This window comes from Bacteroides fragilis (assembly GCF_019583405.1).
In the GTDB taxonomy this organism is placed as follows: Bacteria; Bacteroidota; Bacteroidia; order Bacteroidales; family Bacteroidaceae; genus Bacteroides; species Bacteroides fragilis_B.
This window is the reverse complement of record NZ_SZUU01000001.1, coordinates 288,358-346,028: the sequence shown is the minus strand read 5'-3', so window position 1 is coordinate 346,028 and position 57,671 is coordinate 288,358. Positions and strand designations below refer to the sequence as shown.

Here is a 57,671-nt window from a genome sequence, read left to right as displayed (position 1 = left end):
TTCTCTATTCCTCGAATAAATCTCACATTTTTATGCAAAAATCTAATCGAAAAGAAAGTGCCGGCATACTCTCTTTCTGTGCTGAAGTGTCCGTTTTCTCGTACAAAAGCAGTATATTTGCCACGAAACTAATTAATAAATTAAACCCATGAAAAACTATTTAGGACTGATTTTACTCTTGTTTGCTTTTACAGCAACCGCACAAAACAATCGTTCAGCCCTGTTGCCTATGCCCAATCACATAGAGCAAGTCCAAAGTAAGCCTTTCAGCTTAACAGGTAAGAACATCACGATTCACCCCGGACAACCCGAATTAAAATTTGCAGCTACTACCCTGCAAAGTATACTGAAAGACCGCATGCAAGTAGACATTCCCCTTTCCGGCTCTCGCCAATCCCCCATCCGGTTAATTATTGATCCACAATTGGAAGGAAAAGAACATTATCAACTCAAAGTTGACCAGAAAGGAATGACCATTAGCGGAGCCAGTGCAGCAGCCGTTTTCTATGGTGTAATGACTGTCGATCAAGTTCTCTTGGGAGATGTATGCGCCACCAATCGGAAAGAAATGACTCCTATCAGTATTGATGATGCCCCTCGCTTTGGCTATCGAGCTTTAATGTTAGACCCTGCCCGGCATTTTTTACCAATAGAAGATGTAAAGTTCTACATCGATCAGATGGTACGCTACAAATATAATGTGCTTCAACTCCACCTGACAGATGATCAAGGGTGGAGAATCGAAATTAAAAAGCATCCGAAACTTACCGCAGGACAATCTTTTTATACTCAAGAAGAGTTGACCGACCTGATTCGTTATGCAGCCGAACGCCATGTTGAAATAGTGCCGGAATTGGATATTCCGGGACATACTGTCGCTGTATTAGCTGCTTATCCAGAACTGGGATGTACACACACCGATACCATTGCAAAGAACGTAGGTGAGACTGTAAACTTGATGCTTTGTGCCAATAATGAAAAAGTATACGAAGTGTACAAAGATATTATTGATGAAGTAAGTGCTCTCTTTCCTTCACGTTATATCCACCTGGGTGGTGACGAAGCAGTTATAGAAAAGAACTGGACCAAATGTGAACGCTGCCAAAAGATGATGAAGGAACTGAAATACGAAAAGGCTTCCCAATTAATGATTCCTTTTTTCAGCCGTATGCTCAGTTTCGTAGAGGCTGATGGAAAAGACCCTATTCTCTGGTGTGAATTAGATAACATTCGCATGCCGGCCAACGATTATCTGTTCCCTTACCCTAAAAATGTAACACTTGTGAGCTGGCGACACGGATTGACACCGATTTGCCAAAAACTGACCCAACAACATGGAAACTCTCTAATTATGGCTCCGGGAGAATTTGCATATCTGGATTATCCGCAGTTCAAAGGAGATCTTCCGGAATTTAATAACTGGGGAATGCCAGTAACTACACTCGAAACATGTTATCAGTTTGATCCGGGATACGGAAAACCCTCAGCAGAACAGGCACACATTCTGGGAGTAATGGGAACACTCTGGGGAGAAGCAATAAAGGACATTAACCGAGTGACATATATGACCTATCCCCGCGGTCTGGCACTGGCAGAAGCAGGATGGACCCAAATGGAGCATCGCAATTGGGATTCTTTTAAAGAGCGTTTATATCCCAATCTGACTAACTTAATGAAAAAAGGCGTTTCAATACGTGCACCATTCGAAGTAGTAAAAAGAAAATAATCATTATCCAATACAAACTGTGAATGAGCGAACTCATTGTCTATAAAGCCTCCGCCGGGTCCGGAAAAACCTTCACCCTGGCTGTTGAATATATCAAGTTACTAATCCGGAATCCGCGCGCCTATCGCCAGATTTTAGCAGTAACCTTTACTAATAAAGCTACTGCTGAAATGAAGGAGCGTATTCTTAGTCAATTATATGGAATACAGATAGGCGATCCGGATTCGGATGCCTATCTAAAACGCATAATTGCCGAGACAGGACATTCGGAAGACGAGATACGAACAACGGCAGGCATAGCTTTGGGTTATATGCTTCATGACTACAGTCGGTTCCGTGTCGAAACCATTGATTCTTTTTTTCAATCGGTCATGCGTAATCTGGCTCGTGAACTTGAATTGAGTCCCAATCTGAATATCGAACTGAACAACGTAGAAGTATTGAGCGATGCTGTGGACAGTATGATTGAAAAGTTGGGACCCAATTCACCTGTACTGGTATGGCTGCTCGATTATATAGATGAACGTATCGCTGACGATAAACGCTGGAATGTTTCGGATGAGATCAAAAATTTCGGACGGAATATTTTTGATGAAGGATACATTGAGAAAGGTGATGGTCTCCGCCGACGCCTCCGTGACCCGAATGTAATCCATAATTATCGTAAGACATTAAAAGAGATGGAAACAGCCGCTCTTGAACAGATGAAAGAGTTCGCTCAACAGTTTGAAAATGTACTTTCCAGTCAATCACTGAAACCAACTGATTTAAAGAACGGAGCCAAAGGAATAGGAAGTTATTTCAATAAACTAAAAAACGGTATACTGGGAGACGAGATAGTCAATGCTACTGTAATCAAATGCCTCGATGACGAGACTAATTGGGCTGCAAAAACATCAAAACAATATACGGATATTATATTGTTGACTTCTTCCATCTTAATGCCGCTTCTACAAAATGCCGAACAATATCGCTCACGCAACAATCGAATAGTGAACAGCTGCCGACTGTCGACACAGCACCTGAACAAAGTCCGGCTTTTAGCCAATATTGATGAAGAAGTACGTCAACTGAATCGTGAAAACAATCGTTTCCTCCTTTCGGATACCAACGCTTTGCTCCACCAATTAGTGAAAGACGGTGATTCCTCTTTTGTTTTCGAAAAAATCGGAACTAACATCTGCAATGTGATGATAGACGAATTTCAAGACACCAGTCGAATGCAATGGGATAATTTTAAACTCCTGCTACTTGAAGGATTGTCTCAAGGAGCCGACAGCTTGATTGTAGGTGATGTCAAGCAATCTATTTATCGTTGGCGAAACGGCGATTGGGGAATTCTGAACGGATTGAACAAGCAACTTGGATATTTTTCTATCCGTACAGAAACGTTAAAAACCAACCGCCGAAGTGAAACCAATATCATACGATTCAACAATAGTATATTCTCCGCGGCTGTGGACTATCTCAACGAAATGTATAATAAGCAGTTGGGAAGCATTTGTGAGCCTCTGATCAATGCATATGCCGACGTGGAACAGGAATCCCCCCGAAACAAACAACAAGGATACGTTAAGGTAGAGTTTCTCGAACCGGACGAAGAACACGATTATACAGAACAAACCCTTATCAGCCTGGGAATGGAAGTAGAACATCTGTTACAATCCGGCGTTAAACTGAACGATATAGCTATTCTCGTAAGAAAGAATAAAAGTATTCCGCGTATTGCCGATTACTTCGATAAACAACTAAATTATAAGATCGTGTCTGACGAAGCCTTCCGTCTGGATGCCTCGCTCGCCATCTGTATGATGTTGGATGCCTTGCGCTATCTTTCCGATCCGGAGAATCGGATCGTGAAAGCACAGTTGGCCACTAATTACCAATTACAAATACTTCATTCGGAGTATGATCTCAATTCGCTGCTCCTCCATAAAGCCGAAAAATTATTTCCACCGGCTTTTCTGGAACGAATGGCAGAACTACGGTTGATGCCTCTGTATGAACTATTAGAGGAACTTTTCAGTTTATTTGAACTGCACCGTATTGAACAACAGGACGCTTACCTATTTGCTTTCTTTGATGCAGTAACTGATTATCTGCAAAGCCACTCTTCTGATCCGGACAGCTTTATACGATATTGGAACGAGACGTTATCCGGGAAAACAATTCCGAGTGGCGAAGTGGAGGGTATACGTATCTTTTCAATACATAAATCCAAAGGACTGGAATTTCATACGGTACTCCTACCCTTCTGCGACTGGAAACTGGAAAATGAAACAAACAACCAACTCGTCTGGTGCGTACCTCAAGAAGCCCCTTTCAACGAGTTGGATATTGTGCCGGTAAATTACTCTTCCGCCATGGCAGAATCAGTATACCGCACAGATTATTTACACGAACGCCTGCAACTATGGGTAGACAATCTGAATCTGCTTTACGTAGCATTTACACGTGCCGGCAAAAATTTGATTATCTGGAGTCGGAAAGGACAAAGAAATACAATGGCCGAATTGCTAACCGGAGCACTACCACAGGCTGCCAACAGATTAGATAAGGAATGGGATGAAGAACAGGTATATGAATTAGGTGACCTTTGCCCATCCGAAAGTGAGAAAAAAATCGATTCAGGTAACAAACTGACTCGCAAACCGGAGAAACTTCCGGTCAATATGGAATCTATGCATCCGGATATAGAATTCCGACAGTCCAACCGATCCGCAGATTTTATCAAGGGGCTTTCTGAAGAAGAATCCGATGACCGCTTCATAAACCACGGACAATTGTTGCATACTTTATTTTCTGCCATCGAGACCAGAGATGACATAGAACCGGCCATTCAGCGCTTGATATTCGAAGGAATTATCGGCAGCAAAGAAGCGGAAGAACGAATACGTTCTCTGACCGTAAAGGCCTTCTCCCTGCCTGAAGTACAAGAGTGGTACTCCGGTGAATGGAGATTGTTCAACGAGTGCGCAATCATTTACAAAGACAAAGGTGTATTACAAACCCGTCGCCCTGATCGTGTAATGATGAAAAACGAGCAAGTAGTTGTGGTAGACTTCAAATTTGGTAAAGCAAACAAAAAATACAACAAACAGGTAAAAGGATACATGCAGCTCCTCTCCCGAATGGGATACAAAAACATCACAGGTTATTTGTGGTATGTAGAAGAAGAAACAATCGAAAAAGTATGAAAACATTTCTCCAATTGGTCGCGCAGGACCTTTACTCTAAAATAGGAAATGATCTGTCACGCACAGCTATCATATTCCCTAACAAGCGTGCCAGTCTATTCTTTAATGAACATTTAGCAAATCAGTCCGATCAGCCTCTTTGGTCACCGGCATATTTAAGTATCAGCGAATTATTTCAGCATTTATCGGTATTAAAATTAGGAGATCCGATTCGGTTAGTATGCGAGCTTTATAAAATATTCCGTGAAGAAACAAATAGTGACGAATCACTGGACGACTTCTACTTCTGGGGTGAGTTATTAATCAGTGATTTTGATGATGTAGACAAAAATCTGGTTAATGCAGATAAATTATTTACTAATCTGCAGGACTTAAAGAATGTCATGGATGATTATGAATTTCTCGACCAAGAGCAAGAACAGGCTATCCAGCAATTTTTCCAAAATTTTTCTATCGAAAAGAGAACACTGTTAAAAGAAAAGTTTATTTCTCTTTGGGATAAATTGGGTGATATTTATCGCCGATATCATAAAAAGCTGGAAGAATTAGGATTTGCCTACGAAGGTATGCTCTACCGAAACGTTATTGAACAACTTGAACCGGCTTCATTGAAATATGACTGCTATGTATTTGTCGGCTTCAACGTACTGAACAAGGTGGAAACCCACTTCTTCCAACAATTGCAGAATGCGGGTAAAGCTCTTTTTTATTGGGATTATGACGTATTTTACACTCAGCTTCCTTCCCGGCAAAAACAACGCCATGAGGCCGGAGAATTTATCAACCGCAATCTCAAGCTCTTCCCCAATGAGCTTCCTGCCGAATTGTTCAATGAATTGATAAAGCCCAAAAAAGTTCGTTTTATCTCTTCCCCTACCGAGAACGCACAAGCTCGTTATCTGCCTCAATGGATACATGAGAATCTGAGTAACGAAGAAAAAGAAAATGCCGTTGTACTGTGCAATGAAGCCTTACTTCTCCCTGTTTTGCACTCCATACCGGAGAAAGTAAAAAATGTCAATATCACCATGGGATTTCCGTTAGCGCAGACTCCGGTATATAGTTTTATCAACGCCATACTCGAACTGCAAACCAGCGGATACCAGACAGATTCGGGACGATATATCTATGACGCTGTACAGACGGTATTGAAACATCCGTATACCCGCCGCCTCTCAGATAAGGCTGAACCGCTGCAACGGGAACTTACAAAAACCAACCGTTTTTATCCTTTTCCATCCGAATTAAAGAAAGACAAATTTCTGGACATATTGTTTACGCCCCGCAATGGCATCCGGGAACTCTGTGTCTACATCACGGAACTGCTGAAAGAAGTATCTGTTTTATATCGTCAGGAACAGGAAAGCGATGACATTTTCAATCAGCTGTATCGTGAATCTCTCTTCAAAAGTTTCACATTAGTCAACAGGTTGCTCAATCTGGTTGACAACAACGAATTGCAGGTACGCATAGAAACTCTGAAACGTTTATTAAATAAAATACTGAATGCAGCCAACATTCCTTTTCATGGCGAACCGGCTATAGGAATGCAGATCATGGGAGTATTGGAAACACGTAACCTCGACTTCCGTAACTTGCTCCTTCTATCGCTTAATGAAGGTCAATTGCCCAAATCGGGAGGTGAGTCATCATTCATCCCCTATAATTTACGCAAAGCTTTCGGCATGACTACTATCGAACATAAGAATGCAGTTTATGCCTATTATTTCTATCGCCTGATTCAACGTGCAGAAAATATAACCTTAATGTATAACACCTCTTCAGATGGGTTAAACAGAGGAGAATGGTCGCGCTTCATGTTACAGTTTCTGATTGAATGGCCACATGAAATCAGCCGTGAATATCTCGAATCCGGACAATCGCCACAAAACAGCAAGGAAATTCGCATTACAAAAACTCCGGAAATCATTGACCGTTTATACCGGACTTATGACTTCTCACGCAACCCGGATGCCCTAACACTTTCGCCTTCAGCATTGAACACCTATCTTGATTGTCGGCTGAAGTTTTATTTCCGTTATGTGGCACGCCTTAAAGCTCCAGATGAAGTCAGTGCTGAAATTGACTCCGCCCTGTTCGGAACCATCTTCCACCGTTCTGCTCAATTGGTTTATTTAGATCTGACAGCCAACAAACGAGATATTCATAAAGAAGATCTTGAACGCCTATTACGCGATAATATCCGTCTTCAAAACTACGTTGATATAGCTTTTAAAGAAATATTTTTTCATGTTCCTATCGACGAGAAGCCCGAGTATAACGGAATCCAACTAATAAACTCAAAGGTTATCACTTCGTATCTCCGCCAACTGCTGCGTAATGACCTGCAATACGCCCCTTTCCGAATGATGGGTATGGAACAGGAAGTAGTGGAGGATATCCAGATAGAAGGGCCTGTGGGAAAGTTATCACTAAAAATCGGAGGTACCATCGACCGCATGGATAGCAAAGAAGGTACACTCCGAATTGTGGACTATAAGACCGGAGGTAGCCCCAAAGTACCGGCAAATATAGAACAATTATTCACACCTGCCGAAGGACGTCCCAACTATATCTTCCAAACTTTCCTATACGCTGCCATCATGACACGGCAACAGGCACTAAAAGTAGCTCCCTCACTACTCTATATTCATCGGGCAGCTTCCGATAGTTACTCTCCTGTAATTGAAATAGGAGAAGCCCGCAAGCCTAAACTGCCAGTCGATGATTTTTCGGTTTATGAAGATGAATTCCGTGAGCGTCTCCTGAAATTACTTGAAGAGATATACGATGACAAAGAGGAATTCACTCAAACTGAGGATACAAAAAAATGTGAATATTGCGATTTTAAAGCAATGTGCAAACGATAATCCCCCTATCCATATAATCCCAAAGATAACGCCGGAATCTGGCAATAGAAAAAATAGAGCTGTGTCGAAATGAAGTAAACCCCGAAAGTTGGACAAAAAACTTTCGGGGTTTACTTATTATGTTAAGACATCACAGATATCACAGATAAGGTTTACTCTGTGGTGAATGAGAGTACATCTCCATTTTTATTAGAATAATCTATATTCGAGACGATTCTTCTATCGCTATCGAATCCTTATTTTTTCAGTGGAATCGAGAAATAGAAAGTTGAACCTTCATCTTTAACAGAAGTAAACCACAACTTTCCTCCATTTTTCACAACAAAATCCTGGCACAAAAGTAACCCGAGTCCCGAACCTTCTTCATTATTAGTACCGAATGTACTGAAATGTGTATCGGTATGCAACAGTTTTTTCTGGCTTTCTTCGTCAATACCACATCCGCTATCTTTAACACTAACTACCGACATTCCATCCGACTCTTCAACTTTTATAAGAACTTCGGAACCTTCATTACTGAATTTAATGGCATTGCTTATTAAATTGCGTATTACCGTCTTTATCATATCAATATCGGCGTGTACCGCCTGACATTCCGGCGATTCAATTCGCAAACGAATATTCTTCAGGCCGGCAACCATTGCGAAGATTTCTCCGACTCCTTCTACAACTTCCACCATGTCGATATCCTGATATACGACTTTAAGCTTACCTATCTGGCTTTTTGTCCATTTCAGCAAGTTATCTAACAACGAAAACACATCTTCGGTAGTCTGATTGGCCATAGTCAGCAACTCATACATATCTTCACCGATTTTTTCTTTGGGCAAACTAAGAATCAGCATATTAAGCACCATCTTAATAGATCCCATAGGCGAACGGAGGTCATGGGCAATCACAGAATAAAGCTTATCACGCCCGATAATAGTCTTTTTAAGTTCCTCCGTTTTGGCTTCAATAATACGTTTGGCCGCTACTAAAGAAATCTGATGACTGACCCGAATAATCAGTTCTTCTTTATTAAAAGGTTTAGAGATAAAGTCGTTGCCGCCTACCTGAAATCCTTTGACTATATCGGCGGTACTATTCAGTGCGGTCAAAAAGATGATCGGAATATGGGCCGCTTCGGGATCCGCCTTCAACTTTTGAGAAACTTCAAAACCACTCATATCCGGCATCATCACATCCAGCAATATCAGGTCGGGATTCTCTTTCTTTACTTGGTCCAATGCCTGATTCCCATTGCTAGCTGTCACTATGTTAAACTTCTCATTGGTCAGCAATACCTTCAATAAAAGGACATTGGACATAACATCGTCTACAATGAGAATTTTATATTCCGAGGGATTAATTTCCATATTCATCTTTATGTAGCTTTAATCTTGAGTTCTTATTTTATTATAACTTATACTTCATCTTGAAATAGTCAATCATACGATCCAAACCTTCATCCAGCAAAATAGTCGGTTGCCAACCCAATTTCTCCTGTGCCAGTCTGATATCAGGTTTACGTTGTTGGGGATCGTCGTGCGGCAGGGGCTTAAAAGTAATCTTCGACTTTGATCCGGTCTTCCGGATGATCTTCTCCGCTAACTGAAGCATGGAAAATTCATTCGGATTGCCAAGATTTACCGGTCCGATAAAATCATCACCCGTATTCATCATCCGGATCATACCCTCGACCAAATCATCAATATACTGGAAACTACGGGTTTGCTCACCTGTCCCATAGATAGTAATATCGTCGTTCTTCAGTGCCTGGATAAGAAAATTAGAAACCACTCTCCCGTCGTTCGGCAACATCCGAGGACCGTATGTATTGAAAATACGGACAATTTTAATGCGTACGTTATTCTGCCGATGATAATCCATAAAGAGAGTTTCAGAACAACGTTTCCCTTCATCATAACAAGAACGGATGCCAATCGGATTGACATTTCCCCAATAAGATTCAGGTTGCGGATGAACCTCCGGATCTCCGTAAACCTCACTGGTTGAAGCTTGCAGTATTTTAGCGTTGAGCCTACGGGCCAAACCTAACATATTGATAGCTCCCATTACGGATGTTTTAATGGTTTGAATCGCATCGTACTGATAATGTATGGGAGAAGCCGGGCAGGCAAGGTTGTATATTTCGTCTACTTCAGCACTATATGGAAATGTTATATCATGACGTACCACTTCGAAATGGTGATTATCCATCAAATGGATAATATTTTCTTTTGATCCGGTAAAAAAATTATCCAGACAAATAACGTCGTGTCCCTCGTTGATTAGCCGAGTACAAAGATGCGAACCAATAAAGCCCGCACCTCCGCTAACTAAGATTCTTTTCATGTAATTATTTTATAATGACAAAGGTTCAATACACGTCCTTTTCTCATCTATATCCGGACAAATGTAGACGATTTGATTAAAATATGCAAGTTTTTCGAACATATATTTTTAGTAAAAAGAAACCAAATCTAAAAATTCTTTTATAACCCGGACATACTACGCCAGCTTTGAAATTCTGCTCTTTTTTCTTTTGGAATGCAGATTTCAATTTCATCCTCTTTACCCATTTTCACCAATCTATGTTCGATAAACTTCTCAATCATAGCATTGCTCAGCATAACGCACTTTAATACAATCTCATACGACTGATAAATGCGATCATACGCATGAACCGCGAATATAAAAAGCAGAGATGCCTTGCGGAATTATCGTGTGCACTCCAGCAATCTCCCTCTTTATACAGAAAAATACGACTATCATTGTTTATCTCTCTAATTAATACCTTTTCTAAATCCATCATAATCACTTTAGGGGGTTGACATAAAAAACAAGCTTTCCGGCTTATGTCACAAAACTACATCGGGATTGGAGGATATTTGTGACCGACAGAATGTTTCTGTCCCTCCGACCCTTTCTCTATATGTAGATTGATCGTGGCAGACTTCCTCTTTTTGCAAGTAAGGGCATCAAAATAAAAAATAGTTGCGAATTGCGAAACAAGCCGGGGGATAAAAGTGTTAAACAGAGAAACAGTACAAACTGAAAATTATGATAACAAACGAATTAAATATAGGCTTAATAGAATCCGCAAAAGAAAAGATTCCGACCGGAACCAACTTGGCAAACACTCTCATGGACATTTTATATATAGGTAAGGAGGCCATCTATCGCCGACTGCGGGGAGAAGTACCGTTTACTTTGGCAGAAGCAGCCGTCATCTCGAGAAAATTGGGAATATCGCTCGACAAGATGATCGGTGTGAGTTTCAGCAACAATGCGGTATTCGACCTGAACGTCGTACACCATACCAATACATTCGAAACCTATCACGATATTCTCACGAAATATATCGATGCATTCGATAACATCCGGGAAGATCCCACTACAGAAATGGCAACCTCTTCAAACATATTGCCTCAAGCATTATATCTCAAACATGATGTACTTTCAAAGTTTCGTCTGTTTAAATGGATGTACCAGAATGAAAATATCAAATGCAAGCATTTTGATGAACTGGAGATTCCCCACAAAATATATAACATCCAGAAAGACTTTGTCAATATGACGCAGCAGATGAAGACGACTGATTATATCTGGGACAATACCGTATTCGAACATGTAGTGAGAGATATACAGTTCTTTTCGGAAATCCACCTGGTTTCGGAAGAAGACAAAGAGTTGATAAAAGACGATTTATTGCTTCTGACGGATGAATTGGAAGAGTTGGCCGGAAAAGGTAAGTATGAAACCGGTAACGATGTACGTATCTATATCTCAAATATCAAGTTCGATGCCACCTATAGCTATGTGGCAACCAGCAACAGCCATATCAGTATGATACGCATATACTCTATCAATGCCATTACAACGCAGGATGACGGCATGTTCCGCAGCCTGAAAGAGTGGGTACAATCACTCAAAAAATTCTCAACTCAAATATCCGAAAGCGGAGAGATGCAACGTATACGTTTCTTTAATGAACAGCGTGAAATAATAAATACCTTATAACTTTATTAAAAACGAAAAACGAAACAATGTAGGAGAACAGTGACAATTATCGGAAACAGATGGCAATGCCATCTGTTTTTTTTCATTCTCCAGCCATCCCTCCGACAATAATTCTCCAATCAGAAAATCCCTCTTTTTTCTACACATGATATACCATACAAAAGTTCGGTCTACTTACTCTATATTTGCATATGTCACAAACCATTGTGATTCTCGCAATATTATTAATCAATAACCCAAACGGCAGTTATGAAAAATTATATCGTTAATGAACTCATTGCAGCAATGAAAGAACGGATTCCTCGTGGAATAAATCTGGCCAACTACCTGACAGATACCTTATGTATGGGAAAAGAGGCTGTATACCGAAGATTACGGGGCGAAGTGGCCTTTACCTTTGACGAAGTTGCCATGATTTCATGCAAACTGGGAATATCAATTGATCAGATTATTGGAAATCACCAGTCGAACCGTGTGACTTTCGATTTGAACCTGCTTCACTCACCCGATCCTCTGGAAAGTTATTATGAGATTATAGAACGCTATCTGCGCATATTCAACTACGTAAAAGATGATATCAGCACGAAGATATATACCGCTTCGAACGTAATTCCTTTCACCCTCTATTCTTCGTACGAATACTTATCAAAGTTTCGCCTGTGCAGATGGATTTATCAAAATGGGAAAATACGTACCCCAAACAGCTTATCGGGAATGCAAATACCAGAGAAAGCGATTCATGCCCATAAACTGTTGAGCGAAGCTGTCAAAGCGTGCAGGAAGACCTGTTTTATATGGGACAGCAGCGTATTCTACTCGTTTGTGAAAGAGATGAAGTATTTTGCCGGCCTCAATCTGATTTCGGAAACAGACCTGATACATTTAAAAAACGAACTGGAGCTGTTGCTGCATGAATTGGAACAGATATCCGCAAAAGGTGAATTCAGTAACGGAAACAAAGTAGCCATTTACTTATCCAATATCGATTTTGAGGCAACCTACAGCTATATAGAAAAGAAAGATTTCCAAATCAGTCTCCTCCGGGTATATTCTATTAACTCAATGGACTCTCAAAGCCCACGAATTTGTGGCATACAAAAAGATTGGATACAATCATTGAAAAGACACTCCACACTGATTTCAGAAAGCGGAGAGTCCCAAAGAATTACTTTCCTGGAACAGCAGAAGAGTTTCATCGACACCCTGTAACCCCCCGACCGACCAATACCTGTATAAAAATATGGCTACACCCTACAGAAGAAAGGGTGTAGCCATATCGGCATTAGGGTGTAGCCATCCGGAACGGATAGCTACACCCTGATACTTAAACTCCATCGACCTCTTGCTTCCGGATCAGCCAACCGTTGATCTGTACATCCACACTTATATAATTTCCGTTGCCATCCATACCTTTAAAGAATAGAATAATACCGTGTTTATCGGCACGGTCCAGATATTCCTGCAAGGGTATATCAGCATATTGCTGAAGCCTCAGCGCATTAAGATATTTATTCAAGGGGATGTCAAGAATCACATTACCCGATGACTTATACGTGATAACCAATCTGTTTTCGGTATCAGTCATCAGACGCAACGTATTCAGTTCGGCTATAGCTCCGGTCTCAGGATCGTCTTCGGTATGATAAGCAGTATATTCTACTTTCTCGTCCGTTTCGTCTCCCAAAAGCCCATTTTCATGGTTGTACCTCCCATTGGGCGAAATAATTCGAAAATCATAATCATCCACGTGAATACTGCTGTCGTCGAGCATCTGCATGATGATACGGAATTTCTTCGTATTCTTCAGCAAAGAGACAGTGGTGATATCATTATTATACTGTGGAGATACCTCCGTCTGTTTGCCATGCCACAGTAAATGGAGTTCTCTGTCGACCACCCCTCCTCCAATCCGGGTTTTCAGATTGTTGACACTGACCTCCAGATCTTCCAACGTAGATACCCCGGGAGTCAGGGTAACTTTGTCATACGACTCGTCATACAACCCCGACCAAGCCACAAAAATATATCTTCTGCCTGCCATGGCTCCGGGTAAAGTCATCAGGTAATCCGGTGCAAAAGCACCGGATTCTTCTTTCAATTCTGTCACAAATACACCTTTTTCATCGAATACATACAGGTTCATCTTGGTTGCCTGCTTATGAAACAAGTCTATGTATTCCAGGTTGTAGTCGTATACAAAGCGGACATAAGAGTTGCAATCTTCATCCATCCCGTCTCTGACGCAGGAAGCACATAGCAGAAGGCAGCAACATGCAACCTGTATGTATCCGATAAATCTGTTCATAGTTACTTCAGTTTAGTTTATAAGAAAGAATTTATAAAAGTTCCTCTACATTCTGATTACGGATATACCACCGCATAATGTTGACGTCAGCCGAGATCCAGGAAGTGTCTTCGTCATCCGGATCTGTTCCGGGAGGATTGATCACCGGCTGTCCCGGACCGATAATCTTATTGATACTAAGCTGATATACATTATTCCGTACCACGCCATAGCGTCCGTATCCCATCAATACAGGTACCATGTTATTGGAGAAATGACGAATCAGAACCGTATAATAGCACACTCCCTGATAGTAGAAATTAATGCCACCCTCCGAAAAAGAAGCCGTAGGTGAATTAAATGCATTCGGGTTCCAGGCCAGTACGTTCTCTATAGCCTGCTCCAAACCTGCATCACGTAATTCCTGAGGAATCTGCCCCCTGTCATTTACCATATCCCGCATGGCTTCCACTCTGATAGCATTGCCTTTGAAATAGTAGAAACTGATGCCCCCTCCGTTACGAGTCGCAACCGATCCGAAGCCATTCGGCGTGTAAGTTCCGCTAATCACTACACGGGTAGTTACGTCATGCCGCTGGTCGGCAGCGTCCATCGTATTTTCCAGCGTATAATCATAGTCATCAAAATTTTTGCTCAACTCCGGAGTTCCTGACAAATATTCAAACTGTCCGACAGGGTTTCCTCCATTCCAGGAACTGAATCTCCTAAAGTTAGGATCTTCGGCATAACGTTCCTCGCGGTATCCGGCATTGAGTTGTTCCATTTCATTCGGAACACCACCCGAGTTAGCTATAAAAGTCATCTTACGCATCCAGTAGGTATACATATTGGTCACATCCAGTCCCCATTTCAGATTGTCAATCCGATCACCGTGCGGTACTACCTCAGGCACTCCGCTGACAACAACTTTAGCTACCGCACGTTCCACTTCGACCCTTACCGGATTTTCTTCGGCCATACGTTGATTATCCTTCAACTCCACCTCAGGAACAAAAATAAGGTCCTGATGATTAGTCATATAAAAGTTATTATCGGCGGCAATACCATAAGGTTGTATCAACGACTCTTTTGTCATGTTGGCCGCACGCGATAAATAACTTTTGGGATTTCCCTGCTCGGTAATCTCCAGCAATTCACCGGGAGGATTGATCAATATCAATAACTCATAATCCTGTTTCACCACTTCACGACCTACTGTAACAAAACGACTCACGGTCGGCGTAGCCGATGGCACATCTTCTCCTCTCACTACATCTCCTCCGGTAAATTCATTCATTCCGTCAGTAGATACATTCAGGTCCCAAGAGTAACGCACGGTATTATTCTTGGTTTCATACAGCACCATGCGTACATGATTCACGACTTGCTCTTCAGTACGTCCCGAAGTTGTCGGGTCGACTGCCACCCGGGTACCGGCCAACGAACCGGTAGACAGGCGCATGGAAAGAAATCCTTTCTCGGTCGGTTCCGGAGTTTCCTTACCGGTACTTCCACCAGGGTCAAAATTCTCTTCATCGCTACAAGATGCCATCATCATCATTCCGGCTCCGATTGCGAGGCCGAACATTAGTTTTTTCCATTCTACTTTCATAGTTCTACAATTGTTTAATTAAAAAAATACATTTATAAGTCACTCCTGGGTCTTTAGCCAAGCTGCTAATTGCCCCATATTATATGCTGCCGCTTGAATGCCGGCATCAATCGCTTTTTCCAGATACTCTCCTCCTTTCTTATAATCTTGTTTCAAGATGTATGCGATTCCTAAATTATTCCATGCTTCAGGCATATCCGACTTCTGAAGTCGGACTATGGCAGCATCTATGGCGCCATTCTCCAGTTCAAGTGCCGCAGTGTTGAGCCGCGCTACAGGGTCATTGGGATAAATGCGGGTAGCAATGTCAAACACCTCTTTAAATTCACCGCTGTCCTTGGGGTAAGTATTCGCCACGAGAAACATTTCATTTAGACTGAGATACTGAGGTTTGGTTTTAATCAGTTGCTTCGCCTCGTCTACATTGAAAGCACGCGCCACATAAGAAATGGTATATTCATTACGACGTAAAGGCGGATAATAGTCCCTCAGTAACATCCGGTAGGTAGTTCCTCCATTCAGCGCCCGCAACCGATTTTTTCGTATGGCGAAATCCGTATGTCCGTCGATAACGGCAAGTATAGCTCCCTTATCAATCAGACTCGAAGCCGCAACTTCACGACGCAGGCCGGACCAGTCTTCTCCTTTCCAATCGACTGTCAGCAGAGATTCGTCAACTCCTCCGTGATTCTGCAGATAACCGACAAGTGCCAGTGCACGGTTTTCGGACAACTTCATGTTGCGACTATAGTTACCTTCAGGAGACGCATAGCCTGTCACCCGAAATTCCGTTACGGTCAGGTTGGAATCGTTTTGTATCTCATTGACAATCCGGTCGACATCAGCAAGCACGTTGGCATTATTCTTATAATTGCGCAGCAATACATATTTGTCCACCTCAAAATTCAGATAGGCTGTATGTGTCTCGCTACGCTGCTTCAACGGTTCTACCGGCGGAGTCACATAACTCAGCTCATAACGAGGTGTAAATTGTTCGTCGAATACCGATGTTATAACGGTATGGTCACCCTGACTGACAGGACAATCGGCACAACCGGTCACCTCTTCACGGAAAATCAGCTCTGCCCGGCGCATCCATTCATGATAGGGTAATCCGAAGTGGAGATTCACAGTCTGGGGAGTACCACTCTTTCGTTTCTCGACAAGCATAGGAGACATTTCAAAATTGTCAGTGCCGAAAGCTAAAGATCGTTTCAGCACCCGATAGCGACGGGATCCGGCTATCACTACCGGAGCTAATTGCTGTTGTTCTTCTCCTTCTGTAGATCGCAAGACCGGTGTAAGCACAATCATTTGCTGTGCAGCCAGCTTTACAGCCCCTAAATCAAGGGATACCTCCACGTTCAACTCCCCTCCTTTCCGGACCACATGGTGTTGTCCGAAGCCGATATGACCTTCGTATGAATTTTGCGCCTGCGTAACCATGCCGCAGAGGACGATGCCCAATATCAGAAAATAAAACCTTTTCATATCTTTCATTTCTTATCAAATTCAACTTAGCGAATAAAGTAGACCAATGAAACAGCCGCTTTGGTAGGACCGACATAGTTTTTATGCCCACTCTTTATTTTAGGACTGCAATTCACACAACGATACTTATCGTATACCCAATGAGCATATCCCACTCCGACCGAGGCCTCCAAGCTCCAATGTTTACTCAGCAGCCATTGATGTCCCACACTGACACCTCCTCCATAGAAGTATCCTTCATAGCGATGATCTTTAAGCGAAGGGAATATTTTGAAAGGTAAACGGATACCGGCTACGCTAAACTCACCTCCATGTAGATGTACCCCCCAGAAGGTTCCATTGAAACGCTCACAGGTCCAGTAGCGAAATTCCGGCTGTGCCAGCCAATGCTTGAAACGCTTGTGATTTCCGAACGTAAACGGATTATAGCCGCCATACAGGTCAAGTGTGGTCTTCTTCCCCAATCCTATCTCCAATGCCAGATTAGGTGTGACGGTAGCATCGTACAGGAGATTATTTTTCAGAGCGACGTGCTGTGCACTTACGACTACTGAAATCAATATTACGATGCCAAACAGAATTAGCTTTTTCATACTCGTTTCTTCTATTATACATAGTGACTAAAACTTGCTCAAAATGAACATGACAAATATCGCGGAATTGTATCATTCCGGAAATTGTATCTATTTCTCTTATAGAAGAAAAAAGATTGATAAAACTTCTAATAATGAGGCTTCAGTGAAGTGAAGTTGCTAAATATAAAAAAAGAAGGAGAAAACCAAGTGTCGTTTCATTTTCCGCAAATAAGACAACGGAATGTTGCGATTCGGACAAACAGAAGAGGCAAAAAAACAGGCATAGATTCTATACCGCATATATCCACTGATGATAGTATATGCATTTATAAAATCTACACCTGGAAGGCAAACCTAACGAGCAGGTTTCTTATCTACATTTCCCGGCTGGTCTTCTTCGGGAATACTGAAATCACGGTTGGCAAACAGATCAGCCAAACCCGATATTTGCTTTAAGCGTAACAACTCGTCCCGATCCATACCGATATTCTTCATTATCCATTGATCGGACATGCCTGCCTTATCAAGTTCGGCAACGATGTGACACATCAATTCTATATTATGCGTACCCCGGGCACGATTATGACGGATAGTGGAACTCATGCGGTTCGAAAGATCTTTTTCGATCACCACAACAGGCAACATTCCGTTTTCTCTCTGAAAGATACGTTTCGAAGTCTTCAGCACAGAATAACGATGAAAACCGTCGACGAGGATATAAACATCCTTCTCTTTATCATAATAGCAGACGCAGGGCATCGTGAAACCGTCTTCCCAAATAGAAAGTTCAAGAAGTCTCATCTCCGGAGGAGCTACCACATTCGGATTGTAATCGTTGGCCTGTACTTTTTCTACGGGAACTGCTATTACATTATATACCGGACTTTTCTTTATACTCATTGCAATATATTTTTATATTGTTCAATTACTTGATTTCGTTTACTCATTTCCTCTTTTGTCGGAGAGAATCCCATATACTTGCAAGCATGATCATTTTTCAGAATACAGATGCACATACGCTTGTAGGTGGGAATTTCCCTGAACTCCGGAATATCAATATCATCCTGATATTCCATGCGAACCGGCTTCTTGGTTGTTTTATAATTGGAGTTGTCCATTACAATAATAGGTACCTTGGCTTCATTCAGCCTACGAATAGTTTCGTCACTCAGACACCCTCCCTTATTACGCCAGAATTGTACACTGACCTGTAACTTCCGGAGGTATCCGTTCCGGGCACGGTCAGGCAAAGTGGAAAGCAGAAAATACATGAATTCCCGCCAGGTATATCCTTCCGGAAGCTTAATGGACTGCCATCCCATCGCATGGGTTCCTCCGTACATACTCGTGAAATTCACTCCATTGACACGGCCTATCATTTTCCCCCACGTATTCGGATCGATGGCTCGGTAAAGTGCCAAACTCTCTTGTGCCTCACCTATGAACGGGCTGGCAACGCGCTGACGTTCCAGATTGACTCCCGCCCAATAATAATAGTCGTATAGTTTATTGTAATCCCACTTAAACTTTCCGTTAGCAGTCCATACATCCGTAGTTTTCCAGTCGTATATAGGATATGCATTAAAGATATCGTTTCCTACCTTCGAAGTCCACCGATAACGATGATACATCTGATACTTGCGATTGAGGTAAATACAGCGCCAACGGTTGAAACTCTCCTGCGTACGAATACCGATCAGACAGCAGGTGCGCACGGCATCCTTTTTCTCATGAAGCCAACTGGCAAAACGCATTTGGAACTCATAATCCCACATTTGTGTATTATAAAAAGGAAAGTCTTCTTTAGTCATGGCGTTCTCTGGTAACGGACGCACCCAGAGGTCTTTTTTACTATCTTCCCACGGACGCCAAAAAGACTGGTACATGGAAGTACAGGTGGCTACCCTGAAAGGTACACAAACCCGGTATACTTCAAGAATATCCTTATTGTCTTCCAACATACGGGCTATATAGTCAATCGTCATCTTATATTGTATCTCATAATCCATATGGAAAACCCCGAGTTTTATTTTCAGGTTATTTCGACGGATATAGTCAATACATAAACTTAACAGCACTCCACTATCTTTTCCTCCCGAAAAGGAAAGATATACATTATCGAACTCGTTGAAGACGATGCGCAAACGTTCTTGCGCCAGTTCATACACATTTTTAGGTACAGTTGTAGTTTTAGTCATTATTCATCTTTTTGCATTTTTACATAACGTTTCCATGCTTTCTCCATTATGAATCCATGTTTTTCAAACACGGCCTGATGGTCGGTCATAACAACGGCAAACAAACGTACTTCTTTTCCGACCGCTTTTAAAACACTGGAGATTAACACTGAGAGTGTTTCACGGTTGTCACCGCTAACATAATAGTTGTTGATTACACATCCGCTCCTTCTCTGCTCTACTGGCATAAAACCGACAACTGATTTTTTATCAATAGCAATGAACCACACGTATTGTTCTGTCGTTTTAAAAGGATAATTATTATTTGCACTTAAAACATCCGGATTCATCACCAACGGAGCAATAAGTTGGTATAAGCGTTTTTCTGTTCCTTGTACTTGTATTGTCTGTATCATGATATTAATTCCCTTTGGGTATATAATCTATGAAAAAGACAAAAATAGATAAAAAAAATGAAAGCAAAAGGCAGATATAACCATAAAAAAACAAAAAGGGAAAAGATGGCACGATTATAGAACATTGTGTCTTTTTAATATAAAACTTCCCGCTCTGTTTTTTTGTTTTTCGTATAATTATTAAACAAGAAATAGTTTAACTATGAAATTATTACATATAGAACGACACACCACTTGCCTCAATTATGTATCTGATTACAATATATGCTTTATTCATCAAAGACTCTTCTCCGGAGGCGATTTTAAGATAGATAACCATCACCACTCGTGCATCTTATTCCTTTTAAAAGGAGAAATACTGATATCTTGCAGTGAGTTTCACAATCAGCACCTTGCTGAAGGGCATATGGTTCTCTTTCCCCAAAACGATCCGAATGCAAGCAAAAGCATGACAGAAACAGAATTTATACTACTGTTCTTCGACAATCTGGTCAATTTTCATAATAAAACATCGATCGAATTGTCTGCCATTCATCCTGAGCCTGAAAAAAGTTGTTTTTATTCTTTATCTATATGTCCCCCGTTGCGTCATGTGCTGGATAGTATTTGCTTCTACCTCAAACAGAAAGTTCAGTGTAGTCATATGCATGAACTGAAACAGAAAGAGATATTCATGGTATTCGGTACATTCTACAATCGGACAGATATGGCTCATTTCTTGATGCCCATCACAGGGAGAGACCTGAATTTTAAAAGTTTCGTATTGGAGAATTATCTGCAAATACGAAACATCAAACAGTTTGCACAATTATATCATTGTTCCGAGCGTTCTTTCAATCGCAAATTCAAAAGCTGCTTTCACGATACTCCTTACAATTGGATTCTTAACCAGAAAACACGCCATATTAAAGGACAATTAGCCAATCGCAATATACCTATCAGTGAAATAGCCAGAACCTTTCATTTTGCTTCACCCTCACATTTCACTACTTATTGTAAAAAAAAACTTGGAATCACTCCAAGTGAGTTCAGAGAAAAAATTGCAAAATAAGAAGTTCCTACCCCAAAACATGGAAAAAATAGAGATTGTATTACGCCGGGAACAAAATAACAGAAATGGCATTTATTTAAATTACATCAACGGATATTGGTATACTTACGAATGGTCAGCCTTTTTGCTATGTATGCTTCATCCGGAAGTAGAAGTCAGAAAATTTATTGGAGAACAACCTGATGAAAACTATGCCGTCGCCCGCATAAATAAACAAGTTATAAAAAAACTAGAAAGAAAGTATCAGACATCCATGATGGATGACTCTATTAAAATCTTACTTCCGCCCTTTAACGAAGATGAAAAGATTTTCCTAAATTGGAAGGCGCTACTCCCTCCATAATTTCTTTATTGCAGCTGTCCATTACCCATCTGAGCATAAGCTCATCGGTCTATGTTCAAAACCGCCGTATGTTTAATCTCACTAAGAACAAACGGACTCTGCATCTTAACTATACCGTAAACTTTAGTCAGTTTCTCAAATACAAACTGGTTATAGGCATCCAGATCTTTCAAGACATTTCTATCTTCCATCCATTGATTTAAAAGTACATCAGCAAATAAAGTACTGATTTACAAAAAAAATAAGTGTGCCTCTTAACTCAACACATCGTTTAGAATATCTTACTTTTCTTTATTATTCAGTCGAAAATGATATCTTCTTTATCTCACCCCTGCTATCTGGGCTGAGATAAAAAGTACATACTAAAATAAAGCATTAATATTCAAACAATTATAAATAAATTCCAATACGGCTCGGCTGTTTAGTTCGTTATTTGGACCCATACAATAAATCCTATAAAATACGGAATATAAAATACAGTTTCTTTGAGGAACTGCGTTGCTTCGGACAGGAGCACCTCTTTTTATCCATCCGGCACAGTCCAGATGTGAAGTCCGTACTTCATCTTATGGGTTCCAATAATCCATTATAAAGTCCATCCCGATGTACTTTCTTGAATGTTCCAAAGTTTCCAATATAGACCATTCTGCCGTATCAACTCCGAATGCGTACCTTGTTCCTCCACCCTTCCGTCAGATAAGACAATGATGTGATCAGCCCCCATTATTGTCTTGAGACGATGGGCGATAACGATAACCATACGTCCTTTAATCAGCCTATCGATAGCTTTCTGTATCTCTATCTCGTTCTCGGGATCAAGCGAAGCGGTTGCCTCGTCCAGCAGAACGATCTGTGCGTCTTTCAGCATGGCACGCGCAATGGAAAGCCGTTGTTTTTCACCACCTGATAACGTACAGCCTCCCTCTCCCACCATTGTATCATAACCATGTGGCAAGTGCATGATAAAGTCGTGACAGCAGGCTTTTTTTGCCGCTGCTACAATCTCTTCATCTGTGGCATCACTTTTACCAAACCGAATGTTGTTGCGTATGCTATCCTGAAATAAATAAATATCCTGGAACACCATCGAAATACGACTCATTAATTTTTCAGGTTCAATCTCCCGCACCGGTACTCCACCAAACAGTATACGCCCCTTTGTCGGATCATAAAAACGGGCACAAAGTTTCATTACCGTGCTCTTTCCACTTCCTGACGGACCAACAAGAGCTGTCAGTGAATTTCGCGATAAAATGACAGAAATATCATGTAAGACTTCTTTCTCCTGATAGCCGAACGACACGTTTTCAAAGATGATATTACCGTCTTCCGGAACTTCTTTTGTCCCTTTCATTTCGGGTTCGTTCATAAGAGAAAGGATACGTCCTCCCGAAATGGAAAAATGACGGAACTCTGTAAAATTGGTAAGAGCGGAAGTCAGCGGGTCGAATACACGGGAACCGACAACAAGGAACATGACAAACGTGAGAATCGACAACTCGCCACCTAAAAGCAGGTATGTTCCGCACAGCACCATCAATGTCAATCCTGCACGCACGAGTGTAATGGTTAATAGAACAAAAGGTCCCAATAGAGCCTCCAATCGAATGCAGGCACGACGTAATTCAGCAAAAGCATCGCGCAACCAAACAAAACGATCCCCCAGCAGATTGTAGGCTTTCATCACCCGGATGCCTTGCAGGTACTCTTCCAGGCGGTTTCCGGCATTGACTTTTGCCTTGATCTGCCTGCCACTCAACCTCTGCTGTACGCTCGTGCTCAACCACAGAATGCCCATCGCAAACGGAAGAGCCACGAACATGGCGACCGCCATACGCCAATCGATCCAAAGAAGCGAAACAAAAGCCAGTACAGGCATCACCAATGCTCCCATCAGTTGAGGCAAATAATGCGAGATGCCTGTTTCCGTCATTGTAAAATCGGTAATAAGCATGGATGATAAATCACCCGGATCCCGTTTACCCAGAAAACCTAACGAAAGTTTGCGTAAATGTTCTGCCAAAGAGATGCGTCCCGATGCACTCATTTCGTAAGCACCACGGAAATTGGCACGATAAGCAGCCCTTTCCGCCAGTACCATAACAGCTATATAACCTGTCATACAGCCAAATATACACCACAACCGAGTGGTATCGAGCGATTGCCCGCCTCCGTTGAAAGCACGGAATATAATACGAATCGCCTCGATAGAAAGGCAAAAAGGAACAATGTTCACCAAATTGGCAAGCATAGTGTAACCTACAGGTTTATAAAGCCTTTCTGTACGGCCTATTGTAATATTTCTTATTGCACTCATTCTCTATTCTTTTTCTTATTTCACATTCAATTGCCAGCGGAACGCACTCGTATAAGCATTCCACATCTTTTTATATACCCCTTCTTGAGAGGAAAGTTCTTCATGCCGTCCGCATTGTACTGCCCTTCCATCTTTCAGTACGATGATCCGATCGGACGATACAATGGAAGAAAGGCGGTGGGCTATGATGATGACCGTCTTATCCTTAATAAGTGATTTCAAAGCCTGCTGCATCTTGTACTCGTTCTCGGGATCGGCAAAAGCCGTTGCTTCATCCAGTACAAGTATAGGAGCATTCTTCAAAATAGCCCGTGCCACACAGACTCGTTGTGCTTCACCACCGGAAAGGAAAACACCTTTATCTCCGATGCGTGTTTCGTATCCGTTCGGCAACTTCTCGATAAACTCATGGCATTGCGCAGCACGAGCGGCAGCAATGACCGTATCTCTCGTTGCCTTGGACGAACCTACGGCAATATTTTCATAGAGTGTATCGTAAAAAAGGAACGTATCCTGAAAGACGAACGAAACGAGATCCATTAACTGCTCCGTTGCAATATCCTTCACATTCACATTGCCGATAAGGATTTCTCCCTGCTCCACATCCCAAAACCGGGGAATCAGATTGGCGACGGTAGATTTACCACTTCCCGACGGACCGACAAAAGCGGTAATTTTACCTTGAGGGGCCGTGAAACAGAGATCGTGCAACGCTTCGGTACGAGTAGCCTGCTCCTTGTTTTCATAGGAAAACGAGACATGACGAAACTCTATATCATACGTCGCAGGAATTTTCGGACAAGCAGGTTCCGGGACCGGCTGATTTTCAAGAATACGATCGATACGCGATACACCTTCATTGATTTCCCGCGTACTGCTGCCCAGATACATCAACTTATAGACGGGTGAAGCCACGCCCGGACCGAGTATGATAAAGAAAAGCCATACAGCTGCCAGCGTAAGACTCCGGGAGTCATTTTGCATTAGTAAAATGCCGACAGGGAGAATGAAGGTGACAATCGAATTGAACAGTACGGTAAAATATGTCATACCCGATTCGTAAGTGTCGCAAACTTTCAATGCATAGGTTTTGTAAGCTTCGATTTCGGCATTGAACTGACGGAATGAGCGGACACTCTGTCCGAAGATTTTCACCACAGGCATTCCGCGCACATATTGCACGGCAGAAGCACTCATCTGCTCTTGCGCGTTGTAATAGATGCGTGTAAATTCCCGTGCCTTTTTTCCCATGAAATTGGAAAATTGCAAGAATATACTTAGTACGATCACTGCCAAACAGACACCTGCCAGCCATCCATCGAGCGAAAAGAAAATGAGGAACATCACCACTACTGTTGCCATAACGTTCACCAAATCGGGAATTGTGTGGGCTATGAAGTTCTCTATCTTTTCTACATTCTGCTCCATCGTCTTCTTGATGGCTCCCGTCGATGTCCCGTTCAGATAACCCAGCGGCAATCTCCCGATATGTTCCGTCAACCGGATACGCAGTCCGTAGAGAATACGGTATGCTGCCACATGAGATGACATCAGGGAAGCATACAGCAACAATAATCCGCCGATCAGCCCGCCAAAGGCTATCCAACCCCAACGAATCATATTGGTCTCATTGATGGACGACAGCTCCCGGCTATGGTTCAACAATTCATAGAGTATCCGGTAGATCGCCCAATAAGGTATGAGCATACACACCGCACTCCCAGCCGATAACAAGCCTGCCAACAGAAGCAGACTTTTTTTCTGTCCTGCAATCTCAAACAGACGGGACAGCCCTTCTTTCTTCTTATTTACCATGATCAACCGATTTATTTATCCTATTTTATACCCAAGCATGGAACTGAACTTGTAGCACAACCTCGTCATCCTGCCCAATATCTGCCCGAAAAAAAATCCCCAACGGAAACGGAAGAATTTCATATAATTGGCCTGCTCCAACAAATGCAATCCGGGTTCCCACAACTCCACCATATGCCCGTCATCTATCCCCGAACGTATCTGCGCCTTATGTTCCCTCAAGGAATCGGGCTTCACACCACGTCGGCTCATCATCGTTCCGCATACATCGAACCACAACTCGCCGCCTTCGAAGCGCATGGTTATGTTATGTAGAAATGTCCGTACCTGTTCCTCACAAAAATACAATAGAATCGGACTTTCCCGACGGCTCTCCTTGGCTCTCATGTAAAGCGGAATCAATAATGTTTCCGCCACGATGTTTTCAAATTCATGTTTTTGTTTCATTCTATACTTTTATGATGTTAGTGTCAAAGTAGCGCTGAAAAATGAACGGTATTCAAAATCGTTCACAAAAAAAGAAGAGAACCTTCGTAAAGATTCTCTTCTCAATTTTAATCCGGTAAACGGCGATTTATATTTTTGTCTTCTATTGCTCATACTCTCAGCAAAGCCCTCCAACCTTGAATTTCAAACAATATATACTCATGCACGATATACTCCATTTCCTTGCTATCGATAGCATGCTTCAACATTTCTTCAAAAAGGGTGAACATCCAGACTGCTTGCAGATGGATCATAAAATCCGATACCACCACATTGATTTCCGGATGCTTCTCTTTCATTTCGGCAAACCATGTTTTAACAATCTCCGTCGAACGGTTTGTATAGTCTTCCCTGAATTTTTCCAATGAAGAGCCTTGTGAATGGAACAATAGAATCTTCATCAGCTCACCATGCTTGTTTATCAAGGATATATATTCATCGACAGCAGACTTGAGATACTCTTCGGAACATATAAGCATGATATCTGCTCCTTTGGCTCCATGATGTTCCTGCAGCATTCGCTCCAAAGCATCCGATACAGGACGAAGTATCACACAAAACAACTCATCTTTATTCTCAAAATAGTTATAGAGATTTCCTACGCCTACATCTACAGCATCGGCTATTTCGCGCATAGAGGTCTTCAAATATCCTCTCTGCACAAATTGCTCTTTTGCGGCGGACAGAATCCGGTTGCGTATATCCGATTTGAGTGTTTGCATATAACGAACAATATCTTGTTTCCGGACGTAAAATTACGGCATTTCACTTTGATGCACAATACCTATAAATAATGGTTTTGGAACGATGTCTTCAAACATTCGGACGACAGCAATACTCACCCTTTATATTATTTTCCCCAATACTGTGTTCCCCAATTCTACACTATTCCACATAATTTATTTCACACCACCATTATTTCAAGCAACCAACACATTAATTTTCAATGATTTATATTTCAAATATTTTTTGGGCATCCCGTTTGCAATACTATTTGTACAAGAGATAACAGGTTAGAATTTTAATAATCATTTAAAAAATTACGATCATGAAAAAGGTATTAGTAGCAGTAGCATTGGTAATGGGATTAGGTAGTTCTGTAGCATTTGCACAGGAAGTTGAAAACTCTACGGCAGTAGAAACGCAGGCACAAGCTCCACAAGATGAGTTTACGAAAATTGATGCCAAAAAACTTCCGGATGCAGTTATGAATACCTTGGCTAAATCTTATGAAGGTGCCTCAATCAAAGAAGTTTATTCGGCTGACAAAGAAACCGGTAAAGTTTATAAGGTGATTCTTACAACCAAAGATTCTCAGGAAGTTATCGTACTTCTGGACGAAAAGGGCGAAGAGATAAAAGAGGCATAACGAAAATTTTGAATACAAAAAATCAATGAAAAAATCCGGTTCGTTATGAACCGGATTTTTTCATTGGTGTATAAATATAAAAGCATAACCCTGAATATAAGAAGTTTCATTTATTCTTTAAAACTAATAGGTTATTATATACAAGACAACACCCTGTAAAAATGATGGAAGCCGCTATAAGAAGCAGTTCCTGCTTATGTTCACCCGGATTTTTCCACAGACCGGGGAACAAATGAATGCGATCAAATACTTCTACCGCTATCAAAAAAATAATGACGGTGGCAAAGCCGAACCGTAAACTCATATCCCACGAGGCATGACGCAGCAGTCTGGCAAACATAAAAATCGAACCGATAAGTCCCAACATTCCCACCAACAGTGTCACCGGATGATGTTCGCCGAGAAATAGTAGTAGTAGCTAAATCGTCCAACAGTAAGTTACCCTGTTCATTAAAAAGGATTTACCTCGATCATCGTATTCCAGCCCCGGAATCTTTTTCACTAATTCACCCAAGTTTGAGCCTTTTGGAGTCCGATAGACATAGGCATTAATAACAGTCGTATCTCCTATCATGTCTATTTCTTTGATGGAAGCAGTCACCAGCACTTCTGTCAGTTCAATATCCCCTTCCATCAGAATACATCCACAATCAGTTTCTAACATATACGGATCAAGTTTCCGAAATATGGTTGGCATACCGGTGTAGCGTATCCGCAACAAATATTCCATTTGATTTTGTGGTATAAACTGCAACTTGAAGTTCCCATTTGTATCGCAAGCCATGCCCTTTACGAAAGTGGAATCCTTTCCTCCCAAAACAACCACACTCGCATAAGGCAAACTTTTCTCCACCAAACCTTCGGAAAAAACGCAGACATATCCTTTAACTGTTTTCACCTGCTGAGCGGACACAGTGACTGAAAACAGCCATAAAAAGCATAAAAGTATATGGTTCATCCGTATGTTCATTCCGAAGAAAACTAAACAGACGCAAAATTAAACAGTTTTCATTGACTGCTCAATACCATAAAATAGGTAATATGCTGATTATACTTTACCACCATTTATAAAGAAAACTAATGTTTTTTAGGAATACCTCAAAGCTGGATAACTAATGAAATACAAATATTACTTATCAAAAAATGCAAAAACTTGTAGTCCTGCGAAAAACTTATCGTTTGTACAGGACTACCTAAACTATATCACGTATCAGACATCATCCCCCATATAAAAATATATAGAAACGCTCCTATTACACCACCAATGAACATTTCAGGCAATGGATCATAATTGAAAAAACAGTCCTCATTTCCACAACGTGAAATAAAAATCCAAAAACAAGCTCCTGATGTAATCCCCAAACCGGTAAATAGAATAAACATCCATTTGACAGATAGACCTCTCCACTTTTTAGAGTATGGTCTCTTTAGCTTCTTCATAAGCCGTTTCTCAGAGTTCTACAGCAGACAAATCCGCCAAAATCTTTTCAAAATCACGTTCGGTAGCCAACGTCTGATTAACCGTGTCATAATACAGGCCAATCTCGACGATATAGTTTAACAAAGATATCTCACCTACATCCAGCGCTTTCATTAGTAGCGTGGTATTATTGAGTGTCTTGAGTGACTTGCGGTAGCCGATAGCCGTTTGCTGGAGACCACTGGCACGCATATATAAATTCTGGAGCCTGTCATAAAACTGTTGTTTACTATCCTGCTCCCTGGCCTGTGCCGCCAAAACACCGGCTTTAGCCTGCTTCACCCGATTCTTATTTTCCCATAAAGGGATGGAAATTCCCACACTCACCCCTTGGTATTTTTGTCCAAGGGTCCTTTCCAGCGAATAACCAGCTGAAAACTTCGGAAGCATCATGGCCTTACTGAGCTTAACCTGCTCCTTACCGACCTCTATCTGTTGCTTTACATATTGCAGTAACGGATTCTTTTGTTGAGCCGACAGATACCAGTCTTCAAAATTAGCAGGCAGCGAAGCCGGAGAATAGTTGCTTGCCTCAAAAATCACATCTATACCACCATTCAATCGTTTGAGTTCGGAAAGAAGAGCGTTCCTCTCCACTTCTATTCTCGACATCTCCCCTTGCACGGTGGAAAGATTCAACTGAACCTTATTGTACTCCAGAATACTGGCGTCTCCACGATCCAGTCGTTGTCGATAAGCATCGGCTATGGCTTGTGCATGTCGTAACCGGACTTCAAGTTCTTTTTTCAAACCGTTATAATAAACCAGATCGATGCAATATTGCTTCGCCTCCAAAAGCAGGTTAATTCTTTCAGAAGCATACTGAAGTTCTACCAGCTTATTCTGGTTGCCGGCCAAGCGACTTCGCATCCCGGTAAGGGTCGGAATGTCAAAAGTCTGTTTGATACTGAAATCCTGACGATTACCGGTCTTTCCGGGATTTCCCCAAAGATAACCAAACTCTACATCAGGGTCGGACAAGTATATACCTGTTTTATTCCCCAATTTCTGAGCGTTTGTTTCTTCTCTCAATGCTTTCAGGGTTGAATTATTCTCCTCAATGGAGAAAAGTATGCTGTTTATGTTTTCTTGGGCGACAAGTGACACACTTGCCAGCAACGCCATTATTAATATAATTGTTCTCATTTTAGTCTTCAGTTAGTTCAATTGTTTCAATTTTCTTTTCTTGTTTACGACTGATATACAGGTACATAACAGGAATAATAAATCCATTGAGGATGGTTGAACTCAAAAGCCCTCCCAAGATAACTTTGGCCATAGGACTTTGAATTTCATTACCGGGCAGTTCACCTCCCAATGCCAGTGGTATCAACGCCAATCCAGAAGACAAAGCCGTCATCAGAATCGGATTCAAACGGTCCAGAGAACCGTGCAGGATACTGTCGTTCACAGACATCCCTGAAGCTCGCAAATTGTTATACCTGTCTATCAACAGCATGCCGTTACGGGTCGCAATACCAAAAAGAGAAATGAACCCGATAATGGCCGGAATACTCAATATACCGGATGTAAAATAGATACTGAATACGCCTCCAATCAGTGCAAGTGGCAGATTCAGCAGGATTACCAATGACTGAGTCGCACTCTTGAACTCTTTGAACAAGAGCAGGAAAATAACCAGGATAGAGAAAATGGAAGTGATAGTGATAATACGCGAAGCAGCCTGCTCACTTTCAAACTGTCCGCCATATTCAATATGATATCCTTCGGGTAATTGTATCTCACTGTCAACTTTCGACTGAATATCATTTACTACTCCCCGTAAATCACGACCGGCAACATTGGCTGAAATAACAATCTTACGAGCCACATTCTCACGGCTAATTGTATTAGGCCCCATCGATGATGTCACATTGGCAATATTTTCCAACGGCACTTTACGACCATTGGCGTCCACGATCAGCTTGCGTATTCTCTCGGCACTCGCACGACTGGCATCATTCACCTTCAGCGTCAAATCAAAAGACCTATTTTCCTCATATACCTGAGACACTGCCTCACCTCCCAGCATGACATTTACAATATCACCAAACTGAGGAAGTGTAACGCCGTATTTAGCCAACATCTCCCGTTTGGGCTCGATCTTTAACTGTGGACGTTCTACCTGCTGCTCCACATTCAGGTCGGCTACACCTTCAATATCCTGAATCGAATTTTTTATCTGATTTCCGATTTCATACATCCTGTTCAAGTCCGTACCAAACAGCTTTATGGCGATATTAGCTCTCGATCCGGATAACATAGCATTGATACGGTGTGTAATAGGTGCACCAATCTCAATATTCACACCCGGAATAACCTTTATTTTCTCCCGGATTTCTGTCAGAACTTCATCCTTTGAACGCTTGTCGAGTATAAACGGCGCCTCTATTTCGGAAGTGTTCACACCCAAGGCATGCTCATCCAGTTCAGCACGTCCGGTCTTTCGTCCTACAGTCTGTACCTCCGGTACCGAGAGAAGTATATCTTCGGCCATCCGGCCTATCTTATCAGACTCTTCCAGAGAAATACCAGGCAAAGTACTGATGCTCACGGTGAACGAGCCTTCATTGAAAGGCGGAAGAAAACTACGTCCAAAGGAAGCCATCATCACCAACGAAACAATCAAAATGGCTCCGATAGCTCCCAAAACCACTTTCTTATGGCATAACGTCCACTGCAAAGCCATCCCATAACCGGATTTCAACTTACGAACCAGATAAGGGTCACGCTCCTCACCATTGTTCTTTGGTTTATTCAGCAAGTAACTGCATAAAACCGGTGTAAGGGTCAGAGCAACTACAGTGGAAGCAAAAAGTGAAATAACGAAAGTAATGCCCAACGGTGCCAACATCCTGCCTTCCATTCCGGAAAGGAAGAAAAGAGGAACAAAACTGGCTACAATAATCAGAGTAGAGTTTAAGATAGGCATACGTACTTCCTTAGAAGCCTCAAAGACAACTGTCAGAACGTTTTTTTGTTCCTCTTTAGGTTTTTGCCTGTTCTCCCGCAAGCGTTTGAATACATTCTCCACATCCACAATTGCATCATCTACTAAAGAACCGATAGCAATGGCAATACCTCCCAAACTCATCGTATTGATGGTAAGCCCCAAAGCCTTCAGAGTAAGAATAGCTACAATAACCGAAAGCGGTATAGTAATCAATGAAATAACAGTAGTACGTATATTCATCAGGAATAGGAGCAATACAATAATTACGAAGACACCGCCTTCATATAAAGACTTCTGAACATTATCAATCGAATTATTAATAAAACGGGATTGGCGGAAAATATCGGTAGTAACCTTCACATCTTTAGGCAGTACCTTTTGCAAATCCTCCAAAGACTTATCCAACTTACCGGTCAGATCAAGGGTACTTGTGTTGGGTTGCTTGGTAACAGTCAACAATATACCGGCTTTACCGCGTTCGGAAGCCAGTCCCATCTTGGGAGCCTTAGCACCGATTTTAACCTCAGCAATATTCTCCAGTGTAATGGGCACTTCATCAACATTCTTAATTACAGCCTTACGAAGGGTTTCCACCTTATTAGTGGATAATACGCCACGAACAATAAATTCATTTCCAAATTCATACAAAACACCACCGGCGGCATTCTGATTCATATCTTTCACTACGTCTATGACCTCGTTCAAGCCGATTCCATAATGTTTCATCTTACCCGGATCAAGTAATATCTGGTACTCTTTAATATCCCCCCCCTAAAACTGTTACCTGGGCTACACCGCCAGTAGACAACAAACGAGGACGGATAGTCCAGTCTGCCATCGTTCGCAAATCCTGTAGGGATACACTATCGGAGGTCAAACCGATAATAAGCAACTCCCCCAGAATGGAGGACTGGGGCCCCAAGGTTGGCTTACCCACATTGGAAGGCAAGGCATCACCCAACACAGCCAACTTCTCGGAGACTATCTGACGGGCACGATAAATATCCGTACCCCAATTAAATTCGACCCATACAATAGAAAAACCTGTAGTAGAAGAAGAACGCACACGACGTACGTCAGTGGCACCATTTACAGCGGTTTCTACCGGAAAGTCACCAGGCGCTCCACCTCTTCGGGAGCCATCCCTTTGGCCTCCGTCATCACAACAACAGTAGGGGCGTTCAGATCCGGGAAAACATCCACTTCCATATTCACGGCAGTATAAGTTCCCGCAATAATCAACAATAGAGCCCCTATTAGAACAACAATACGGTTGTTCAGAGAGAATTTTATAATTTTATTCAACATGATTTCTTCCTTTTATAATTAATGACTATGGCCTTCGGGGAGCGCCGATGAATTGGAAGCCATCTTTACCTGATAAGCACCTTTAACGACCACTCTCTCCCCCTCTTTCAAGCCGGAAAGTATTCTCACGTTTTTACCGTCACTCTCTCCGATACCGACTTCACGCTTCACGAACTCCTCCTCTGCTATTTGCAGGTAGACAAAATAGATACCCTGTTCTTCCGTCAATGCAGTAACAGGAATGGAAAATACGTTATTTTGGGGAGTGGTGAGCAGGTATACCTCTACATAAGAACCGGGAATGAAATCACCGATATTATCGAATTCAAAAGTAATCGGGATATAGAAAGAAGATTCAGCAGCGGCTTTGCCAAAGGATAATAAACGCCCGTGAAGATCTTCCAACCTATAAACCTTGTTATTGTAGGATACCATGAAGTTGGCTCCCCTGATTTTTTTAAGTTCATTGAAATAGTTTTCTGAAACATCGGCTCGCAGTTGCAATCTCCGGTTCTTGGAAATTGTAGCAACAGGCTGTCCGACAGTCACGTATTCCCCCTGACTCACCAGCCTGTTTTTGACATATCCACTGATGGGAGAAGTAACTTTTACCCCGGAAACAGTTACATTGGCAGCTTGGGCTTCATAAGCAGTTCTGGCATTTTCATATTTCATACGAGTCTGTTCGAACTCTTTAGCGGAAATAATCTTATCCTTTACCAGACCTTCTGCACGCTGATACTCTTTCAAGGCAGTTTCATAGGCAATCTTGGCTTTTGCCACCGGATCTCCTTCATAAAGATTTTTAGCTGAAATGGTTACAATAGTACTTCCCACGCCAACAGTTGCTCCTTCGATGATGTTTTGTCCGGGAAAAGATACGACACCATTGGTCGTGGCGACAATAGTTTCTTCATCTCCTTGGGCTGCCTGTATCTGTCCGCTGGTTCTGATTACCTGTGCAAAAGATCCGGGTACCACATTATATATCTCCAACCCGATAGCTTCCGCCTGTTGCCGAGTGAAAATGATTTCGTCCTCATGTCCCTTGCCGGAGTTCTCTATTTCACTATGGTTGTCTCCATCACTTTCCCGATGATCATGACCGTCGTCATTCCGGTGAACCTCTGAGGAAGAGGCCGAGCGGGTGTCACTCTGTTTCGAATCGCAAGATATCAGGGAGATTGAAGTGGCCGCAGCCAGTATAATAAATATATATATTTTCATTTTTGTTATATTTTAAAGTTGAATTGAAAAGGAAGGACAACCTTGCCAACCATTGTAAAACAACGCAAAGACAAGGCTACTCCCCCATTTTTTTTGTTTGAGAGTTTCCTCTGTAATACAGAATAGTGCCAATAAACAACACGAATACTGAGAATACCCATTCCGGCATCTGCAAGCATATCACCGAACTAATAATCGTTGCCCCCAAGAAGCCCTGTTCAGGCAGCAATGGTCTATCTGAAAGGGAAAATATCGTCTATCCAAAATTTCGATTTCACATTGATTGACAACCTCATATTTTGTTCCATAATTGATTAGCCAAGAAAGTTTTAACCGTGTCATAAACAGTCAGAGCACATATCCCTGTCATTACCGATTCTGGTTCGTTTGGGCTTTCTCCCAAAGTGGTGAAATCTAATTATCAAAAGATAAATATTGGAGGTAACTGATTACAGTTACCGGAAAGAATAGCAGATATTACAGTATTATAAACCCTGCAATAAATACTTAAGAGAAAAAATAGGGAGGAGCACGCAATCCGCTGCTCTCACCCAGCACTACGGACGTATAAGAGACAACATACCTATCGTATGTGTTTTCAGAGATTGGTATATCGAAATGAATAGTCAGAATGTCAGCAAACAGATATAGAACCGGCAAGTGGATATTCATCAGGCTTCCATCATGCAGATTACTTTTATCAACGCTGGAAGGAAAAATATAACCAGCTTGTGATACACAGGTGTTTTCATTATGTGCATCTTGCCCCGCCTCATGATCCGTATGCCCATCATTGTAGATATCGTCTTGTTCACATAATTCCATCACCGTACACATCATCTCTTTATGATGGTGATGCGGAATAGCGGAAAGCACTATTAAGAATAGTGTCGCTATGGCAAGTGGATATACGAAAAAGATACGCTTCATCTGTTTGGTTTTTACTTTCGGGACAAAAATAGAGTATATTTCTTGCAACCAAGTTGCAAACATGTTACAATGTTATTTTTCTCAATTTTTTGTTCTAAACCCCGTTTGTTATAGAACCTATTATTTTAACTTCACAAACAGATTTATATTAATATATCAGTTATTCAAAGCCCAATTGGTACAAATCACAGGAATATCCATTCGAACAAACCTTTTTTGGCTTATATATTTAAGATTTAATCAAACTTATAAATTCATTTAGCCAAGTTACTTCGACATTCCTTCCTTCAATAACTTGTTTTTTGAAGAAATAAAAAAATCCTTATGAAACAATTCAGAAGTAAATAATTATATTGAAAACTTGAAAAATCAAGGTATTACCCCCCCAAAAAAATACCCTAATATAAAAATCCATATAACCTAATTAATGAATACATGAATTTACACATAAAGTGGTCGCAAAGATCACAAATAGCCGGTCGCACATTTTGCATACTTTTTTAAAAAAGGGGTGGAAAAGGTAGAGAATAAAAAAGCACTAATACCTTGAATATCAGTGCTAAATATTTGTTCTTAATTTGCTTTCGCGGTGCGTACGGGACTCGAACCCGTGACCCCATGCGTGACAGGCATGTATTCTAACCAACTGAACTAACGCACCAAAATTTCATTTCTTAATTGCTATCTCTCTCGATTGCGGTTGCAAAGGTAGCTGTTTTTTTTATACCTGCAATAGCTGAGAAAGATTTTTTTCATCTTTCTTATTCATTTGTTGATTATAAGTAGATTATATCTATCTTTGTGATACAATTTATAAAGCAACAAAAAGAAACATGAAAGATACACCTATCAAACGGCATCTTATTGATGAAACTATCGAAGAATTCCAAATTACAGATTTCTCAAAAGCAACCATTCGTGAAGTAAAAGCCATAGCAGCTAAAGCAGAAACAGCATCCGGAGTCGAATTTATAAAAATGGAAATGGGCGTACCGGGTCTCCCCCCTTCTACTATAGGAGTAAAAGCTGAGATAGAAGCATTGCAAAATGGAATAGCCAGTTTGTATCCCGATATTAATGGACTACCAGAACTAAAATCGGAAGCTTCTAAATTTATAAAAGCATTTATTGATGTAGATCTCAAGCCGGAAGGTTGCGTACCTGTCACGGGATCCATGCAAGGTACTTTCGCATCTTTCCTTACTTGCAGTCAATGCGACGAGAAAAAAGATACTATACTGTTCATAGATCCCGGCTTTCCGGTCCAAAAGCAGCAATTGGTGGTCATGGGGCAGAAGTACGAGACATTTGATGTATACGATTATCGGGGAGACAAATTAAAAGAGAAACTCGAGAGCTACCTGAAAAAAGGAAATATTTCAGCTGTTATATACTCAAACCCGAATAACCCCAGCTGGATCTGTTTAAAAGATGAAGAACTGAAGATCATCGGTGAACTAACCACCCAGTATGATGTAATCGTCCTTGAAGATTTAGCATATTTTGCCATGGACTTCCGCCAAGATCTGAGTACTCCGTATCATGCACCTTATCAACCTTCGGTGGCACATTATACAGATAATTATATTTTACTTATATCCGGTTCCAAAGCCTTCAGTTATGCAGGCCAACGTATTGGTGTCAGCTGTATTTCTGATAAATTATACCATCGCCATTATTCCGGATTCGATAAACGCTACGGAGGCGGTACTTTTGGCACTGTATTTATCCATCGTGTGCTTTATGCCCTCTCTTCAGGGACGAGCCATTCGGCACAATTCGCCATGGCAGCTATGTTGAAAGCAGCCAACGAAGGTAAATACAATTTCCTGAACGAAGTGAGGATATATGGTGAACGCGCCCGTAAATTGAAAGAAATATTCTTGCGTTACGGATTCCATCTGGTATACGATAAAGATCTTGAAGATCCTGTTGCCGACGGTTTCTATTTCACCATAGGCTATCCGGGAATGACAAGTGGAGAGCTCGCAAAAGAGTTGATGTATTATGGGGTTAGTGCAATTTCCTTGGTTACTACAGGCAGCCAACAACAGGGACTACGTGCATGCACTTCCTTTATTAAAGAACACCAATATACTCAACTGGATGAAAGAATGAAGTTATTTGCCGAAAATCATCCTATATCTTAAAAAGAGCACACTAAATCGAAAAAAAGAGGAATATTGTTTGTTCGTGTAAAATAAATCTTTAAATTAGGGGCATGAACATCAATACTGACATATTTAAGATCCAATCGAATAATGTAATGCCGTCGAGAGGAAAGATTCTGATATCAGAGCCTTTCCTCCATGACGTAACTTTCGGAAGGTCAGTAGTATTGCTTGTTGATCATACTGAAGAAGGAAGTATGGGATTGATTATAAATAAACCACTCCCATTGATGCTCAATGATATCATTAAAGAATTTAAATATATAGAAGATATTCCGTTACACAAAGGAGGTCCTATCGGAACTGACACTTTGTTTTATCTGCATACCTTACACGAAATCCCCGGAGCCCTTCCGATCAATAATGGATTATATCTCAACGGAGATTTCGATGCTATCAAGAAATACATTTTACAAGGAAACCCTATAAAAGGAAAGATACGCTTTTTCCTCGGATATTCCGGCTGGGAATGCGAACAACTGATTCAGGAAATAAAGGAGAATACCTGGATTATTTCAAAAGAAGAAAATACCTATTTAATGAATGAAGATATAAAAGGTATGTGGAAAGAAGCCTTAGGGAAATTGGGTAGCAAGTATGAAACCTGGTCCCGCTTTCCGCAAGTTCCTTCTTTAAACTAAGATCATCGTTTGGGATTCATACATTGCACAAGCACTGCATCTTTATAACCTTCGTGTGTTAACAACCATTCTTTCAATACTCCACATTGGGTAAATCCACAAGAATTGAACAATCGCAAACTGGGTTCATTATCCACAGCTATATGGGCATACAATTGTTTTATAAATAAAAAGTTAAAAGCATATTCACAAAGCAGTTTCAATGCATCGGAAGCATACCCCTCCTGTCTATAATTACTATGAACCGCAATTCCGACTGCTCCTCTTGAATGTAAAGGTACAAAATCAGTTATATCGACCGTACCCAAAGTACAATTATCTTTCCGACGCATAATCATCAGCCGCAACTGCTTATCGGCAAACATGTCACTTTGCGATCCTTCAATATACTGTTTAAGTACAAAACGAGAATAGGGAACTGTAAAACTACTGATATCCCACATAAAAGGATCATTTTCCATTTCATACATGATATCCAAATCCTCCGGTTCCACTGCACGGAGATATATTCGCTCGTTGGCTAAGAAAGATTGCTTCATCATTTATTCTTTATCGATATGCAGTTCGGCACGCAATCTTTTTTCTCCCGGAAGACAGAAAAAAGAGGCTGTCAGTCCTATAAGTGCACATAACGCACCTGTACTACTAAGTGTAAAGTAGTAACCGGCCAGATTAAACACCACTACAAATTCCAGTAAAGCCAGCCGAACAGCCCCCCAAAGCATATAACGGCTCAAGGCCACCGGAAACGTCAGCTGATCTATTTTCTTTGTCAGAACAAAACTAAATAGTTTAAGAGAAAGAGGTATACAGACGGCAGTCATCAAAATACCTACTGTTTCGAAAACATAAACAGCCCGTACATTGTCTGCTTTTATTCCTACAGGCAACACGCCGGCTTCTCCCAATAGCACCAACAATAACGGAATAATCCAAAAAGAAATATACTGTACCTTCTGGCTTTTCACAATGCGTTTTATTTGCTCTTCCATTTATATATAATGATTATCAGTTAATGGTAAGTTTCCTTTTAAACGGTTCCGGTAAAAGTCGTACGGTTCACAATACTTCTACCCAACGTTATCTCGTCTGTGTATTCCAGCTCGTCACCAATGGATACCCCACGGGCAAGTACGCTCAATTTGACACCCATTTTCTCAAGTTTACGGTAAATATAAAAATTCGTGGTATCCCCTTCCATGGTTGTGCTTAGAGCAAGAATCACTTCATTTATTCCCCCTTCGGCTACCCGGCGCACCAGACTTTCTATCTGCAGATCGCCCGGTCCTACCCCATCCATCGGTGAAATCACCCCCCCCAAAACATGGTACAACCCACGATATTGTTGAGTGGCCTCTACGGCCATCACATCCCGTATATTCTCCACTACACAGACCATAGACGCATCCCGCTGCGGATTTGCACAAATCTGACAAGTTTCCGTATCAGATATATTATGACACACCTTGCAATATTTCACCTCATGCTTTAAAGTTATAATAGAACTTCCGAAAGCTTCCACCACAGAGGTATCCTGACGCAACAGGTGAAGCACCAGTCTCATAGCTGTTTTCCGTCCGATACCCGGCAATTTAGAAAACTCTCCGACGGCCTTTTCAAGTAACGTCGATGGATATTGTTGATTCATGTACAAACAAGTATATCTATTTAATTATCAATAAAGTATATACCAGTATAAAAAGTTGTAAACCTATTATAGAAAGGACTCCAACCCCATAAAGCCACTGTATACTTTATGGAGTACAAAGATACGCATATTTTATAAATGGCAAATCAGCTGTTAATAAAATAGGCTATTTATCGGTCATCTTGTTCATTGCTCCTGCTACAACAATACAGTCGTCTCCTGATTGTTGAACAATCAAGTCTACATTTTTGTTATTATAGCTAAAAAACTAAATTTATGGACTTAAAAAAGACAACTTTCTACTTATTTACGCTCTTTAGTTTGATGTTAATTTCCTGTAGCAACGATGATGAAAACAAAAATGATGCGCAGGTAACAGTTACTGTAGTCAGTGCTGATGGCAAACCTCTGCCCAACGAAATTGTGCAAATGTTCGATGAAAAGACTTATGAAGAGTTCAAAAAAGACAATCGAACAACTCCTACGGCATATGCATTAACTAACTCCACCGGAGTTGCCACTTTCATTTTTACTTATGATAAGTGGTTCGAATCAAACAAAGACCGATTTTTCACTTTCGCTGTCCAATATGGCAGTGGTACAGAAAATTATGAAATATGGTCTGCAGGACGTACCGTACGCTCAGGTTCAGTTACACAAATCGAGTTGAAACTAAAGCCTTTATAAACGGAAAGCAGTTTTATAAGCAAATCGCGGGTCATGCCCCCACAGAGTGACTTATAAAACCGCCTTTTTGATTATATGTTCAGTTGATTTCCTTTTCTACAGGTATCGCACAACTCAGAGTAGAAACTATATTTCTTAACCAGTTCTTGAAACCTATTATGCTCTTCTGATTTATAATTATTCCGAAATGAACTGAGTTCCGGTTCAATTGCCCTCTTGGGTATTCCTTCATAAGTTCTAAGAAAAAAATAAAATATATTTTATCCCTCAAAAAATAAAAACGATGCAAAATATCATTATTACATTTATTGCCTTTTTTGTACTCAGATTACTTTCCTTATCCTATTCCATTCGTAACGAGAAACGTCTTCTGAAAAGTGGAGCGGTACAATATGGTAAAATTAATTCGCTATTACTGACATTAGCACATATCGTCTACTATTTTTCGGCCCTTTATGAAGCATACACTTCGGGAGCTACTTTCAACTATTTCTCTGTTTGTGGTGTTTTTATAATGGGCTTTGCTTATGCTATGCTATTCTATGTGATCTATAAACTCCATGATGTATGGACAGTAAAACTTTATATCATTCCCGATCATCGCATTGAAAAAAGCTTCCTTTTCAGAACAGTGAGACACCCCAATTACTATCTGAATATCATACCTGAACTAATTGGAGTTGCTTTACTCTGCAATGCCTGGTACACATTACTCATTGGACTCCCTATTTATGCTTGTTTGCTCGCTGTACGTATCCGACAAGAGGAAAGGGCCATGAAAGAACTATTGGAGAATTAAGTTTCTACATTTGTATTTGGAGGAAGCATTTTCATCATGGAATAGGACTGAATAGGTTATCCTTTATCCATTATTATTGTTTAAATTTGCCGTACTAATTATAAAGCGCTCAACTATCATGAAAACAATATCAAGATTTGTCACTATTCTTGCACTATTAGCCAGCATTGTCCCTGTCTATGCCGTCATGAACATCGTATTCGATCCTAACGGCGATGGAAATCTGTTAATAACACTTGGCACTCTGACGCCTATATTGGGTGGCCTTTTGATGGGTATTGTGAAACTTGTGAAGAAATCGCCCAAAGCTGCTACTATTTACTCTGCGATAAGCCTGTCAGTTTCGGCACTTATTTATACCGTCATGTTGACATGGATATAAATGATTATCAGACAGCTATATGGATTCGTCTATAAATAAAGTTGATTCATATATAAAATTCAACCATATACCTTCAAAGATAAATATCAAATTTAAATAAGCAATCATCATTTGCAAAATAAGTGTTACCTTTGCGCTCGTTATGATGATACTTGCCACTATTGTATGCTACTTTGCCATTCTCTTGCTGATAGCCCGTATCACCGGACGGAAAGGAGGTTCGAATGCAGCGTTTTTTAAAGGAGAAAATCGGTCTCCATGGTACGTCGTTGCTTTCGGAATGATTGGCGCATCTATTTCGGGAGTAACCTTTGTATCCGTACCGGGCATGGTAAAGGCGATGGATATGACGTATATGCAAACCGTATTCGGCTTTTTCTTCGGTTATCTGGCTGTCGCCCATATACTCCTCCCACTCTACTATAAACTCAACCTGACCAGTATATACACTTATCTGGATACCCGTATCGGAAAGCGTGCCTACCGTACAGGAGCCTCTTTTTTCCTTCTTTCGCGTATGCTGGGCACAGCTGCAAAACTATACCTTGTCTGTCTGATTCTATATACCTACGTATTTCGTGATATGGGTATCCCATTCTGGAGTATTGCTGCCGGATCGGTAGCTTTAGTATGGATATACACTCACAAAAGTGGCATTAAAACAATTGTCTGGACGGATACTTTACAGACTTTCTGCCTGATCGCCGCACTGATCAGCATCCTTGTTTTTGTCACCGCAAAGTTAAATCTTGACTTCAGCGGAGTTATACAAACAATCAGCAGCAATGAACACAGTCGCATCTTTGTATTTGATGACTGGATGTCGCGCCAGAATTTCTTCAAACAGTTTCTAAGTGGGATTTTTATTGTTATTGTCATGACCGGACTCGATCAGGATATGATGCAGAAAAACCTTTCCTGCCGTAGTCTGCGTGATGCGCAGAAGAATATGTATTGCTATGGCTTTGCATTCGCTCCGCTCAACCTGCTGTTTCTGGGCCTTGGCATTTTATTACTGGTCCTTGCTCAAGAGATGCAGTTGGAACTTCCGGCTGCCGGTGATGACATCCTGCCACTGTTTGCTACCCAGGGTTATCTGGGCGAAGGAGTACTTATCCTATTTACAATCGGTATCATTGCCGCCGCTTTCAGCAATTCGGATTCAGCCTTAACCGCCATGACAACGAGTTTTTGCATCGACTTGCTCGACACAGGCAAAGACACAGAAGAAGAAGCCCGTAGAAAACGAAACCGGGTACATATAGGACTATCCATCCTACTTATTTTCTTTATCTGCCTTGTCGATGCATTGAATAACCAAAGCGTCATCGATGCCATTTACATCATAGCCTCCTATACGTACGGACCTCTTCTGGGAATGTTTGCTTTCGGATTATTTACCCAACGAAAAACAAACGACCGATGGGTACCGTTTATTGCGATAGCTTCACCACTGATTTGTTACGCAGCCGATAGATTTGCCCGGCAGGAAACCGGCTATCAGTTCGGATACGAATTATTGATGCTGAACGGCATCCTTACTTTTGCAGGAATGTGGATCGTATCAAAGAAACAACTAAAAAATGAATTTTAAAACCAACAAGAAATATGGAAATAACCAATGCTGAATTTGTAATTAGTAATACGGACGTGAAGAAATGTCCGGCAGGCACTTTCCCCGAATATGCCTTTATCGGCCGATCCAATGTAGGAAAATCCAGCCTCATCAATATGCTGACCGGGCGAAAGGGACTGGCCATGACTTCCGCGACTCCCGGTAAGACCATGCTTATCAATCATTTTCTGATCAACAACAGCTGGTACCTGGTTGACTTACCCGGATACGGATATGCCAGGCGAGGTCAGAAAGGCCAGGAACAGATACGCACCATCATCGAAGATTACATCCTCGAACGCGAACAGATGACCAATCTATTCGTATTGATAGACAGCCGTCTGGAACCCCAGAAAATAGATCTTGAATTCATGGAATGGCTGGGTGAGAACGGCATTCCTTTTGCCATTATCTTCACCAAAGCAGACAAACTGAAAGGGGGACGACTCAAAATAAATATCAGCGCTTACTTGAGAGAATTACGGAAACAATGGGAAGAACTCCCCCCCTATTTCATCACTTCATCAGAAGAGCGCCTTGGCAGGACAGAGGTGTTAAACTACATCGAGTCAATCAATAAAGAACTTAATTCAAAATAAAAACAAGGATATCAAATGAAAAGAAAACTATTATCATTCGCAGTTCTTATCACACTACTGCTTATACCGACCGTAAACCGTGCACAATCTATCAAGGACTTATTCAATAAGGACAATATCTCCAAAGTTGTCAACGCTGTCACAGGACATACCGAAACTGTGGATATAACCGGAACCTGGCGTTATACCGGCTCGGCCATTGAGTTCGAGTCTGAAAACCTGCTGAAGAAAGCCGGAGGAACCGTCGCTGCTTCCGCTGCCGAACAAAAGCTGGACGAACAGCTGGCCAAAGTCGGTATTAGAGAAGGGCAACTGAGTTTTACATTCAATGCGGACAGTACTTTCGTAAGCACTTTAGGCAAACGCAAGCTGAACGGAACCTACTCTTACGATGCCAGCACCCAGATGCTCCACCTGAAGTATATGAAATTAATCCCCATGAATGCAAAAGTCAATTATACCACTCAACAGATGGATCTTCTGTTCGAAGCAGACAAATTGCTGAAGCTAATCACTTTCTTATCCAGTAAGAGCAGCAGTGCCACCCTCAAAGCCATCAGTTCATTGGCAGATAGCTATGACGGCATGATGCTGGGATATGAATTGAAACGATGAATGGTTTTGAACGATCAACGATAACCGTTGATCGTTCAAAACCATTCATCGTTTGCTCTCCGTCAGGATACAACCATCCATCATCCGCACAATACGGCCTGCCTCCCGGGCATTTTCTTCAGAGTGGGTTACCATCACGACTGTAGCTCCATCTTTATTTAACTCCTTCAATAAAAGCATCACTTCGTTGCCATTGGTAGAATCGAGGTTACCCGTCGGTTCGTCAGCCAATATAATTTTCGGGTTCGTCACAATGGCCCGGGCAATAGCCACACGCTGTTGTTGGCCTCCGGAAAGTTGTTGAGGATAATGCTCCGTACGATGGCCTATCTGCATCCTTTCCAACGCCTTATTCACTCGATCTACACGTTCACGAACCGGCACACCGGCATATAGCAACGGCAATTCTACATTCTCAAACACGGTTAGTTCGTCTATCAGGTTAAAACTCTGAAATACAAAGCCGATATTGCCGTTCCGCATGTCTGTACGGTCATTTTCCGAATAGCGGGAAACCTCTTTATCGATGAACCACAACTCACCGGAAGTTGGATTGTCCAATAACCCCAACATATTCAGCAAGGTCGATTTGCCACATCCGGAAGGTCCCATAATGGCTACAAATTCTCCTTCCGATATCTCGATACTGATTTCATTCAATGCGATAGTTTGTACACTCTCTGTACGGAATATCTTAGTCAATCCAATTGCTTTTATCATAATCTCTAACTATTTATTATTCATATCTCAATGATTTCACCGGATTCTGTGAAGCGGTCCGCCAAGTCTGACCGATAACAGTCAATAGCGTAATCCCCGCAATAATCAATCCGCCCCCCAAAAACAGCCACCAGCTTATAGAAGTCCGGTAAGCAAATTCGCTCAACCAGTAATACATAAAAAGATAACCCAACGGACAAGCCAGCACGAAAGCAATGCCCACCCATTTCAGATATTCCAGGCAGAACAATTTTACGATTCCATCGGAATGTGCTCCATTCACTTTTCGAATCCCTATTTCCTTCGTTCGTTGCCGGGTAGACAGCGTTACCAATCCGAAAACTCCCATCATGGCAATCACAACGGCAAGGATCGTAAACGCAAGTAACATCCGGCTCTGTTGTCTCTCTTTTTCATAGTTCCGGTTTAAAGCATCTGAGAAAAACTTATATTTAAACTCCTTTATGAACAAGGGAGCCATTTCCTCAAACTTCTTTTGTATAAAGTCTAAGGTTTCCTGTTTATGCTCTGGAGCTATCTTGATATGCATATTTACCAGACATTCGGGGCTATACATCAAATATGCCGGTTTTATCTTCTGCCGCAACGACTGGAAATTGAAATCCTGCACTACTCCCACAATCCGTTTTTTATTTGTGCCCACTCCAAACCCTCCGCTTATCTCCATACCTATCGGATCTGCTACCTTCATAGCCTTCCGGGCCGTTTCATTAATAATCACCGGAAAATCGTACGTACCACTGAAATAGGCTCCTCCATCCTCCTTCAAGACCTCTCCCTTCAGGAGTTGTAATCCGAATGTATTCACAAAATCACCATCCGCCCAAATACACATCATTCGTAAAGAATCAGTCTCTCCTCTCTCATTAGTCCACCTCAATACATCCCCCTGAGTTTTGTTTTCTTCCAGATAATCAGTGATTTCAGCCCCCATCGAGACACTGCGTACATTCGGATTCTTTAATATTTCCTGCTTGAACCCGTCCACATTATACCACAGACTGGTATAAATGGAAACAACATTCTCTTTTTCCAATCCCAAATCTTTATTCTGCAAATAGTTCAATTGTTTAAATACAATACCGGTACACAGCAACAACGTGATCGCTATGACAAACTGCACACAGAGCAGCCCCCGTATCAAGTCCCCCTTTTTCCCGTTTTTCTGTCCTCCTTTAAAAGCAATCAAAGGGTTAACCCCCGAAAGATAGAATGCCGGATAACTGCCCGAAAGGCATCCCACACCGATAATGCCCAAAACAACGTAAATTAATACACTCCAACTTGCCTGCAACGTGATGTCCTTATCCATTATCCGATTAAAGACCGGCAGCAGCAGTTCGGTCAAGGCCAACGCCAATATCAACGAAATGAATGCTTGCACCAAACTTTCAGAAAGGAACTGTACAATTAGCGTTTTCCGTTTGGCCCCTGTCACCTTGCGCACTCCGATCTCTTTATATCGTAATGCGGCACGGGCAGTCGACAAAGTGGTGAAATTGAACGCTCCCATAAAGATAATCAATATGGCCAAGGCTATAAACAGATAGATGGAGGCCATGTTACCATGATTCTTAACAGAAATATCAGCAAAATCGGTCTTTAAATGAATGTCTCTGAGCGGTTGGAAACGAAGCAGACGTTCGGTATGTGTGTATTTACTCAGTATACGACTCATTCGGACTCGGGTGGAATCGGATACAGATGCCCCGGGACGCATTTTCACATACACCATCGCATCCCGAACATCCCAAGGAGAAGACATCCGCATGATGTTGACATCTATCTTATCAAAGAAAGACTGTCCTACAATCGCATCAAACTGAATATGGCTTTTACGGGGTACTTTCACCACCCCTACGACCATCAGTGCCGATTCGCCATCCATTACCTTATCATACATCACTTCTTTTCCGACCGCCGGTTCATCTCCAAAGAACTTTTTAGCCAGCGTCTCAGACAAAACGATATGATTGAATCCCGATTTCAGCCTGCCGGGATCTCCCTCTACCACAGGAAAATGGAAAACATCAAAAAAGGCTGTATCCACACGCACCCAATTGAGTGACAAAAATTTATCGCCCGACCTTAGAGAAGTCATATCGACATTCCCAAGATAAGTGGCTTCTTCCACCTGCGGAAACTCTTTGCGGAAAGCATCTGCCAGAAGTTTCGAAGTATAAGGATTTTCAGTTACCTCTCCACTTTCGGAGCAATTCGCTTCAATCACCCTGAAAATTCTACCCGCATCCGGATTGTGATCTTCAAAAGTAAACTCATCTATCACCCACAAGTAGATAAGGAAAGCCGCTGCCATCCCCCATACAAATCCAAGTATATGAATGCTTGAAAACAGAAAGCTCCGTTTGATCAAACGAAGAGCAACTTTAAAATAATGATTTATCATCATAGCGGTCAACTTATTTAATGGTCATCAAAATCAGATCAGTTTCATTCAACTCTCCAAGCTTATCATTTCCCCGCAGCTGTATCGGATAGTATTTTTCCAAAACAGCTTTTCCGACAACAAAAGCAGGATTCCCATTCAGGTTCAAGTTAGGCCAGAAGGGTAAGTCTCCTTGCGAACCGGCCGCTATCAGCGGTTGTTCCGGACGAACCCCACCGGTAACTTCCGGCAAAGAAAAAAACTCTCCGTTGCGCTTGTCATAGACCAAAGAATAAAGTTGCACTTCCCCCTTCCTACGGGCATTTTCACTATCGTACCCTTTATCGACATTCAAAAAGAGGAAATGATCCGTCTCCATACACGAAGTTACAAAATATGAACTCCGCACATTGCCCCCTCTGGCCACGTCGGCCCCTGTAATGCGGGATAATGAACCGAAATCAAGTTTATAAACGACCTCCAGTGTCGAGGCATCCTTCACTTTGTAGATCTTATTGCCGTATGCATGATAAAACAGTGTTCTTCCTCCCACATAATACACAATGTCCCGTTCAGCTTCAAAAAGACGAGGTTCATAATGTTCGGAATTTCCCAAAACAAAGTGACAAAGAGTATCCCCCTTCATCCCGAATGTATAAAGTTCATCCGAATGTCTGATCGCCATTCCGTATCCTCCGGGCATCGAAAACAGATAGCTGTTTCCTATAGGCAGTCTGTTTCGGAATGTTTTAAGCTCCGCCGGCTGAGAAGAAGCCATCAGTCCGGCCAAAGAGGAGACTGCCAGATAAGACCTCTGTTTATCTGTGTTATAGCACGTAAAGCGCAATTGTTTCCTTTCAGAATCATAATAAAAGTTCTGCATCAAGTGTCCCCCTCCTACTCTGATACCACCGCCCGGTGTATGTGTGACCCGTAAATCCGAGCGAATAAGCAACCGTTCCTTCTTCAGGTCCTTATCCAACAGCCACACACCTTCTTCTTGATTAAGTATCAGAAAATCATCACCGGCAGCAATCAGGGAGTTCCAATCTTCATTGGCATCCATGACTTTATATTGTACCTGCTGCCCGAGATCAGTCAGTTTCATCGGGCGAACGTTTCTCAATGCAGATTCCACATTCAAAACAATCACTCCATATTCTGTGATGTGAGAATCATATTTAATTCCGGAAGGGACGCGATAGTCTTCCGGAAATACCTGTAGAGAATCGTTATCTCCCCATCCGGCAAGCGAGTCCTCCACACCGACCGCCGGAGTTACACTTTTAGCAAACTCCCTCCGCAGCTCCTCCTTACTCACCCCCGGATTTTTATTACCACAAGCCGACAGGCACCATCCTCCCATCAAAAATAAACTCCCCCAATAATAATATCTTTTAATCATTACCTTTCACTCCCTTTTTTAAAGATTATCCACATTCCGTTTTATAAGCCGTAAGGTTACCGGAAGTAGTATTTCAGCATCATGTATCGTTTATTTTAGAGTGACTATAAGTGACGTAGTCTCTTTCTCGGTACCCTGTAAAGCCGGTATCCGCCTGAATACTTCAGGAGAAGATTTACTTAATTTCCACCCGGTTGTGAATGTAGCAAGCTGCTCCTCACAAAAACCTTTCCGAGGCCAAAACGGAATGCCGTCAGGAAGATCAGGCTCCGGACAGGGATGAACCGTTTCTTCAGCCTGCGGTAAGGAGAAAAACGCTTTAGACCGTTTGTCATATATCAGCGAGTAAAGCGTCACTTGCTTCTTATCGCGTGCATTAGGAGAGTCATACCCTTTTTCTACATGCATGAATACGTAGCTGTCGGTCTCCACCCAATCCGACAGGAAATAGGCATTGTCCACATCGGCACCGCCAACCACCTCTTCTCCCGTAGCCCGATGTAACGTGCCGAAATCAAGTTCATAAACCGGTTCCAGGGTAGAAGCGTCTTTCATACGATAAACCGTATTCCCATAAGGCATAATGATCATGGGACAGCCTTTATAATAATAAGCAGTCGCTTGTTCTCCCGAACGATACGAACCGTTACCGCGTGGAGGATAGTTTACTTCCTCTCCGATAGTAAAATGACAAAGTGTATCTCCCCGCAAATTGAAGGTATAAACATCGTTCGTAAACCGGGTCCAGGTAGCATACCCGTCTGCCATTCCCAAAAGATAACTTCCGGAAATGCCTGCACGTTTATGGATATCGTCCGGTGTCAGAGGCTGGGATACGCTTAACAAATCTTTCAGAGAAAGCCTGACAAAGGATTTGGGATTCTTTTTATCCCTCTGATCATACAGCACGCCGATCAACGTCCGGGAAGACTTTTCATAATAATCCGGATTGATGTAACGTTTCGTCTGAAAGTGGGTAAATCCATTTTCTTCTGTAATATCCACATCATTGCGAAACAACATCCGAATCATTTTCAGGTTCCCATCCAACAACCAGATGCCACCAATCCCCACTCCCAAACAACCCTCTTCAATCGGGATCAGGCGGAAGATGCCTCCTTTTACATCTTTATATACCATGAAATCAAGCTGACTGCCCAATTGACTCAACTTCAGCGGACGGACATTCCCCAATGCAGCCTTTACATCAAGACGCTCCGGACTTCCGGTAAGATAGTTCGCCTGATACCGAATACCCGGAACAGGAACATACCCTTCCGGATATTCATCCGAGGTCGACAATGCATTCTCTTGCCCCTGCCGGACACTCAAACAATCCGACTCTCCTTTCATCTCCACCCGGCCGCTTGCCGGCCCTTTCTGCTGACAGCTTCCCAAGAGCAGCAGCAGTCCCAACATCCAAGTGTTTTTCATTTTACTTCCGATCATCTTTACAAATTTTATTTATTAAATAAAAGCAAGAAGTATACCAAACATCCATTCTATTATTTATCAACCGATTACCCAAAACGAACGATCTGTAATTCGTACGAAAGCGTGCAGTTTTTGTACGATATCGTACACAGATTACCCAAACTTTTTCTCTATCTTTGTCCTGCCAATCAACATACTATACTATGACACTGAAACGAGGCAAAATACTGATAGCCGATGACAATGAAGACATCCTTTTCACACTGAAAATGCTGTTACGCCCCATTGCAGAATCAATTAGCACCACGACCGATCCGAGAGAACTGCTACCCATCCTGTCGCGCACGCACTATGATGTCATCCTGCTGGACATGAATTTCAGGAACGATGCTGTCAGCGGACGGGAAGGATTCCACTGGTTGGAAGAGATCCTGAAATTGGATTCGGGGGCAGTGGTAATCTTCATCACAGCTTATGCCGATACCGAAAAGGCTGTACGGGCCATCAAGCTCGGCGCTACCGACTTCATCGCCAAGCCCTGGCAAAACGATAAGATGATTGCAACCGTATCTGCGGCATTACAACTCAGCTTCAGCCGTACGGAAGTAGAATCACTGAAGGAGCAGAAAGAAGCTCTGACCGCCCCCTCACCGGAACCAGCCCGAATCATCGGTGAATCGGCCACCATGCAGGCTATTTTCCAGACCATCCGGAAATTTGCCGATACGGACGCTAACCTGTTACTTTTAGGTGAAAACGGTACAGGAAAAGATCTGATAGCCCGCTATGTATACGAGCAGTCGCCCCGGAAAGGAGAAATATACGTCCCGATCGATTTGGGAAGCATCCCCGAAACACTGTTTGAGAGCGAACTCTTCGGATTCGAAAAAGGCGCTTTTACAGATGCGCGGAAAAAGAAACCCGGAAGGCTGGAGGTAGCCTCGGGAGGTACTCTGTTCCTAAATGAAATTGGCAACCTGAGCCTGCCTTTACAGGCCAAGCTGCTTTCGGTCATCGAACAACGCAAAAGTTCGCGACTGGGCTCCACCACTTCTTATCCGGTAGACGTGAGACTGATATGCGCAACGAATGCCGACCTGTATACAGCCATTGATAACGGGCTGTTCCGGCAAGATCTTCTCTACCGCATCAATACGATTGAAATACGTATCCCTCCCTTACGCGAACGGGGCAACGACCTTTTCCTGCTTGCCGATCACTTTTTGCAACGCTACCGGAAAAAATATAAAAAAGAGGTCCGGGGCATTTCAAAAGAAGCGCGCAGATTGATGCAGCTCTATCGTTGGCCGGGGAATGTACGCGAGCTGGAACATGCCATCGAACGGGCGGTCATCCTCTCAGGCAATCCAATATTGATGCCGGACGACTTCATGCTTCGCACACCGCCTCAAGCACAAGTTTCGGAGAAAGAGAAATACAACCTTGAACGCCAGGAGCGCGAAACCATCAGCGAAGTACTCCGGCTTTGTGCCGGCAACATTACGTTAGCCTCAGAAATGCTGGGAATCACCCGGACATCACTATACAGGCGGATCGAGAAACACGGATTATAACCTCAAACAGTTACACGACATGAAACAAAAATGGGCGAGGCAACCCCTTATATTGACAGTAGCCCTTTTGATCTGCTGTTACACCACCGTGTGGTTAGGCATGCACGGTTTCTATATCAGCCTGCCGGTATCCGTATGCCTCTTGCTATACACAACCTACAGAATCTATCGCTACATCCTCCGCTCCACACGTGCCATGGCACAGTTCATCTGGTCTGTCCGCTATTCCGAGTTCCTCTCCTCCCCCGTGCAAAGCGAAGAAAGCCTCCGTTCACTACCGGTAGAACTTCTGAACGAAATGAACCAAGCCTTGGATTTCTACAAACAGAACCTTCAGAAGAAAGAAAGCAAACTGCAATATTTTCAGGCTCTGGCCAATCACATCGATATGTCCGTATTGGTATATAGCCCTTCCGGACAGATCGAGTGGATGAATGAAGCCGCCAAAAGACTGCTCGACAACCACAATCTGAAAAGTATCGATGAACTGAAATACTTTCACAGCGAGCTGCCCGGCCGCCTTTACTCCTTAAAAGCGGGTGACATCTCCGTTCTTCAGGCAAAAAAAGAGGAAGAAACCATCCAGCTGGCACTTTCCGGAATGGAGTTTGTGATACAGGGACGGCCGCTCACAGTAGCCAGCATGAAAAACATCCATTCGGTATTAGACAGCCAGGAAACCGAAGCCTGGCAGAAACTGATCCGTGTGCTGACGCACGAAATCATGAATTCCATCACTCCGGTCACGTCTTTGTCCGAATTGCTGGAACATCAGATCGAAGACTTTGACGGCAATGAAGAAGAGCGGGCCGAAATACGCCGGATGTTACAAACCATCCGCCGGCGGGGCGACGGGTTAATTCGGTTTGTCAACAGTTACCGGGAAGTGTCTCACCTGCCACAACCCCTGCTGAAGATATATACATCACAAGAATTACTGACAGGCGTGGTACGGTTGATGCACAGAGAACCGAATGATCTGCACCTGATGCTTCCACCCAAAGCCCAACGCCTGGTGGCGGACAAGGATCTGATAGAACAAGTGCTGATCAACCTGATTAAAAACGCCCGTGAGAACGATGCGACCGACATCCGGATCTCAGCCGGATTAAGTTCCGGAGAACGCCCCTATATAAGGATAGAAGACAACGGAACAGGAATCGAGCAAGAGGTGCTCGACCGCATCTTTATCCCGTTCTTCACGACTAAACCCACCGGATCGGGCATCGGTCTGACCATCTCACGACAGATCATGCATCTGCACCGCGGCACCGTCACCGTTTCATCCGAACCGGAAAAAGGCAGTATCTTCACCCTCTTGTTTCCGGCCGTATTCTAAAGAGGTGTAGCCATCCGGTGCACAGGGTGTAGCCCTAAGCCTCGTATGGCTACACCCTATATACCGGACAGCTACACCCTCTCCGTCAGATGCCTTTTTAATACAATTTCACCGTCATACGACACCATTTATCAAAAAAAGCCTTACCTTTGCCACTCACAAAACCATAAAAAGAAATAGAAAATGAAGAAAATACTATTTTTTATCACTATGATGGTGCTGAGCATCGGACTTGCCCAAGCTCAAGGAAAAGCAGAAATAAAGTTTGATAAGACAACCCACGACTTCGGAACATTCTCGGAAAACAATCCTGTTGTGAGTTGCACTTTCAAGTTCACAAATATCGGCGATGCCCCATTAGTCATTCATCAGGCTGTAGCATCATGCGGATGTACGGTACCCGAATATACCCAGGAACCTATCATGCCGGGAAAAACAGGTACAGTCAAGGTGACTTACAACGGAACAGATAAATATCCGGGACACTTCAAAAAGTCCATAACCCTGCGTACAAACGCCAAGACGGAGATGATACGTCTTTTCGTGGAAGGCGACATGACAGCCAAGGACGCGAAATAAGCCAAAATTAATAACAACAATGAGGAGAATCTTTCGGGATTCTCCTTTTTTTTTGCTTACTTTGAAGCTGTTTTGAGAAACCGACCGTTTGGAAATCTGATAAACTATACATAAACTACAAAAAACAATTATGAGACAAGAAGAAGACAAGTTTACGGGCTTACCCGAGAACGCATTCCGGGAACTGAAACCGGGAGAAGTGTACAACCCGCTGATGAGTCCAAAGAAAACGTATCCGGAGGTAAACCTCTGGTCTGTAGCATGGGGCATCGCCATGGCCATCCTCTTCTCGGCTGCCGCAGCCTATCTGGGACTAAAAGTAGGACAAGTATTCGAAGCTGCCATCCCCATCGCCATTATAGCAGTCGGAGTATCCGGCGCAGCCAAACGCAAAAACGCACTCGGCGAAAACGTCATTATCCAATCCATCGGCGCCTGCTCAGGCGTCATCGTGGCAGGAGCCATCTTCACACTGCCTGCCCTCTACATCCTGCAAGCCAAATATCCGGATATGTCGGTCACCTTTATGCAAGTGTTCATCAGTTCACTGCTGGGCGGTGTACTGGGCATCTTGTTCCTGATCCCTTTCCGCAAATACTTTGTAAGCGACATGCATGGCAAGTATCCTTTTCCCGAAGCGACAGCCACCACACAAGTGCTGGTATCGGGTGAAAAAGGAGGCAGCCAGGCCAAGCCATTGCTGATGGCAGGATTAATCGGCGGGCTGTACGATTTCATCGTGGCTACCTTCGGCTGGTGGAACGAAAACTTCACCACCCGCGTATGCGGAGTAGGCGAAATGCTGGCCGACAAAGCCAAACTGGTTTTCAAGGTAAACACCGGCGCAGCCGTACTCGGCCTGGGATATATCGTCGGACTGAAATATGCTTCCATTATCTGCTTCGGCTCCCTGGCCGTGTGGTGGATCATCGTACCGGGCATGTCACTCTTCTTCGGTGATTCGGTACTGAATCAGTGGAATCCGGACATAACCGCCACGGTAGGCTCTATGAGTCCCGAACAGATATTCAGCTACTATGCCAAAAGCATCGGTATCGGCGGCATTGCCATGGCAGGTGTCATCGGCATCATCAAATCATGGAGCATCATCCGCAGTGCGGTGGGACTGGCAGCCAAAGAAATGGGCGGGAAGAGTGATGCCGAAAAGAACATTATCCGCACCCAACGCGACCTCTCAATGAAAATCATTGCCATCGGTTCCATTATCACGCTGATTCTGGTGGTGCTTTTCTTCTATTTCGATGTGATGCAAGGCAACCTGGTGCATACACTGGTAGCCATCCTGCTGGTGGCCGGAATTTCATTCCTGTTCACAACGGTAGCTGCCAATGCAATCGCTATCGTGGGCACTAATCCCGTATCGGGCATGACTCTGATGACATTGATTCTGGCATCGGTCGTTATGGTGGCTGTCGGGTTGAAAGGCCCTTCAGGCATGGTGGCTTCATTGGTAATGGGTGGTGTGGTCTGTACCGCACTTTCCATGGCAGGAGGTTTTATCACAGACTTGAAAATCGGATACTGGCTCGGCAGCACACCGGCCAAGCAGGAAGCATGGAAGTTCCTCGGAACCATCGTTTCGGCTGCTACCGTAGGCGGTGTAATGATTATCCTGAACAAAACTTACGGATTCACAAGCGGTCAGCTGGCTGCCCCGCAGGCTAACGCAATGGCTGCCGTCATCGAGCCGTTAATGAGTGGTGTGGGCGCTCCGTGGATGCTCTATGGCATCGGTGCCGTACTGGCCATCGTATTGACGCTCCTGAAAGTTCCCGCACTGGCATTTGCACTCGGTATGTTTATTCCTCTCGAACTGAATATACCGCTGGTGGTGGGCGGTGCGATCAACTGGTATGTGACTACCCGCAGCAAAGACGCTTCACTCAACACGGAACGGGGAGAGAAAGGTACGTTGCTGGCATCCGGATTCATCGCCGGAGGTGCCCTGATGGGTGTAGTCAGTGCGGCAATGCGCTTCGGAGGCATCAATCTGGTAAATGACGCATGGCTGAACAACACCCTGTCTCAACTTGCGGCCCTGATAGCCTATGCCCTGTTAATTCTCTATTTCATCAAAGCATCCATGAAAGTAAAATGAAAACATTAATCACATCCATTCTTCTGTTCATGGCTACCGGCTTGTCAGCACAAAAGCCCGTTGAGCTGCCTTTATGGCCCAACGGTGCTCCCAATGATAACGGGCTGAAAGGCGAAGAAGTGATGTCGGCTCCATACCGGCTCACTAACGTCACACGGCCCACCATCACCGTCTATCGTCCGGCGACACCCAACGGCATGACCATCATCATGTGTCCCGGTGGTGCTTATGCTCTTTTGGCCATGGATCATGAAGGACACGATATGGCACAATGGTTCAATTCATTGGGCATCACCTATGTGGTACTAAAATACCGGATGCCTAACGGACACAGCGAGGTGCCTTTGTCGGATGCTGAGCAAGCGATACGAATAGTGCGGAAGCATGCCAAAGACTGGAATATTCGTACAGACCGGGTAGGCATTATGGGAGCTTCGGCCGGCGGCCATCTCGCCTCCACCCTTGCTACGCATTACAGCAGTGAGGACACGCGACCCGACTTCCAGATATTACTCTATCCGGTAATCACGATGGAGTCCGGCGACACCCACGGAGGATCACGCCACAATCTGCTCGGGCCGGACGCAACGCCGGAGTTAACCAGAAAGTTCTCCAACGAACAGCAAGTGACGGATCACACTCCGCAAGCTTTCATCACCCTCTCTTCGGACGATGAAGGCGTGTCTCCCGCCAATGGCGTGAATTACTATCTGGCCCTGCAAAAGCATAAGGTGCCTGCCGCCCTCCACATTTATCCCACGGGCGGACACGGATGGGGGTTCTATGACAGTTTTGCCTATAAACGCCAATGGACGGAAGAGTTAGAAAAATGGTTGCGGGACGGAGTCAGGTTCCAATAGATACAACGAAGGTATTACAAAAACAATCTTTATAAAAATGAAAACAATTCGCACACTTTTATTATGTACCAGCCTATTGGCCGGAACAGTTGCAGCACAGGAGAACAGCCTGGTGCTGAGTAACGGACTCGGGTTTGTCGACACCCCCTATAAGGCAGGCACCCTGGAAGTAGATGACACAGAAGACCTTATTATCAATTGTGACGAAGTGGATTGTACCACTTTCGTTGAATATGCATTGGCAATGGCCCTCTGCCCGCAGCAAGGAGACGAAATGCAGGAAGGCGATTTCGCCCGCAATTTGCAACGCATCCGCTATCGTGACGGAAAAATAGACGGATACACCTCCCGCCTGCACTATATATCCGACTGGATCAACAATGCAGTCCGCCAAGGCCTGCTCGAAGATGTAACGGCTGCCTACAGCCCCTTCAAACAAAAACTG

The 57,671-nt window shown here is 42.7% G+C and carries 46 protein-coding genes, 1 tRNA gene and 4 pseudogenes (1 of these 51 running past the window's edge); 22 read left to right on the top strand and 29 right to left on the bottom strand.

What is annotated here, in order from left to right:
• The first annotated feature begins 148 nt into the window (after positions 1 to 148).
• The 3 genes from FDF36_RS01425 to FDF36_RS01415 are packed head-to-tail and all read left to right on the top strand — an operon-like array spanning position 149 to position 7,793.
• A complete protein-coding gene (locus FDF36_RS01425; protein ID WP_220390051.1) occupies positions 149 to 1,726 on the top strand; it encodes a beta-N-acetylhexosaminidase in 1,578 nt (525 codons plus the stop codon).
• A 23-nt stretch (positions 1,727 to 1,749) separates the two neighbouring features.
• A complete protein-coding gene (locus tag FDF36_RS01420; RefSeq protein ID WP_220390050.1) occupies positions 1,750 to 4,923 on the top strand; it encodes a UvrD-helicase domain-containing protein in 3,174 nt (1,057 codons plus the stop codon).
• Positions 4,920 to 7,793 carry a PD-(D/E)XK nuclease family protein gene (locus FDF36_RS01415; RefSeq protein WP_220390049.1) on the top strand — a complete coding sequence of 958 codons (2,874 nt, stop codon included), beginning with the start codon at positions 4,920 to 4,922 and terminating at the stop codon, positions 7,791 to 7,793. The genes FDF36_RS01420 and FDF36_RS01415 overlap by 4 nt, the downstream gene beginning before the upstream one ends.
• Before the next feature lie 236 nt (positions 7,794 to 8,029).
• Here FDF36_RS01415 and FDF36_RS01410 read toward each other — a convergent pair whose 3' ends face one another.
• From FDF36_RS01410 to FDF36_RS21435, 3 genes and pseudogenes are all read right to left on the bottom strand, one after another.
• Entirely contained in the window at positions 8,030 to 9,157 is a 1,128-nt protein-coding gene (locus FDF36_RS01410) for an ATP-binding response regulator (protein ID WP_005787406.1), read from the bottom strand.
• Positions 9,158 to 9,191: 34 nt separating this feature from the next.
• A complete protein-coding gene (locus FDF36_RS01405) occupies positions 9,192 to 10,130 on the bottom strand; it encodes a UDP-glucuronic acid decarboxylase family protein (protein WP_220390048.1) in 939 nt (312 codons plus the stop codon).
• A 140-nt stretch (positions 10,131 to 10,270) separates the two neighbouring features.
• A pseudogene (locus tag FDF36_RS21435) lies at positions 10,271 to 10,587 on the bottom strand (hypothetical protein).
• 251 nt (positions 10,588 to 10,838) lie between these two features.
• On the opposite strand from FDF36_RS21435, the gene FDF36_RS01400 reads away from it, so the two are divergent.
• Positions 10,839 to 11,798 carry a hypothetical protein gene (locus tag FDF36_RS01400; RefSeq protein WP_220390047.1) on the top strand — a complete coding sequence of 320 codons (960 nt, stop codon included), beginning with the start codon at positions 10,839 to 10,841 and terminating at the stop codon, positions 11,796 to 11,798.
• Between the two features lie 249 nt (positions 11,799 to 12,047).
• Positions 12,048 to 13,007 (top strand): hypothetical protein, encoded by a 960-nt coding sequence (locus FDF36_RS01395; protein WP_220390046.1) that lies wholly within the window; start codon positions 12,048 to 12,050, stop codon positions 13,005 to 13,007.
• 115 nt (positions 13,008 to 13,122) lie between these two features.
• Here FDF36_RS01395 and FDF36_RS01390 read toward each other — a convergent pair whose 3' ends face one another.
• The 7 genes from FDF36_RS01390 to FDF36_RS01360 form a co-directional block, all read right to left on the bottom strand.
• The gene (locus FDF36_RS01390; RefSeq protein WP_220390045.1) at positions 13,123 to 14,103 is read right to left on the bottom strand and encodes a FimB/Mfa2 family fimbrial subunit; all 981 of its coding nucleotides are present in this window, start codon (positions 14,101 to 14,103) and stop codon (positions 13,123 to 13,125) included.
• 31 nt (positions 14,104 to 14,134) lie between these two features.
• On the bottom strand, positions 14,135 to 15,694 hold the full coding sequence (locus FDF36_RS01385) for an Mfa1 family fimbria major subunit (RefSeq protein ID WP_220390044.1): 1,560 nt from the start codon (positions 15,692 to 15,694) through the stop codon (positions 14,135 to 14,137).
• 39 nt (positions 15,695 to 15,733) lie between these two features.
• Positions 15,734 to 17,185, bottom strand: coding sequence for a DUF3868 domain-containing protein (locus FDF36_RS01380; protein WP_220390043.1), 1,452 nt, complete (start codon positions 17,183 to 17,185; stop codon positions 15,734 to 15,736).
• Between the two features lie 26 nt (positions 17,186 to 17,211).
• Entirely contained in the window at positions 17,212 to 17,778 is a 567-nt protein-coding gene (locus FDF36_RS01375) for a DUF3575 domain-containing protein (RefSeq protein WP_220390042.1), read from the bottom strand.
• A 336-nt stretch (positions 17,779 to 18,114) separates the two neighbouring features.
• Positions 18,115 to 18,660, bottom strand: a complete 546-nt coding sequence (locus FDF36_RS01370; protein WP_220390041.1) for an IbrB-like domain-containing protein — start codon at positions 18,658 to 18,660, stop codon at positions 18,115 to 18,117.
• Positions 18,657 to 19,958 carry a DUF3440 domain-containing protein gene (locus FDF36_RS01365; RefSeq protein WP_220390040.1) on the bottom strand — a complete coding sequence of 434 codons (1,302 nt, stop codon included), beginning with the start codon at positions 19,956 to 19,958 and terminating at the stop codon, positions 18,657 to 18,659. Before FDF36_RS01365 ends, FDF36_RS01370 begins: the two co-directional genes overlap by 4 nt.
• The gene (locus tag FDF36_RS01360) at positions 19,958 to 20,353 is read right to left on the bottom strand and encodes a hypothetical protein (RefSeq protein ID WP_220390039.1); all 396 of its coding nucleotides are present in this window, start codon (positions 20,351 to 20,353) and stop codon (positions 19,958 to 19,960) included. Before FDF36_RS01360 ends, FDF36_RS01365 begins: the two co-directional genes overlap by 1 nt.
• 202 nt (positions 20,354 to 20,555) lie before the next feature.
• Between FDF36_RS01360 and FDF36_RS01355 the strand changes: the two genes are divergently transcribed.
• Both FDF36_RS01355 and FDF36_RS01350 read left to right on the top strand, forming a co-directional pair.
• On the top strand, positions 20,556 to 21,404 hold the full coding sequence (locus FDF36_RS01355) for a helix-turn-helix transcriptional regulator (protein WP_220390038.1): 849 nt from the start codon (positions 20,556 to 20,558) through the stop codon (positions 21,402 to 21,404).
• A gap of 19 nt (positions 21,405 to 21,423) precedes the next feature.
• On the top strand, positions 21,424 to 21,747 hold the full coding sequence (locus FDF36_RS01350) for a hypothetical protein (RefSeq protein ID WP_220390037.1): 324 nt from the start codon (positions 21,424 to 21,426) through the stop codon (positions 21,745 to 21,747).
• A 41-nt stretch (positions 21,748 to 21,788) separates the two neighbouring features.
• On the opposite strand, the pseudogene FDF36_RS01345 reads toward FDF36_RS01350, so the two are convergent.
• From FDF36_RS01345 to FDF36_RS01325, 5 genes and pseudogenes are all read right to left on the bottom strand, one after another.
• Positions 21,789 to 21,923 (bottom strand): annotated as a pseudogene (locus FDF36_RS01345) (AsnC family transcriptional regulator); the annotation flags it as partial.
• A 410-nt stretch (positions 21,924 to 22,333) separates the two neighbouring features.
• The gene (locus FDF36_RS01340) at positions 22,334 to 24,064 is read right to left on the bottom strand and encodes an ABC transporter ATP-binding protein (protein WP_220390036.1); all 1,731 of its coding nucleotides are present in this window, start codon (positions 24,062 to 24,064) and stop codon (positions 22,334 to 22,336) included.
• 15 nt (positions 24,065 to 24,079) lie between these two features.
• The gene (locus tag FDF36_RS01335) at positions 24,080 to 25,879 is read right to left on the bottom strand and encodes an ABC transporter ATP-binding protein (protein WP_220390035.1); all 1,800 of its coding nucleotides are present in this window, start codon (positions 25,877 to 25,879) and stop codon (positions 24,080 to 24,082) included.
• Positions 25,880 to 25,894: 15 nt separating this feature from the next.
• Positions 25,895 to 26,326, bottom strand: coding sequence for a hypothetical protein (locus FDF36_RS01330; RefSeq protein WP_220390034.1), 432 nt, complete (start codon positions 26,324 to 26,326; stop codon positions 25,895 to 25,897).
• Between the two features lie 149 nt (positions 26,327 to 26,475).
• Complete coding sequence (locus FDF36_RS01325) at positions 26,476 to 27,087, bottom strand: TetR/AcrR family transcriptional regulator (RefSeq protein WP_220390033.1); 612 nt, start codon at positions 27,085 to 27,087, stop codon at positions 26,476 to 26,478.
• 326 nt (positions 27,088 to 27,413) lie between these two features.
• Between FDF36_RS01325 and FDF36_RS01320 the strand changes: the two genes are divergently transcribed.
• Entirely contained in the window at positions 27,414 to 27,734 is a 321-nt protein-coding gene (locus tag FDF36_RS01320) for a hypothetical protein (protein WP_220390032.1), read from the top strand.
• A gap of 106 nt (positions 27,735 to 27,840) precedes the next feature.
• Here FDF36_RS01320 and FDF36_RS21100 read toward each other — a convergent pair.
• The 7 genes and pseudogenes from FDF36_RS21100 to FDF36_RS01290 form a co-directional block, all read right to left on the bottom strand.
• Positions 27,841 to 28,140, bottom strand: a pseudogene (locus FDF36_RS21100) (hypothetical protein); the annotation flags it as partial.
• Positions 28,141 to 28,152: 12 nt separating this feature from the next.
• Positions 28,153 to 28,692 carry a peptidase associated/transthyretin-like domain-containing protein gene (locus FDF36_RS01315; protein WP_259281343.1) on the bottom strand — a complete coding sequence of 180 codons (540 nt, stop codon included), beginning with the start codon at positions 28,690 to 28,692 and terminating at the stop codon, positions 28,153 to 28,155.
• A 492-nt stretch (positions 28,693 to 29,184) separates the two neighbouring features.
• Positions 29,185 to 30,360 (bottom strand): TolC family protein, encoded by a 1,176-nt coding sequence (locus tag FDF36_RS01310; RefSeq protein WP_220390031.1) that lies wholly within the window; start codon positions 30,358 to 30,360, stop codon positions 29,185 to 29,187.
• Position 30,361: 1 nt separating this feature from the next.
• Positions 30,362 to 33,475, bottom strand: a pseudogene (locus FDF36_RS01305) (efflux RND transporter permease subunit).
• An 18-nt stretch (positions 33,476 to 33,493) separates the two neighbouring features.
• On the bottom strand, positions 33,494 to 34,702 hold the full coding sequence (locus tag FDF36_RS01300; protein ID WP_220390030.1) for an efflux RND transporter periplasmic adaptor subunit: 1,209 nt from the start codon (positions 34,700 to 34,702) through the stop codon (positions 33,494 to 33,496).
• Between the two features lie 507 nt (positions 34,703 to 35,209).
• The gene (locus FDF36_RS01295; RefSeq protein ID WP_010992882.1) at positions 35,210 to 35,695 is read right to left on the bottom strand and encodes a DUF6769 family protein; all 486 of its coding nucleotides are present in this window, start codon (positions 35,693 to 35,695) and stop codon (positions 35,210 to 35,212) included.
• A 524-nt stretch (positions 35,696 to 36,219) separates the two neighbouring features.
• A tRNA-Asp gene (locus FDF36_RS01290) sits at positions 36,220 to 36,293 on the bottom strand.
• Between the two features lie 172 nt (positions 36,294 to 36,465).
• On the opposite strand from FDF36_RS01290, the gene FDF36_RS01285 reads away from it, so the two are divergent.
• Positions 36,466 to 37,782, top strand: coding sequence for an aminotransferase class I/II-fold pyridoxal phosphate-dependent enzyme (locus FDF36_RS01285; protein WP_220390029.1), 1,317 nt, complete (start codon positions 36,466 to 36,468; stop codon positions 37,780 to 37,782).
• Positions 37,783 to 37,853: 71 nt separating this feature from the next.
• Entirely contained in the window at positions 37,854 to 38,444 is a 591-nt protein-coding gene (locus tag FDF36_RS01280) for a YqgE/AlgH family protein (RefSeq protein WP_220390028.1), read from the top strand.
• A gap of 2 nt (positions 38,445 to 38,446) precedes the next feature.
• Here FDF36_RS01280 and FDF36_RS01275 read toward each other — a convergent pair whose 3' ends face one another.
• The 3 genes from FDF36_RS01275 to recR are packed head-to-tail and all read right to left on the bottom strand — an operon-like array spanning position 38,447 to position 40,092.
• Positions 38,447 to 38,983 carry a GNAT family N-acetyltransferase gene (locus tag FDF36_RS01275; protein WP_220390461.1) on the bottom strand — a complete coding sequence of 179 codons (537 nt, stop codon included), beginning with the start codon at positions 38,981 to 38,983 and terminating at the stop codon, positions 38,447 to 38,449.
• Between the two features lie 3 nt (positions 38,984 to 38,986).
• Positions 38,987 to 39,436: a hypothetical protein gene (locus tag FDF36_RS01270; protein ID WP_005787272.1), complete on the bottom strand. Its 450-nt coding sequence runs from the start codon at positions 39,434 to 39,436 to the stop codon at positions 38,987 to 38,989.
• A gap of 38 nt (positions 39,437 to 39,474) precedes the next feature.
• Positions 39,475 to 40,092, bottom strand: coding sequence for a recombination mediator RecR (gene recR / locus FDF36_RS01265; protein ID WP_005787270.1), 618 nt, complete (start codon positions 40,090 to 40,092; stop codon positions 39,475 to 39,477).
• A 276-nt stretch (positions 40,093 to 40,368) separates the two neighbouring features.
• On the opposite strand from recR, the gene FDF36_RS01260 reads away from it, so the two are divergent.
• The 6 genes from FDF36_RS01260 to FDF36_RS01235 all read left to right on the top strand — a co-directional run bounded on the left by FDF36_RS01260 (position 40,369) and on the right by FDF36_RS01235 (position 44,789).
• Positions 40,369 to 40,779: an Ig-like domain-containing protein gene (locus FDF36_RS01260; RefSeq protein WP_220390027.1), complete on the top strand. Its 411-nt coding sequence runs from the start codon at positions 40,369 to 40,371 to the stop codon at positions 40,777 to 40,779.
• Positions 40,780 to 41,062: 283 nt separating this feature from the next.
• Positions 41,063 to 41,578: an isoprenylcysteine carboxyl methyltransferase family protein gene (locus FDF36_RS01255; protein WP_220390026.1), complete on the top strand. Its 516-nt coding sequence runs from the start codon at positions 41,063 to 41,065 to the stop codon at positions 41,576 to 41,578.
• Positions 41,579 to 41,696: 118 nt separating this feature from the next.
• Positions 41,697 to 41,960 carry a hypothetical protein gene (locus tag FDF36_RS01250; protein WP_220390025.1) on the top strand — a complete coding sequence of 88 codons (264 nt, stop codon included), beginning with the start codon at positions 41,697 to 41,699 and terminating at the stop codon, positions 41,958 to 41,960.
• A gap of 142 nt (positions 41,961 to 42,102) precedes the next feature.
• Positions 42,103 to 43,554 carry a sodium:solute symporter gene (locus FDF36_RS01245; RefSeq protein WP_220390024.1) on the top strand — a complete coding sequence of 484 codons (1,452 nt, stop codon included), beginning with the start codon at positions 42,103 to 42,105 and terminating at the stop codon, positions 43,552 to 43,554.
• Between the two features lie 14 nt (positions 43,555 to 43,568).
• Positions 43,569 to 44,174: a ribosome biogenesis GTP-binding protein YihA/YsxC gene (gene yihA, locus FDF36_RS01240; protein ID WP_005794469.1), complete on the top strand. Its 606-nt coding sequence runs from the start codon at positions 43,569 to 43,571 to the stop codon at positions 44,172 to 44,174.
• A 15-nt stretch (positions 44,175 to 44,189) separates the two neighbouring features.
• Positions 44,190 to 44,789, top strand: coding sequence for a DUF4923 family protein (locus FDF36_RS01235; RefSeq protein ID WP_220390023.1), 600 nt, complete (start codon positions 44,190 to 44,192; stop codon positions 44,787 to 44,789).
• A gap of 45 nt (positions 44,790 to 44,834) precedes the next feature.
• Here FDF36_RS01235 and FDF36_RS01230 read toward each other — a convergent pair whose 3' ends face one another.
• The 4 genes from FDF36_RS01230 to FDF36_RS01215 form a co-directional block, all read right to left on the bottom strand.
• Positions 44,835 to 45,509: an ABC transporter ATP-binding protein gene (locus FDF36_RS01230; protein ID WP_220390022.1), complete on the bottom strand. Its 675-nt coding sequence runs from the start codon at positions 45,507 to 45,509 to the stop codon at positions 44,835 to 44,837.
• Between the two features lie 16 nt (positions 45,510 to 45,525).
• On the bottom strand, positions 45,526 to 47,937 hold the full coding sequence (locus FDF36_RS01225) for an ABC transporter permease (RefSeq protein WP_220390460.1): 2,412 nt from the start codon (positions 47,935 to 47,937) through the stop codon (positions 45,526 to 45,528).
• A 13-nt stretch (positions 47,938 to 47,950) separates the two neighbouring features.
• Entirely contained in the window at positions 47,951 to 49,321 is a 1,371-nt protein-coding gene (locus FDF36_RS01220) for a DUF4933 domain-containing protein (protein ID WP_220390021.1), read from the bottom strand.
• A 90-nt stretch (positions 49,322 to 49,411) separates the two neighbouring features.
• Positions 49,412 to 50,770 carry a DUF4933 domain-containing protein gene (locus FDF36_RS01215; RefSeq protein ID WP_220390020.1) on the bottom strand — a complete coding sequence of 453 codons (1,359 nt, stop codon included), beginning with the start codon at positions 50,768 to 50,770 and terminating at the stop codon, positions 49,412 to 49,414.
• A gap of 188 nt (positions 50,771 to 50,958) precedes the next feature.
• Here FDF36_RS01215 and FDF36_RS01210 point away from each other — a divergent pair, with 188 nt between their 5' ends.
• The 6 genes from FDF36_RS01210 to FDF36_RS01185 all read left to right on the top strand — a co-directional run.
• On the top strand, positions 50,959 to 52,329 hold the full coding sequence (locus tag FDF36_RS01210; RefSeq protein ID WP_220390019.1) for a sigma-54-dependent transcriptional regulator: 1,371 nt from the start codon (positions 50,959 to 50,961) through the stop codon (positions 52,327 to 52,329).
• Between the two features lie 19 nt (positions 52,330 to 52,348).
• Positions 52,349 to 53,668, top strand: coding sequence for a sensor histidine kinase (locus FDF36_RS01205; RefSeq protein WP_220390018.1), 1,320 nt, complete (start codon positions 52,349 to 52,351; stop codon positions 53,666 to 53,668).
• A gap of 183 nt (positions 53,669 to 53,851) precedes the next feature.
• A complete protein-coding gene (locus tag FDF36_RS01200; protein ID WP_220390017.1) occupies positions 53,852 to 54,247 on the top strand; it encodes a DUF1573 domain-containing protein in 396 nt (131 codons plus the stop codon).
• A gap of 130 nt (positions 54,248 to 54,377) precedes the next feature.
• Positions 54,378 to 56,366 carry an OPT family oligopeptide transporter gene (locus FDF36_RS01195; RefSeq protein WP_220390016.1) on the top strand — a complete coding sequence of 663 codons (1,989 nt, stop codon included), beginning with the start codon at positions 54,378 to 54,380 and terminating at the stop codon, positions 56,364 to 56,366.
• The gene (locus FDF36_RS01190) at positions 56,363 to 57,226 is read left to right on the top strand and encodes an alpha/beta hydrolase (protein ID WP_220390015.1); all 864 of its coding nucleotides are present in this window, start codon (positions 56,363 to 56,365) and stop codon (positions 57,224 to 57,226) included. Before FDF36_RS01195 ends, FDF36_RS01190 begins: the two co-directional genes overlap by 4 nt.
• Before the next feature lie 37 nt (positions 57,227 to 57,263).
• A protein-coding gene (locus tag FDF36_RS01185; protein ID WP_005817845.1) for an N-acetylmuramoyl-L-alanine amidase-like domain-containing protein crosses the window boundary here: on the top strand, positions 57,264 to 57,671 show its 5' portion. 369 nt of this gene lie beyond the right edge of the window; the window shows 408 of its 777 coding nt (coding positions 1-408); its start codon is at positions 57,264 to 57,266; its stop codon lies off the right edge, out of view.

What these genes read in the sequence shown, in the direction of transcription:
- FDF36_RS01360 (WP_220390039.1), bottom strand. Translation starts at nt 20,353, where the DNA reads ATGATACAGACAATACAAGTACAAGGAACAGAAAAACGCTTATACCAA.
- FDF36_RS01385 (WP_220390044.1), bottom strand. Translation starts at nt 15,694, where the DNA reads ATGAAAGTAGAATGGAAAAAACTAATGTTCGGCCTCGCAATCGGAGCC.
- FDF36_RS01195 (WP_220390016.1), top strand. Translation starts at nt 54,378, where the DNA reads ATGAGACAAGAAGAAGACAAGTTTACGGGCTTACCCGAGAACGCATTC.
- FDF36_RS01270 (WP_005787272.1), bottom strand. Translation starts at nt 39,436, where the DNA reads ATGGAAGAGCAAATAAAACGCATTGTGAAAAGCCAGAAGGTACAGTAT.
- FDF36_RS01255 (WP_220390026.1), top strand. Translation starts at nt 41,063, where the DNA reads ATGCAAAATATCATTATTACATTTATTGCCTTTTTTGTACTCAGATTA.
- FDF36_RS01340 (WP_220390036.1), bottom strand. Translation starts at nt 24,064, where the DNA reads ATGAGTGCAATAAGAAATATTACAATAGGCCGTACAGAAAGGCTTTAT.
- FDF36_RS01310 (WP_220390031.1), bottom strand. Translation starts at nt 30,360, where the DNA reads ATGAGAACAATTATATTAATAATGGCGTTGCTGGCAAGTGTGTCACTT.
- FDF36_RS01210 (WP_220390019.1), top strand. Translation starts at nt 50,959, where the DNA reads ATGACACTGAAACGAGGCAAAATACTGATAGCCGATGACAATGAAGAC.
- FDF36_RS01395 (WP_220390046.1), top strand. Translation starts at nt 12,048, where the DNA reads ATGAAAAATTATATCGTTAATGAACTCATTGCAGCAATGAAAGAACGG.
- FDF36_RS01330 (WP_220390034.1), bottom strand. Translation starts at nt 26,326, where the DNA reads ATGAAACAAAAACATGAATTTGAAAACATCGTGGCGGAAACATTATTG.
- FDF36_RS01295 (WP_010992882.1), bottom strand. Translation starts at nt 35,695, where the DNA reads ATGTTTGCAACTTGGTTGCAAGAAATATACTCTATTTTTGTCCCGAAA.
- recR (WP_005787270.1), bottom strand. Translation starts at nt 40,092, where the DNA reads ATGAATCAACAATATCCATCGACGTTACTTGAAAAGGCCGTCGGAGAG.
- FDF36_RS01220 (WP_220390021.1), bottom strand. Translation starts at nt 49,321, where the DNA reads ATGATTAAAAGATATTATTATTGGGGGAGTTTATTTTTGATGGGAGGA.
- FDF36_RS01400 (WP_220390047.1), top strand. Translation starts at nt 10,839, where the DNA reads ATGATAACAAACGAATTAAATATAGGCTTAATAGAATCCGCAAAAGAA.
- FDF36_RS01325 (WP_220390033.1), bottom strand. Translation starts at nt 27,087, where the DNA reads ATGCAAACACTCAAATCGGATATACGCAACCGGATTCTGTCCGCCGCA.
- FDF36_RS01405 (WP_220390048.1), bottom strand. Translation starts at nt 10,130, where the DNA reads ATGAAAAGAATCTTAGTTAGCGGAGGTGCGGGCTTTATTGGTTCGCAT.
- FDF36_RS01230 (WP_220390022.1), bottom strand. Translation starts at nt 45,509, where the DNA reads ATGATAAAAGCAATTGGATTGACTAAGATATTCCGTACAGAGAGTGTA.
- FDF36_RS01425 (WP_220390051.1), top strand. Translation starts at nt 149, where the DNA reads ATGAAAAACTATTTAGGACTGATTTTACTCTTGTTTGCTTTTACAGCA.
- FDF36_RS01245 (WP_220390024.1), top strand. Translation starts at nt 42,103, where the DNA reads ATGATGATACTTGCCACTATTGTATGCTACTTTGCCATTCTCTTGCTG.
- FDF36_RS01420 (WP_220390050.1), top strand. Translation starts at nt 1,750, where the DNA reads ATGAGCGAACTCATTGTCTATAAAGCCTCCGCCGGGTCCGGAAAAACC.
- FDF36_RS01320 (WP_220390032.1), top strand. Translation starts at nt 27,414, where the DNA reads ATGAAAAAGGTATTAGTAGCAGTAGCATTGGTAATGGGATTAGGTAGT.
- FDF36_RS01410 (WP_005787406.1), bottom strand. Translation starts at nt 9,157, where the DNA reads ATGAATATGGAAATTAATCCCTCGGAATATAAAATTCTCATTGTAGAC.
- FDF36_RS01300 (WP_220390030.1), bottom strand. Translation starts at nt 34,702, where the DNA reads ATGAAAATATATATATTTATTATACTGGCTGCGGCCACTTCAATCTCC.
- FDF36_RS01205 (WP_220390018.1), top strand. Translation starts at nt 52,349, where the DNA reads ATGAAACAAAAATGGGCGAGGCAACCCCTTATATTGACAGTAGCCCTT.
- FDF36_RS01200 (WP_220390017.1), top strand. Translation starts at nt 53,852, where the DNA reads ATGAAGAAAATACTATTTTTTATCACTATGATGGTGCTGAGCATCGGA.
- FDF36_RS01350 (WP_220390037.1), top strand. Translation starts at nt 21,424, where the DNA reads ATGGAAAAAATAGAGATTGTATTACGCCGGGAACAAAATAACAGAAAT.
- FDF36_RS01225 (WP_220390460.1), bottom strand. Translation starts at nt 47,937, where the DNA reads ATGATAAATCATTATTTTAAAGTTGCTCTTCGTTTGATCAAACGGAGC.
- FDF36_RS01235 (WP_220390023.1), top strand. Translation starts at nt 44,190, where the DNA reads ATGAAAAGAAAACTATTATCATTCGCAGTTCTTATCACACTACTGCTT.
- FDF36_RS01375 (WP_220390042.1), bottom strand. Translation starts at nt 17,778, where the DNA reads ATGAAAAAGCTAATTCTGTTTGGCATCGTAATATTGATTTCAGTAGTC.
- FDF36_RS01215 (WP_220390020.1), bottom strand. Translation starts at nt 50,770, where the DNA reads ATGATCGGAAGTAAAATGAAAAACACTTGGATGTTGGGACTGCTGCTG.
- FDF36_RS01285 (WP_220390029.1), top strand. Translation starts at nt 36,466, where the DNA reads ATGAAAGATACACCTATCAAACGGCATCTTATTGATGAAACTATCGAA.
- FDF36_RS01275 (WP_220390461.1), bottom strand. Translation starts at nt 38,983, where the DNA reads ATGAAGCAATCTTTCTTAGCCAACGAGCGAATATATCTCCGTGCAGTG.
- FDF36_RS01390 (WP_220390045.1), bottom strand. Translation starts at nt 14,103, where the DNA reads ATGAACAGATTTATCGGATACATACAGGTTGCATGTTGCTGCCTTCTG.
- FDF36_RS01365 (WP_220390040.1), bottom strand. Translation starts at nt 19,958, where the DNA reads ATGACTAAAACTACAACTGTACCTAAAAATGTGTATGAACTGGCGCAA.
- FDF36_RS01370 (WP_220390041.1), bottom strand. Translation starts at nt 18,660, where the DNA reads ATGAGTATAAAGAAAAGTCCGGTATATAATGTAATAGCAGTTCCCGTA.
- yihA (WP_005794469.1), top strand. Translation starts at nt 43,569, where the DNA reads ATGGAAATAACCAATGCTGAATTTGTAATTAGTAATACGGACGTGAAG.
- FDF36_RS01250 (WP_220390025.1), top strand. Translation starts at nt 41,697, where the DNA reads ATGAAAACAATATCAAGATTTGTCACTATTCTTGCACTATTAGCCAGC.
- FDF36_RS01280 (WP_220390028.1), top strand. Translation starts at nt 37,854, where the DNA reads ATGAACATCAATACTGACATATTTAAGATCCAATCGAATAATGTAATG.
- FDF36_RS01335 (WP_220390035.1), bottom strand. Translation starts at nt 25,879, where the DNA reads ATGGTAAATAAGAAGAAAGAAGGGCTGTCCCGTCTGTTTGAGATTGCA.
- FDF36_RS01415 (WP_220390049.1), top strand. Translation starts at nt 4,920, where the DNA reads ATGAAAACATTTCTCCAATTGGTCGCGCAGGACCTTTACTCTAAAATA.
- FDF36_RS01315 (WP_259281343.1), bottom strand. Translation starts at nt 28,692, where the DNA reads ATGAACCATATACTTTTATGCTTTTTATGGCTGTTTTCAGTCACTGTG.
- FDF36_RS01190 (WP_220390015.1), top strand. Translation starts at nt 56,363, where the DNA reads ATGAAAACATTAATCACATCCATTCTTCTGTTCATGGCTACCGGCTTG.
- FDF36_RS01260 (WP_220390027.1), top strand. Translation starts at nt 40,369, where the DNA reads ATGGACTTAAAAAAGACAACTTTCTACTTATTTACGCTCTTTAGTTTG.
- FDF36_RS01355 (WP_220390038.1), top strand. Translation starts at nt 20,556, where the DNA reads ATGAAATTATTACATATAGAACGACACACCACTTGCCTCAATTATGTA.
- FDF36_RS01380 (WP_220390043.1), bottom strand. Translation starts at nt 17,185, where the DNA reads ATGAAAAGGTTTTATTTTCTGATATTGGGCATCGTCCTCTGCGGCATG.